This is a genomic window from Hydrogenoanaerobacterium sp. (assembly GCF_032017025.1).
In the GTDB taxonomy this organism is placed as follows: Bacteria; Bacillota; Clostridia; order Oscillospirales; family Ruminococcaceae; genus Hydrogenoanaerobacterium.
The window spans coordinates 30,209-82,576 of the sequence record NZ_DALZQO010000012.1 but is presented as its reverse complement, the minus strand read 5'-3'; the positions used below and the strand labels follow the sequence as shown (position 1 = coordinate 82,576).

The 52,368-nt window shown below is 46.9% G+C and carries 46 protein-coding genes and 2 tRNA genes; 16 read left to right on the top strand and 32 right to left on the bottom strand.

Going from position 1 to position 52,368, the window contains the following annotated elements; translation table 11 throughout:
* The 6 genes from RTV33_RS09070 to RTV33_RS09045 all read right to left on the bottom strand — a co-directional run.
* A partial coding sequence (locus RTV33_RS09070) for an InlB B-repeat-containing protein (protein ID WP_312643600.1) occupies nt 1-2,807 on the bottom strand: 2,807 nt, incomplete at its 3' end.
* Between the two features lie 58 nt (nt 2,808-2,865).
* Nucleotides 2,866-3,819 carry an AAA family ATPase gene (locus RTV33_RS09065; protein WP_312643608.1) on the bottom strand — a complete coding sequence of 318 codons (954 nt, stop codon included), beginning with the start codon at nt 3,817-3,819 and terminating at the stop codon, nt 2,866-2,868.
* Between the two features lie 188 nt (nt 3,820-4,007).
* A complete protein-coding gene (locus RTV33_RS09060) occupies nt 4,008-4,286 on the bottom strand; it encodes a DUF3892 domain-containing protein (protein WP_312643599.1) in 279 nt (92 codons plus the stop codon).
* Between the two features lie 2 nt (nt 4,287-4,288).
* Complete coding sequence (locus RTV33_RS09055; protein ID WP_312643598.1) at nt 4,289-4,462, bottom strand: hypothetical protein; 174 nt, start codon at nt 4,460-4,462, stop codon at nt 4,289-4,291.
* Nucleotides 4,463-4,687: 225 nt separating this feature from the next.
* Entirely contained in the window at nt 4,688-5,065 is a 378-nt protein-coding gene (locus tag RTV33_RS09050; protein WP_312643597.1) for a hypothetical protein, read from the bottom strand.
* 368 nt (nt 5,066-5,433) lie between these two features.
* Nucleotides 5,434-5,736: a DUF6809 family protein gene (locus RTV33_RS09045; RefSeq protein ID WP_312643595.1), complete on the bottom strand. Its 303-nt coding sequence runs from the start codon at nt 5,734-5,736 to the stop codon at nt 5,434-5,436.
* Nucleotides 5,737-5,836: 100 nt separating this feature from the next.
* Here RTV33_RS09045 and RTV33_RS09040 point away from each other — a divergent pair, with 100 nt between their 5' ends.
* Nucleotides 5,837-6,856, top strand: a complete 1,020-nt coding sequence (locus RTV33_RS09040; RefSeq protein ID WP_312643594.1) for a hypothetical protein — start codon at nt 5,837-5,839, stop codon at nt 6,854-6,856.
* On the opposite strand, the gene RTV33_RS09035 is transcribed toward RTV33_RS09040, so the two are convergent.
* The 7 genes from RTV33_RS09035 to RTV33_RS09005 form a co-directional block, all read right to left on the bottom strand.
* The gene (locus RTV33_RS09035; RefSeq protein WP_312643593.1) at nt 6,853-8,511 is read right to left on the bottom strand and encodes an Eco57I restriction-modification methylase domain-containing protein; all 1,659 of its coding nucleotides are present in this window, start codon (nt 8,509-8,511) and stop codon (nt 6,853-6,855) included. The genes RTV33_RS09040 and RTV33_RS09035 overlap by 4 nt on opposite strands.
* 212 nt (nt 8,512-8,723) lie before the next feature.
* The gene (locus tag RTV33_RS09030; RefSeq protein ID WP_312643592.1) at nt 8,724-9,056 is read right to left on the bottom strand and encodes a DUF3852 domain-containing protein; all 333 of its coding nucleotides are present in this window, start codon (nt 9,054-9,056) and stop codon (nt 8,724-8,726) included.
* Nucleotides 9,057-9,074: 18 nt separating this feature from the next.
* A complete protein-coding gene (locus tag RTV33_RS09025; protein ID WP_312643591.1) occupies nt 9,075-10,802 on the bottom strand; it encodes a hypothetical protein in 1,728 nt (575 codons plus the stop codon).
* 71 nt (nt 10,803-10,873) lie between these two features.
* Nucleotides 10,874-11,407 carry a DUF6550 family protein gene (locus tag RTV33_RS09020; protein WP_312643590.1) on the bottom strand — a complete coding sequence of 178 codons (534 nt, stop codon included), beginning with the start codon at nt 11,405-11,407 and terminating at the stop codon, nt 10,874-10,876.
* A gap of 87 nt (nt 11,408-11,494) precedes the next feature.
* Nucleotides 11,495-11,755, bottom strand: coding sequence for a hypothetical protein (locus RTV33_RS09015; RefSeq protein ID WP_312643588.1), 261 nt, complete (start codon nt 11,753-11,755; stop codon nt 11,495-11,497).
* Nucleotides 11,710-12,975 carry an antirestriction protein ArdA gene (locus RTV33_RS09010; protein ID WP_312643587.1) on the bottom strand — a complete coding sequence of 422 codons (1,266 nt, stop codon included), beginning with the start codon at nt 12,973-12,975 and terminating at the stop codon, nt 11,710-11,712. Before RTV33_RS09010 ends, RTV33_RS09015 begins: the two co-directional genes overlap by 46 nt.
* Before the next feature lie 68 nt (nt 12,976-13,043).
* Complete coding sequence (locus RTV33_RS09005) at nt 13,044-13,559, bottom strand: SLOG family protein (protein ID WP_312643585.1); 516 nt, start codon at nt 13,557-13,559, stop codon at nt 13,044-13,046.
* Nucleotides 13,560-13,662: 103 nt separating this feature from the next.
* Between RTV33_RS09005 and RTV33_RS09000 the strand changes: the two genes are divergently transcribed.
* On the top strand, nt 13,663-13,905 hold the full coding sequence (locus RTV33_RS09000; RefSeq protein WP_312643584.1) for a helix-turn-helix transcriptional regulator: 243 nt from the start codon (nt 13,663-13,665) through the stop codon (nt 13,903-13,905).
* Between the two features lie 30 nt (nt 13,906-13,935).
* On the opposite strand, the gene RTV33_RS08995 is transcribed toward RTV33_RS09000, so the two are convergent.
* The 9 genes from RTV33_RS08995 to RTV33_RS08955 all read right to left on the bottom strand — a co-directional run bounded on the left by RTV33_RS08995 (nt 13,936) and on the right by RTV33_RS08955 (nt 22,587).
* On the bottom strand, nt 13,936-14,628 hold the full coding sequence (locus RTV33_RS08995; RefSeq protein WP_312643582.1) for a hypothetical protein: 693 nt from the start codon (nt 14,626-14,628) through the stop codon (nt 13,936-13,938).
* Nucleotides 14,629-15,189: 561 nt separating this feature from the next.
* Nucleotides 15,190-15,275: transfer RNA gene (locus tag RTV33_RS08990), tRNA-Leu, on the bottom strand.
* A 73-nt stretch (nt 15,276-15,348) separates the two neighbouring features.
* Nucleotides 15,349-16,620 (bottom strand): methionine gamma-lyase family protein, encoded by a 1,272-nt coding sequence (locus tag RTV33_RS08985; RefSeq protein ID WP_312643580.1) that lies wholly within the window; start codon nt 16,618-16,620, stop codon nt 15,349-15,351.
* A gap of 17 nt (nt 16,621-16,637) precedes the next feature.
* The gene (locus tag RTV33_RS08980) at nt 16,638-17,402 is read right to left on the bottom strand and encodes a GNAT family N-acetyltransferase (protein ID WP_312643578.1); all 765 of its coding nucleotides are present in this window, start codon (nt 17,400-17,402) and stop codon (nt 16,638-16,640) included.
* On the bottom strand, nt 17,395-18,417 hold the full coding sequence (locus RTV33_RS08975) for a M42 family peptidase (protein WP_312643576.1): 1,023 nt from the start codon (nt 18,415-18,417) through the stop codon (nt 17,395-17,397). The genes RTV33_RS08980 and RTV33_RS08975 overlap by 8 nt, the downstream gene beginning before the upstream one ends.
* Complete coding sequence (locus RTV33_RS08970; RefSeq protein WP_312643575.1) at nt 18,414-19,439, bottom strand: M20/M25/M40 family metallo-hydrolase; 1,026 nt, start codon at nt 19,437-19,439, stop codon at nt 18,414-18,416. Before RTV33_RS08970 ends, RTV33_RS08975 begins: the two co-directional genes overlap by 4 nt.
* 74 nt (nt 19,440-19,513) lie before the next feature.
* Nucleotides 19,514-20,905 carry a UDP-N-acetylmuramoyl-L-alanine--D-glutamate ligase gene (murD, locus tag RTV33_RS08965; RefSeq protein WP_312643573.1) on the bottom strand — a complete coding sequence of 464 codons (1,392 nt, stop codon included), beginning with the start codon at nt 20,903-20,905 and terminating at the stop codon, nt 19,514-19,516.
* 197 nt (nt 20,906-21,102) lie between these two features.
* Complete coding sequence (locus RTV33_RS08960; protein WP_312643571.1) at nt 21,103-21,729, bottom strand: GNAT family N-acetyltransferase; 627 nt, start codon at nt 21,727-21,729, stop codon at nt 21,103-21,105.
* Between the two features lie 312 nt (nt 21,730-22,041).
* Nucleotides 22,042-22,587, bottom strand: a complete 546-nt coding sequence (locus RTV33_RS08955) for a Chromate resistance protein ChrB (RefSeq protein ID WP_312643569.1) — start codon at nt 22,585-22,587, stop codon at nt 22,042-22,044.
* A 472-nt stretch (nt 22,588-23,059) separates the two neighbouring features.
* Between RTV33_RS08955 and asnA the strand changes: the two genes are divergently transcribed.
* The 3 genes from asnA to RTV33_RS08940 all read left to right on the top strand — a co-directional run bounded on the left by asnA (nt 23,060) and on the right by RTV33_RS08940 (nt 27,925).
* Complete coding sequence (gene asnA, locus RTV33_RS08950) at nt 23,060-24,073, top strand: aspartate--ammonia ligase (RefSeq protein WP_396327240.1); 1,014 nt, start codon at nt 23,060-23,062, stop codon at nt 24,071-24,073.
* Nucleotides 24,074-24,145: 72 nt separating this feature from the next.
* A complete protein-coding gene (locus tag RTV33_RS08945) occupies nt 24,146-26,227 on the top strand; it encodes a glutamine synthetase III (protein ID WP_312643568.1) in 2,082 nt (693 codons plus the stop codon).
* Between the two features lie 42 nt (nt 26,228-26,269).
* On the top strand, nt 26,270-27,925 hold the full coding sequence (locus tag RTV33_RS08940; protein ID WP_312643566.1) for a peptide ABC transporter substrate-binding protein: 1,656 nt from the start codon (nt 26,270-26,272) through the stop codon (nt 27,923-27,925).
* A gap of 51 nt (nt 27,926-27,976) precedes the next feature.
* Here the strand turns inward: RTV33_RS08940 and RTV33_RS08935 are convergent, their stop codons facing one another.
* The 9 genes from RTV33_RS08935 to yfbR all read right to left on the bottom strand — a co-directional run bounded on the left by RTV33_RS08935 (nt 27,977) and on the right by yfbR (nt 35,356).
* Nucleotides 27,977-28,408 carry an N-acetyltransferase gene (locus RTV33_RS08935; RefSeq protein WP_312643564.1) on the bottom strand — a complete coding sequence of 144 codons (432 nt, stop codon included), beginning with the start codon at nt 28,406-28,408 and terminating at the stop codon, nt 27,977-27,979.
* A complete protein-coding gene (cysS, locus tag RTV33_RS08930; RefSeq protein WP_312643563.1) occupies nt 28,405-29,802 on the bottom strand; it encodes a cysteine--tRNA ligase in 1,398 nt (465 codons plus the stop codon). The genes RTV33_RS08935 and cysS overlap by 4 nt, the downstream gene beginning before the upstream one ends.
* Before the next feature lie 119 nt (nt 29,803-29,921).
* A complete protein-coding gene (pgsA, locus tag RTV33_RS08925) occupies nt 29,922-30,506 on the bottom strand; it encodes a CDP-diacylglycerol--glycerol-3-phosphate 3-phosphatidyltransferase (protein ID WP_312643561.1) in 585 nt (194 codons plus the stop codon).
* A 1-nt stretch (nt 30,507) separates the two neighbouring features.
* A complete protein-coding gene (gene rimO, locus RTV33_RS08920; RefSeq protein ID WP_312643559.1) occupies nt 30,508-31,842 on the bottom strand; it encodes a 30S ribosomal protein S12 methylthiotransferase RimO in 1,335 nt (444 codons plus the stop codon).
* A 28-nt stretch (nt 31,843-31,870) separates the two neighbouring features.
* Complete coding sequence (locus tag RTV33_RS08915) at nt 31,871-32,503, bottom strand: RecX family transcriptional regulator (protein ID WP_312643557.1); 633 nt, start codon at nt 32,501-32,503, stop codon at nt 31,871-31,873.
* Nucleotides 32,503-33,576 (bottom strand): recombinase RecA, encoded by a 1,074-nt coding sequence (gene recA / locus RTV33_RS08910; RefSeq protein WP_312643555.1) that lies wholly within the window; start codon nt 33,574-33,576, stop codon nt 32,503-32,505. The genes RTV33_RS08915 and recA overlap by 1 nt, the downstream gene beginning before the upstream one ends.
* A gap of 128 nt (nt 33,577-33,704) precedes the next feature.
* Nucleotides 33,705-34,040 carry an AzlD domain-containing protein gene (locus RTV33_RS08905; RefSeq protein ID WP_312643553.1) on the bottom strand — a complete coding sequence of 112 codons (336 nt, stop codon included), beginning with the start codon at nt 34,038-34,040 and terminating at the stop codon, nt 33,705-33,707.
* Nucleotides 34,040-34,735 (bottom strand): AzlC family ABC transporter permease, encoded by a 696-nt coding sequence (locus RTV33_RS08900; protein WP_312643552.1) that lies wholly within the window; start codon nt 34,733-34,735, stop codon nt 34,040-34,042. Before RTV33_RS08900 ends, RTV33_RS08905 begins: the two co-directional genes overlap by 1 nt.
* 42 nt (nt 34,736-34,777) lie before the next feature.
* On the bottom strand, nt 34,778-35,356 hold the full coding sequence (gene yfbR, locus RTV33_RS08895; protein WP_312643550.1) for a 5'-deoxynucleotidase: 579 nt from the start codon (nt 35,354-35,356) through the stop codon (nt 34,778-34,780).
* 228 nt (nt 35,357-35,584) lie between these two features.
* On the opposite strand from yfbR, the gene RTV33_RS08890 reads away from it, so the two are divergent.
* The 11 genes from RTV33_RS08890 to RTV33_RS08840 all read left to right on the top strand — a co-directional run bounded on the left by RTV33_RS08890 (nt 35,585) and on the right by RTV33_RS08840 (nt 49,321).
* The gene (locus RTV33_RS08890) at nt 35,585-38,167 is read left to right on the top strand and encodes a YfhO family protein (protein ID WP_312643549.1); all 2,583 of its coding nucleotides are present in this window, start codon (nt 35,585-35,587) and stop codon (nt 38,165-38,167) included.
* A 15-nt stretch (nt 38,168-38,182) separates the two neighbouring features.
* Complete coding sequence (locus RTV33_RS08885) at nt 38,183-39,127, top strand: glycosyltransferase family 2 protein (RefSeq protein ID WP_312643547.1); 945 nt, start codon at nt 38,183-38,185, stop codon at nt 39,125-39,127.
* 115 nt (nt 39,128-39,242) lie between these two features.
* Nucleotides 39,243-39,318: transfer RNA gene (locus RTV33_RS08880), tRNA-Lys, on the top strand.
* 430 nt (nt 39,319-39,748) lie between these two features.
* Nucleotides 39,749-41,788 carry a helix-turn-helix domain-containing protein gene (locus RTV33_RS08875; protein WP_312643546.1) on the top strand — a complete coding sequence of 680 codons (2,040 nt, stop codon included), beginning with the start codon at nt 39,749-39,751 and terminating at the stop codon, nt 41,786-41,788.
* A gap of 315 nt (nt 41,789-42,103) precedes the next feature.
* Entirely contained in the window at nt 42,104-43,396 is a 1,293-nt protein-coding gene (locus RTV33_RS08870; protein ID WP_312643544.1) for a sugar ABC transporter substrate-binding protein, read from the top strand.
* An 82-nt stretch (nt 43,397-43,478) separates the two neighbouring features.
* Nucleotides 43,479-44,357 (top strand): sugar ABC transporter permease, encoded by an 879-nt coding sequence (locus RTV33_RS08865; protein ID WP_312643542.1) that lies wholly within the window; start codon nt 43,479-43,481, stop codon nt 44,355-44,357.
* 2 nt (nt 44,358-44,359) lie between these two features.
* Nucleotides 44,360-45,181, top strand: coding sequence for a carbohydrate ABC transporter permease (locus RTV33_RS08860; RefSeq protein ID WP_312643541.1), 822 nt, complete (start codon nt 44,360-44,362; stop codon nt 45,179-45,181).
* Nucleotides 45,182-45,219: 38 nt separating this feature from the next.
* Nucleotides 45,220-46,923, top strand: a complete 1,704-nt coding sequence (locus tag RTV33_RS08855) for a DUF4091 domain-containing protein (RefSeq protein WP_312643539.1) — start codon at nt 45,220-45,222, stop codon at nt 46,921-46,923.
* Nucleotides 46,924-46,935: 12 nt separating this feature from the next.
* Nucleotides 46,936-48,171, top strand: coding sequence for an MFS transporter (locus tag RTV33_RS08850; RefSeq protein WP_312643538.1), 1,236 nt, complete (start codon nt 46,936-46,938; stop codon nt 48,169-48,171).
* Between the two features lie 262 nt (nt 48,172-48,433).
* The gene (locus RTV33_RS08845; protein ID WP_312643536.1) at nt 48,434-48,697 is read left to right on the top strand and encodes a hypothetical protein; all 264 of its coding nucleotides are present in this window, start codon (nt 48,434-48,436) and stop codon (nt 48,695-48,697) included.
* 279 nt (nt 48,698-48,976) lie between these two features.
* Entirely contained in the window at nt 48,977-49,321 is a 345-nt protein-coding gene (locus RTV33_RS08840) for a hypothetical protein (protein ID WP_312643534.1), read from the top strand.
* Between the two features lie 52 nt (nt 49,322-49,373).
* Here RTV33_RS08840 and RTV33_RS08835 read toward each other — a convergent pair whose 3' ends face one another.
* Nucleotides 49,374-52,151 (bottom strand): SpoIID/LytB domain-containing protein, encoded by a 2,778-nt coding sequence (locus RTV33_RS08835; protein WP_312643532.1) that lies wholly within the window; start codon nt 52,149-52,151, stop codon nt 49,374-49,376.
* Between the last annotated feature and the right edge of the window lie 217 nt (nt 52,152-52,368).

The window sequence follows — 52,368 nt, the reverse complement described above, 5'->3', positions numbered from 1 at the left end:
AAGTTTTGTACCGTCCTGCCGTTGCCGTAGTTTGCTTTAAGGTCAAACACCGGACGGATGCCGATAGCAGCTCTGGCGTTGCCAGCAAGAGTAGCGTTATTCATGCGGGTGGCAGTTAGATTTATATTGCCTCCCGCCTGACGATTCATTTCCCTTAATGCCGCTAAATCCATGCCAATGGCAATGTCGGAGCCTCCTACCGTGATGGTAAGACCCGATACTCCCTTGGCTATGATGGCATCCTGCACTTCCTTTGGCAGATTGACCGTAAGGTTGTTTATGGGATTGCCGCCTGTGCTAATATTTAGCGTGAGGATAATACCGTTTTGCTCGGTGCTATTTTGCATTGCTAGTGCCAGTGCTCTGTCAATAGCATCGGACACGATTTGGTTTGTAATATTGGCTGTGACATTACCGCTTGCATCCACCGTGCCGGGAATATTCACGCTGCCTTGTGTGGGGGCGTTGGGTGCAGATGGAGCAGGAGGTGTGACAACAACACCCGAGCCGTCATTGCCGTCGGAGGAACCGCCGTTGCTATCATCACCGCCATTACCACCTCCACCACTGTTGTAGCTCCAGTTAGCGGTCACTGTTATGTTCTTCGCGGGCATGGTGAAGCTGGTGGTTTTGTTGCTGGCATTGGTGATTGCCACATCCGAGGAAGTCCAGCCCGTAAAGGTGTAGCTGCTGCGACTTCCGGCATAGATGTTGACGGTCGTGCCTTCAGTATAATTACCCACACCTGTTGCACCCGTGCCACCACCATTTAGAGTGACTGTGTAGGTGGGATCAGGATCAGCCGGCTTATCCTTGTAAGTCGCCGCAATGATAATTGCTTCCGCCGGCATGGTAATGATGATTGGGTTGGCGGTAGCATCAGCCAAATCCAATGCCCCGGAGGTGACGACCCACTTGTCGAACAACTTATCCTCTGCTGGGGTGGCTGCAGTGAGGACAACATTCGCACCCTCGGCATATTCACCGGTGCCGGAGCCGTTATTCACGGTCAGGGCATACTTGATTACAGGTGCATCTGTAACGGTAACGGTGGCGGTATCTTTTTTGCTGTTGTCGCCAGTGGCAGTTGCTATGACTGTCAAGGTTACTGCTGTTTCATCCTCTGCAACGGTGAGCATACCGGAGCTGTTGATAGAGGTACCAGCCACGCCACCTGTTACGCTCCATGCCACGGTATCATCAAAAGCACCTGTGCCGGTGACAGTGGCGGTGAAGCCCTGCGTTGCGCCTTTCTGCACGCTGGTGGAATCAGGGGAGACCGTCACACCGGTGATGCTTACGGGAATATCTTCATAAGCAGCAGTTAATGTTACCGCCTCTGCTGGCATCTTGAACTTTACCGTGGGGGTGGTCTTGCTGCCTTCGGTAAACTCAATCCCATCCGCCCCTGTCCATTCCTTGAAACGCTGACCGTCGGGTACCGCATCCGCGGTAATGTTTACAATGGCACCCTCAACATAGTTACCGCTGCCTGCGCCATTGGTTACAGTCAAAGCATAGGTAGTGGCCTTAACTCGCACGGCACTGTCAGTGTCACTACCACTGTACATTAAGTAGCCCGGCTCAGTATCGGGAACCCCATCCACTTTAGTCTTAGGTATGTCATCAACCATGATATAATTGGGAGCGACAATTTCACCATCAATAGTGATTGTACCATCATTTAATACCTTTGCGCCCAACTGACCTGCTGAAATACTTTTTTCTACATAAATAGTCGCGGCATCAGCCTCAACACCTGTTCCGCTTGCAATCACTTCGCCTTTTATATGAATGTATGCCGTATCATAGGCGATTGCACCATAACCATTTTTTCCAGTATCAATTGAATACACATCTTCCAAAATAGTGATTGAGGCTTTGCCATCTGCAAAAGCTGCATAGCCACCAGCCGCTTTGGCTTCAGCACTTGTAACAGTTACGACGGAAGGGGGTAGGTTTTCAGAGAATGCATATACCCCGCAATTCTTTCCTTTTACATTCAGTTCACCCACACCGGAAAGCACAACACGGCCCCCGTTTATTACTTCCAAGGCGGGATGATCCTCGTCCTCGCTATAGATGTTCAGTATAAAGCCATTTAACTCAAAGGTTATTTTTTGATTGTCCAGGACAATACTTTGGTCATGGTCAATGCTCTTTAATAGGCTAATTATTGTTGGTTCCTCTCCATCTATTGGTACATCAGCAAGAGCATCGCCCAAGGTTGCATATCCCTCCTCGCCGATTGCACAGACTGTATTTTGAACCCACACGATTCCGTCACCGGCATTACCGTATTTCAAATAGCCTGGCTTAGCATCATCATGCGTTCCATCGTTTTTGCCTTTTATGTCATAGCTAATCTTGATATAGGTTTCGGCATGAATCATACCATCAATGGTGATTTGAGAGGAGCTTCCAGTTGCCCAAGCACCTATACCGTCCACATTTAGTGCTCTAACATCGCCCTTAATCGAAACTTCACCGCTGTTTACGGCTTGTGCGCCGACAGTCGTGCCAACAACATATCCGTTTACAGTAATTTTGCCCATGCTGGCATTTACACCGTATTGTGCAGTGCCCATTGCATTGGTAACCGTGACGGCAGAGTTGCTATGATCCACATACACCCCTGTGGTTGCGCCGGTCACGTTGAACTCTCCCTCACCGGTATACTCAACCGTTCCATCCGTCGGGTGCTTGGGTAGGTCGGCTGTGGGTGCTGTTTGGGGCAAATAATCGCTCACAACGGCTTTGTCTGTAGTGGGTGGGGTAGTTACTCCTATTGCCGTTACAATTGGCACACGGGGGCAACGTTTGGGATTAACTTCAGAAAAAGAAGAATGCAACAATGCAAAGTCTTTAAGGACTTACATCCTTGCACTCTTGATTTGGTAACTTCCAAAACCATTTGTCACCAACCTTTTCAGAAAGCACACCAAGATTTCTTTTAGCTGTCATCAGTGTTCTAAGTGATATATCCATGTCACTTGCTCGATTCTTAACTTCTTCTGCCGACACAGGCTCTTGCAAAAGGATTTTCAATTCATCTTCCATAATAGTTGTTTTGCTTTTTACAGTTCCGTTGCCACAGAGCAATTCATCAACTGTGGTTTCGCAATAACCTTTCCAACTGAATCCTGTTTCGGGACTGAGTTCAAAGGCAATCGACTTTCCCTCGGGAGCAAGGTTGCTTTTATCGTGAGCAACTATTCTAAGTGTTGGCTCATCTTTTACTCTGCCAACAACCAAAACACTTCTCACTGCTGCACGAATATCTATTGAGCCTAAACCTCTGTAGGCAGATTTTGCACCACCCATTTTGTTCATGTGACCAACAAGAATAACTGCACAACCTGTGCGTTCTGCGAGGAGAGCAAGTCTTTTCATAATGGGTCTGATTTCATTGGCACGGTGCATATCCACATTTTCTCCAAGGTAGGCTTGGATAGGATCCAGTACAATGACCTTAGCGTTTGTTTGGTTGATTGCCTGTTCCAATCGTTTATCAGATAAAGTTAAACCTATTTCATTTTCATCAATCACCATTACTCTTTCACAGTCAGCACCCACAGATAAAAGGCGAGGCTTGATGGTATCTCCAAGACCGTCCTCAGCTGTTTGGTAGATGACATTGATTGGTTCTGAGCCTTGTTCTTCTTCGGGGAGCGGTTCGCCTTTGGTTAAGAGTGCAACAAGAGCAAGTATGAATGTGGTCTTGCCCTCACCGGGGTCACCTTGCACCACGGTGATTTTGCCATACGGAATGTAAGGATACCAAACCCATTTGATATCTTCTATTTCCACATTGCTCATTTTAATTAGCTTGAGTTGTTCCTTACTCAAATTTTCATCCTCCTTTTTCTCGGCTTTGTAGCCGTTTGTGTGATTTGCTTTGAATAACTCATCGACGGAGATATTCCTGTCGGCTGTATTTGAGTTTATATATGCAAAAAGCACCGACCTATCATTTAGATAAGCCGATGCTTTAAGTAATTAGTTAATTATACTCTTGGAAGTTTCAATAAATTATCGTACTCAGTATCATTTGGTTCTGAGCGTACATACTTTTCATTTCTTGAACTTAATGCAGGTACAAGATATGGTTCTGTTCCTCTTTTAACTTTTATCGAATTCGGATATTTTTTCAAGTGATCATATAAATTAGCTTTCTTATAAAATTGATCTGTATCATTACCTTCTAAATAAATTGTATCAATATCAACACAATTATTCGAGTTTTGATATCCGCTGCTCATGTGAATTTTTGTTGCATACATCATAGTTATTTATCTCCTTTATGTTTTGTTTTGTCAATCAATGTGAAAGAACTTGCGCCATTTATTGTTGGTGGAACTTTGTTACCAGCAACAAACGTTACTTCAGTTTTCAGCCCTTTAGGTTTATACTGACCAGATATTTCTACAGTTTCACCCGTTTTTACTGTTTTCTTTGCCATTTTTTTATTTTCCTTTCGTAATATTTATACTTAAAGGATAAATATAAACAGCCTCTATACTACACCTATTCCTTTCACGATGACAAATTCTTATTGCAAAATAAACACAATTATGATATGCTATTGATGTCTAAACAATAGTAAAATAGTATATGTATTTTGCTTTGTCAAAGAATAGAGGCGATGATAGGTGGTACTATCATCGTTTTTTTATCCTAAATATATTTATTTTTTTAGATGCTCATTGTCTACTATGACAATGAGCATCTTTTGTTCATCATCATAAGAAGCAATAAATTGTTGAGCCTTACTAATAAAATCAATGTTAGAAATTTTAGATAAATGCCTTGAAAAATCCCTACATCCAATTCTCACCCAACCATTTTTTTCTTTTTTTTCAAATTCGTAAGATTTTATTTTTGATTGTGGATTATGTGGTTTAATTCCTATTGTTAGTTTTTCTTCATCAAAGCCAATATTAATTAACTCAGGATATCCCAACAACGAACGAGAAAGCTGATTGAAAGCGATCCCTAAAGCCGATAAAGTAACAATCGGAGCACCTGCATTAACATATTCAAAATTAAAATTGTAGTCACTCATAGCGAACACCTCTATCTATTATTACAACTATATTATATATCCATTTTGTTGCAATGTCAACAATCAAAAACGAATTATTCATAATTTTATATCAAACTATAAATTGTAAAAATAAAATATAAAACGCCAACTGTATAATAACGTACAATAACATATAATAACGTATAAAAGTGTAGAACAACATATGACAATAGAAATGTATATTGGTTTAGAACATATCATAATGGTAGTATTTTAACGCTAATATTGCAATGTTGATGCATAACATAAATTCTAATTTATCGTAATGTTACTAAAATTCATCTGTTAAATTGTTGCAGATTATTTATAAATCTATAATTGCGTTAAGTTAAAAAAATAGCGCACAGCTAACCTATAATCGGTTTAAACTGTTCGCCATCTTTTTCCAATATTTCGAGTATCATTTTCGCTCCCATTCGGAAGCCATCAGTAAAGCGTTCCTCACCACTGATGGTGTTGAGTTTCATCTGCTCAGAAATATATTCTTGCAGTAGCTTACGCTGTTCATCGTTAAGTTGTTCCATTAGCTTTTCTTCAAGGGCACTAATCTTTTGCATTGCTTTTTGATAGTCACTACCTTGGACAACTGATTTTGCAACTGGATTTAGGTTGCCTTGGTACAGTTCGCTTAGTATTTTTTCTTTCTGCATTTTCATCTCCTCCTCAAGCACAACACAATACCACAAGAGGGGATGAATAGCTATACAAAAAGATACTGATGTGATAGAATATTTAAAAAGGAGGTTAATTATGCCAAATTATATTAATAACATACGTAAAAGCGGAATAAGTATTTATGAATTAGTTTCACCAGAAAATAAAGATTTGTTTATCCCTACTATTGAACTTGAAAATATTTTAAACAAAGCTTTGTGTGGTATAAGCTTAAATGGCTTAGCACTACGAACACGTTCAAAAGTAGTGAAATCTTCTATATGTGAGGCTTTAGGATACCCTATTCCAAAATCATTTAAAAAGACACAGCCAAGGTTTCCATCCCAAAATTTTGATGTTTATACCCAAAAGTCCATGAACTTGCAAATTTGGAATGAGGAAATAGATCCTACTCGACGCTATGTAATAATTGAAATTGACAACAATGATGTTATGCGCCGTGTAAGAGTATTGACTGGAGATCAGCTTGCTTTTTTTGACAATACTGGAACTCTTACAACAAAGTTTCAAGCAACAATGCGCAATTTTGGTGAAAGCAGATTATTTTCCAACAGAGACACTCAAAATGTATCTTTATTATGTAATAGCACTGTATCTGAAACAATATTTGATGCACCCAATAGTATGCCAAATAGAAGGTCAATGTTGCCAATTTCGCAAATCTATTGCAGACTGTTACCATTAATAGGCAAACGCATCAATAGAATTGATGCCATACAAGAAAGAAATCGAGGTGCTGAACTTCACCGTTTAATCTGTCAGCATCTCGGTTTTAATCACTATGCAGATGATGGAACATACCCAGACATTTTAAATCAATTAGTTGAAATTAAACTGCAAACCTCTCCAACTATTGATTTAGGGTTACATTCTCCAGAAGAAACGAACCCCATATTACAAATAAATGGGAATTTATTTTATAGTTCTGACATTAGATATGTCATTGTAGATGCGAAAGTTGAGGATAACTTTGTAATCTTAAACCATCTTTATGTTGTAAATGGTGAAGATTTTTGCAAATATTTCCCGATGTTTGGTGGTAATATTCAAAATGCAAAGATACAACTTCCTTTGCCTACTAATTTTTTTGATTAGCTAACTGTAAACATTTTTTTAACCAAATCATCTAAATTTTCTTTTTGTGTTTGATCCATCTTATTATCATTAAGTATTTTTTTCACTATACTTATTGCTCTTTGTGCTTCATCTGTTTTAGGATTTGGAATTGGAAACTGACTAACATATTGCGTCATGTATCTTCTTTTTCCAGAGTATAGTTTATTATTAAATTTTATATCATAGAAATCTTCAATAAACTTACTATTTGCTACTGCTAATGCAAGAGCAACTATATCCATTTCAACACCTTGAAAAATATCAATCCAATAGCAGTCACCATTTACTATAGCACCAGATTGGTCTAACCAAAATGTAGGGTGTGCTGCTATATCCCGAAATACAATTTTCATATCTTGCCATATTTCAGGATTTTGTGGCACCCATATTTCATACCAATTTCTTTTGGCCTCTTGAATGTATTTTCGAGAGGCTAACTGTTTTTTATGCTTTTTAAGGTAATCAAGACTTTTAGGGTAAAGAGTCATGTCATAAGCACATTTTTTACCGTCCACTATTTGGTGAGTATATAGAACTTCCCAATGATCATTATTTGAAGCAATAATTTGTCCCGCATTTCTATGAGTTATAAGTGGATGCAGTAGCTCGGGAACTTGGTTACCTGTTCGTTCGACCCAATCATTCCCTATAAAAACATTATCGGCTGTGGTTTTTATGCCTACTCGAATTTTTCCTATCTCAGAAAATGTCTTCCATGTTTTTTGAGAAACCATTTGCAACCATAGGTCTATATCATCAGTAGCTATTGTCCATATATCTGATGAATTATTTATGTTAGAAAGCCTACCTGTTTTTACTCTATAACAATTACCATTAGGCAACTTATAAACTCCTGCATTATCTGTTACCTTGAAAACATTTTCCGCTTCAATTGCACATGCATCGAAATCACATTCATATATAGCTGTGAAAGTTGGCTCTTGCATTTTAGTAGTTGCTTTTTTAAAAACAATGATGCATGGTAGAACGGCAGCATCAAAAAGATGTGTATCACCAAAATCTACAATTTTTCTCAATGTAGTATTTTCAATTAGATAGCTACGTAATTGTGATCCAGACTTGACTGACATAAATTTGTTTGATGTTATAAATCCCGCTATTCCATTAGATGCTAACATTTTTTCAGCTAACATCATAAAAGCATAGTATATATCAACTCTTCCATTCAATCCTAATTTTGCAGACAGCTCTTGTGCCTTATCAGCTCCCAGTATTTGTGTTCGAATATATGGTGGGTTTGCAATTACATAATTAATATTAGAGCATTCTTGTAATGTAGGATTGTTAATTGTATATTCAATAAAATTTTTGCAATGTATTTGGACATTGACATTCGGATATAACATTGTTAAGTTTTCCCTTGTTTTCAATGCAACATTATTATCTGTTTCAAATCCTATTAGGCTTATCGAACAATCTATTTCTTTTAGACGATCAAGCAATGCTACTGCAAGTACTCCATCTCCTATAGCAGGATCTAAAATTCTTATTGATTTAAGATTTGTTTGGGAATCTGCTAACATCATCTCATCTGCCAGATATTCAGCCATTACTGCTGGGGTATAAACTACACCATTGGCTTTATCATAATTAATTGATTTGTATCGACTCACATATTCACCTCGTTTCCAAGAAATATTATACACTATTTTTGATATGAAAGCTATGAGAAGAACTTAATCTTCTTAAATTAAAAAGAAAAGATGCCTGCTGGCTACATTGTTTTGCAAGCATCTTTTTTGTATGAATCTTACGTAATGTGATATAAGCCCATAAAGACTATTTGTGCTTAAGATTAGTTGTCCTTTTTCTATTTCCACCGTCCTTATGCAAGTATCTGCCAAATATAAGTCGGTGCGGTAATCGTGAAAATTAAACAAGCAAATAGAATTGCTGGGCCAGTCCATTCAAACTGACCACTTTTTCGATAATCAAAGTACGCCATCCCCAATTTGGCAAAGAAAAACACTGCCAATATGAGGTCGATTGCAGGGAATACAACCTTATTTACTACGGTTTTAATCTGCCCTGAAGCATCATTCCAAGTTCCCTCAATGGCTCCGGCAACATCCCCCGCAGCAAAAGCTGTGGTGCTAAAAGCAAGGCACACAATCACTGCAATCACAATGCAGAATACTATTTTTTTGTTTTTTGTCATACATTTATTCCTTTCATTTTAAGGGTTCAGAGGACCGATATGCCAGTCATCCCAAACAGATCCTCTGATGTTTAATGTGTTGGTTAGGTTAGATGAAAGCATACCCACGGGTGTCCAACTATCAATTACCCAAGTGTTCACCTCATAGTTTCCGTTTGGAAACCACACAGGTGTGAAGTGGGTTCTGTTTTTGTAGGTGGAGTAGTTATTTTTCTTAAACTCAAAGCTGCCACCGCTCATTCTTTCAAGCAATCTCCAGTAGGTCTTGTAGCCAAACTCTGGGAAATAGCTGACAGCATTTTGTGGCTTGGAAACTGCTGAGGACTGGTTGGTGCTGACCGATGCCGACACCTTTTGGTTGATACCATATCCACTTTTCATAGTAGAGCCTGTGGCTGTTGGATTTTTGCTGTCACAGGTAATATTCATATTGGCAGAAAAGGAAGCATAGTAGCGGTTCAAATCAAACTCCCACCATCCCTCATCTACCCAGTTTGACACCCAATAACTGCTTGAATGGGAATTGCCCTCACTATCCGTCCAATCATCTGACTCCCAATGACCTCTGTCCACCCAGTACTCTTGCCACCACGGACGCCACACCGACCAATCTGCTCTTTTCTTTTCTGCCCTTGTAGGGACAGATTCTTGGCAGAAGCTATCGTTACGATCATCGGCAACAGGGTTCGGAGGTGGATTCTTATCAAGGTCAACAATCTTGTAGTTGATAGTAGTTTTATCTGTACCACCCGGGCCACGAACAGAAACATTAGTAACCATATCCTGCTCGGTAGCCGGGGTAGTCCATTTTACCCAAGCAAGTTGACTATCGCCATCGGGGTAATAGACATTGCCCACATTATAGGTTCTACCTCCAATACTGAAGCTAACTGTTGTAGGATTATCGGGATCAGACTGCCCACCACTGACAGTTACAGCTGTGATGACCTCGGTGTTTACTCGATATTCATAGTCATAGGAGGACACCACAGGCTTTTCGGGCTGCTCGGTAAATCTGACGATGCCAAGACCGAGAGAGGACTTGATATCTGCATTAGATACAGTTTTAGTGGTACTGCCACTCCATGCAGGATAGCCGAGGTCAGATACTTCGAGAAACATGGCAAGAGGTAGGTTCTTATGAGATAATGATGCCATTCGTCTGCGAAGCAGACCACTGACTTGCTCATCATAGATAGCCGCTTCGGTTGCTGTTGTTAAAACCATAACACCCTCAAACTTATAAAAGGCAAATGGCTCTATCAACAACTTGTATTTACCACTGATGAGCACATCGTAGTTCATCCCTGTCTGATTGGCAATTAATTTAATTGTGTATTCAGAACAAAAATATTTCTTTATAGCATCAATGTTGTTGCTACCATTGGTGCTTATAATTTTTGGCATAGCCTGTACAGGATTAATGCAAGTATATCCACCTTGTTGCGGGGAAAGTGCCTTACCATTGCTGTATTGAATCTTGCTTACTTTACCAAAGTTGTATATTGAGGAGCTTGGTGTGCGGTTACTGATATCTATGGGTGTAGTAACCGCAGTGTGGGTGTCTGATTTTACCACTGTTACTCTTACTCCTTCGTTACCCAGTGACCACACATTGGTGCTTGTGCCGCTTTCCATATCGCCGCCGCCACCGTCAATGTTTCCATCTCCCACAGCAAAAGCAGGGACAGAAAAACTACAAACAATGGCAAGGGTTAGGCAGAGTGCTGTTAGAATTTTTTTCATCTAATCTCCTTTCCACAAAGAAAAATGCACTGCTTGACTGCAGCGCATTTTTCTTAGCTTATTATATATATTCAGTCCATAATGCCGACTTGTTTATTGATATCTCCGTCGCTGTCACCTTTAATGGTTTGGTTATCGCCCATATTAGGCACATTATCGAAGCCCGGCAAGCCACCGGTTGGATTGTTTGGCTTTTCTGCGGGCTTATCCTGTGTCTGCGGAGGAGTGGGGTTTTCCTCAGTAGGTTTATCCACTTTCTCTCTATTCGGTTTCTGCTCTGGGTTAGTAAGTTCTTCCGCGGTATAGGTAGGCTTTTGGGGGATGTCAGATTGAATTGTTTGGTCGGTGCCCTTGTCATTGCCATGTGTATTTTCTGTTTCCTGTGGGATTTCGATGTCGGGGACCACAATTTTATTTTCTTTTTCTGTGGTATCGGGTGTTTCTACCACAATGCTTTGGGGTTCAGTGCTGCTGTCGAGAATATTCACATCGTCAGTGGCAGGAGTTCTAAATGCTCCTGAAATAAGGATTACAAGCACTGCACTGATGGCAAGACCACCTGTTATTACAAGTCTTTTCTTGGTTTTATCTGTTATATTTTTCATAAGGTTTTTCCTCCTGTATTTTTGTTAAGGCAAACACTACCACACAAAGCAAATAATAGCTACTGAAAGATGATAGTTAAGGAAAAGTTAAAATATAGGGGTGTACCCGGCACTGTTTTTCACCTTAATTCTCATAGGTGCCAATAACTTTCCACCAAAGGAAACAGGCACTTCGAGCATGATAGAACTATCTACCTTAAATCTGTTTCCCTCACGATCTGCTGCGGCAAGTGGTGCGTTTTCAATATCTACATTGAGATTCCACACCTTAAATTGCACCTCGGTGGTATCGCTTGCAAATTTCACATGGTAACCATTTTCAATGTAAAGTCCAAGGATTGTATCCATTTTATCATAAATATCGCCATAGTCCAAGGATAGTAGGTGCTGCCTTTGAGTGGCATATACAGCTTGAGAGTTTGTGTTTGTTGTGACGAAATTTCAATACCGATCTCAGAAAGCATTTCAGCGAGATCTTGGTTATAGCCATGATAGACAAGATATCCTGCGCTTGTAAATGCGCCGTTTTCACATTTCAGTCTTTGACTGCCGTACCGTTCAAAGTCGATATATTCCTCTAAGTTATCATCATACTCAAAGTGGCCGCTATCACAGATCATATATCTGCCGTAGTCCTTTGCATTATAAATTCCATCGAACATTTCAAATTCATAGGCACTATCGAAAATTGCATCAAGGTCTTTCATGGTTTGCGGCTGTAAATCACCTGTAAGATTGTTGAAATATGGCATTTCTTTACTACCCATTTCAGCAATTCTCTTGGCAATATGATTGATGCCGTCAAGCTGTTCTTGACTGTTTTTCGGTAAGGCTTTTAGGATATTCTTCATCTCATCATTAAATAGGCTGCTGTCCATTGTGATCTCGCACTCGGAAACATCTCTTGCACCCAATCGTTCCAATGCCTTGGTAAGCTCCGTTTCCGCATAGGGTAGATAGAGGTATTCCGCAAAGCCATCCTTGCTCAGCGTGAGGGTTCCCATATTTTCTTCCCAGTAATATTCGGGGAAATGGGTGCCGTCATAGGCCTGTTCAAACTCATTTTTGTTTTTGTAAATAATGCCGTATGGGATTACCAACGGATTAGGGTTATCGGCAAGCACCTTTTTGAAATATTCCTCGCCATTCAGTCGGTTTAATTCCTCCATAGTCACGCCGCCACGCTCTACGAGGTACATACTCTTGCCTATGGCGTCAAGGTCGCTGAAATCGCTCACAACTCTGGCACAGTGGGTGTTAAAGGTGAGATTGATGAGGCTGTCAATATCTTCAATCTGTTCGCCGTAAGCTACTGCATAGAATGTGGTCATTTCCTTTCCGTCAAAGCTGTCCAGTCTTTTGGCAAGGTAATTGAGTTTGTCCAGATTAAAAGTCTTGTTCTGGAGTAGAGCATTGGCTCTGTCATCCATATACACACTATCGACTGTTATCTCAGCTTGACTGTTATTGGAGATACCGAGAACCTCACAAAGCTTGTCGATTTGTTCTTCACTGCAAGGTATTGTAAAACCTGTGGTGCTGTCTTTTGTTTTAATTCTAATATTCAATTTTTGTTCCTCCATTTCTGATTTAGGCTATAAAAAAGAGCCACTTCAAATTGAAGTGACTCTAAGCGTTAGCTTTCATATAGATTTGTGATTTCCAAACCATTTGTTTTTGCATAGTTTACTGTGTACGCTGTTCCGCCTGATCCACCGTCATAATAGGCAATCATCTTGCTACATCGGTCTACCATATATCGGTTGCGTTCATGGTAACAGCCTTGCTTGTAGTGCGTATTTAGTGTAACGACCTCATCACAGTAGGGCAGAGTATAGTCAAAGTAAAGTTCTCTGTCTTTCTCGCTCCATCGAGAAGCTTGCTCCCCAAATGGAATCACTGCTACAAGTTTGAGTGGCTTTTGTCTTGGCTCATTCAGTGAAATGACCTTTTTCCTTCGTAGCACCATTTGGGCAGCAAGTAAATCAAATCCATAGCAGGCTCCCATATAGAAGGTATCAATGCCGTTTTCGATTGCATTGTCAATTTCAGCTAAAAGCTTTCGTTTCAGATGCTCCATTTCTTGCTCTGTCTTAGGTAGCTTTTCACTGCGATGACCGGTGAAACAGAGTGAATGTTCTTTTGTTTGCATATTATCTTTCCTTTCAAATAATACTATATACATAGTATCTATATATGTGTAAATAGTCAAGCGTAACAAATTCAGATAGACTATTTATAGAGAGGTGAGAAATATGAGTAACGCAAATTCTATTTTTGAGATAAAAGACTATGGCAAAATATCCTTTCATATTAAGGAAATCATGGATAAGAAGAGCTTAACACGCAGTGCTTTAGCTCGTCTTGCTGATGTTCGTTTTGAGGTCGCTGACAAATGGTACAACGGAAACATAGAGCGTATGGATGTTGATGTGCTGACTCGTATCTGTTTTGTTTTAGACTGCGACATCAGTGATTTAATGACCTATTCAAAGTAACGATAAGAGTCTCTTTCGACAGGCTCTTTTTTACTGATTCACAGTCATAATCTCATCGCCATATCTCTCAATTAAGAAAGCCTGTATAATGGTTTTAAAGGCAACCTCACCAATCAGAGTTTTATCGGCAAGCTCATTTTCCTTGATGTGGAGCTTACCGCTTGCAATGGTTTTGGCTGCTTGAAATAACGCATAACAGGTTGTGTTAATGCCGGTGAGAGTGATTTCCGATAGTGCAATTTTGTTTGGATAGATGTGATCTTTTGCTCTATCCCAAAGCTGTTCATTGGCTGTCAGTAAATACAGCAGTGCAAGGTTTTGTTTCTTTGTGCTTTGCAAAAGGGCGCTACCTTGTGCAAGACATAAATATCTATCCTTGTGATAGGAGGACATGAACCATTCGCCGGTGAAGCTGCGGAACAAACCTCGGAGTCGTTTCTTGAAAAAGAAGTCATCTGAGTCCCAAAAGCTATCCTTGATAAAATCAGCATATCCGATTTGACCAAAATCTGCTCTCTCCAAAAGATATGGGCACTGTAACCTTCGGCAGCCGCCCTTGCTGTATTCACTGCAATAGATACACCTCTTGAATTCTTCCTTTTCGTCAATTGTTTTCTGTCCTATGATAAACATTCCTTTCGTTCTCGGTAAAAAATTAGGAACAGACATCATCATCTGTTCCATTTCTTGTAATCTCGTGCCGTACATAAAGCTACGTGACATTGTTCTCATTCCTTTCGATTTAATTTGGGGTGGAAATAAACAAAGACCAAGTCTTTGGATTTCTCCATAGACTTGGCCTTAATTTGAAGTAGCGCCTTTTTGAAACCCTCGTTAAATCTTTTGGTTAAAAAGGGCGCTACCCATATATGTGAGGGGTAACAGCTGTATTTCAGGTTATATTCATTGATTTTAGTTCCTTTCTTCTAAAACGCAAAAAAGGCCCTGATTTCTTATTATTGAAATCAGGGCCTTACTTATATTTTATTCGATTGTTATGAGTGGCGCCCTTTTACACAGGGTGCAACAAAGTGGCTTAAACACTGGGTTTTTCAGCACTCTCAAAAAAGGGCGTTACTTTTTATTTTGCCACTATGTACTGTGCTTTTGGAGCTTATTATGTGCAAAATCGTGATAGTTCAAATACACTGACAGCCGAAAATCGAAGTTTTCACATCCACGAAAATGACTTGCAAAAAAACGCTTATTTTTTGAGAAAAAATGCTTGTAAATAGCGATGTCATCGGCATTTCTGCCGATGACATCTTTTACTACCATTTCTTATGGTGCGGATGAAGTGACTTGAACACTCACGGGGGTAATCCACTAGAGCCTAAATCTAGCGCGTCTGCCAATTCCGCCACATCCGCAATTGCAAGAGTTATTCTATCATAGAACACCATGTTTCGTCAAGTGCAATTGCGAGAATTCCTGTAGATTGTACTATTTTGTATGGATAACACCGCAATCCAGCATCGATTGCGCTGCAAGTAAAATACCCATCTTACCGCTGTGGTAGGTGAGCCCGCCCTGTAGCCACACCGCATAAGGCTCGCGAATTGGGCCATCGGCAGAAAGCTCGATAGACGCCCCCATCGTAAATGCGCCTGCCGCCATAATGACAGGGCTTTCGTAGCCCGGCATTTCCCACGGTTCAGGCTGTACAAACGCATCTACCGGCGAACCTTTTTGTACGCCCTGGCAAAATGCTACCAAACCGGTATCGCTGCCCAGCGTCACCGCCTGAATAATATCGGTACGCGGTTCATCGTACTTCGGGTACACCTCGTACCCGAGCAGGTCAAAATATGCCGACGCAAACACCGCGGTTTTGAGCGCGCTTGCCACTACATCGGGTGCAAAGAACAGCCCCATAAACATATTGCGCGTCTGCCCCAGCGTACAGCCAACCTCCTTGCCCATACCCGGCGAGGTAAGCCGATAGGCGCAAAGCTCCACCAGGTCTTTTCTACCCGCTATGTACCCGCCGGTCTGCGCAATGCCGCCGCCCGCATTTTTAATCAGCGAACCGATGATAAGATCTGCACCCGCCTGTGTGGGTTCCCTCTCCTCAGCAAACTCACCGTAGCAATTATCCACCATAATGATTGCATCGGGGTTGCCCATACGTACCGTTTTACACAGCTTTTCAATTTCGGAGATGCGCAGCGAGGGGCGCAATGCATACCCGCGTGAGCGCTGGATGTACGCAACCTTTACGCCTTTTACCGCCTCTGCCATCTTCTCGTAGTCGGGCGTACCGTCGGGTAATGGGTCGAGCTGGCGGTACTGCACACCAAAATCTTTGAGTGAGCCTGTGTTTTCGCCGCGGATGCCGATGACCTCTTCCATGGTATCATACGGCGCACCGGTGATGGAAAGCAACACGTCGCCGGGGCGAAGAACACCAAACAACGCAGTGGTGAGTGCATGCGTGCCCGACACAAAATTGTGCCGTACCAATGCGTCTTCGCACCCTGTTATCTCAGCAAATACGGCATCAAGCACCTCACGGCCGCGGTCACCGTAGCCATAGCCGGTGCTGCCTGCAAAATGGGTTTCACTCACTCCCTGACGATTGAATGCCGACAACACCTTAAGCTGATTGTATTCGGCAATCTCATCTATCTCTGCAAAGCGAGCCGCACATTTTGTCTCCGCCTGTTTCGCTGTTTCCTTTAAATACGAATCAATTTGAAAAAAGTTTTGTTCCATGTTTCTATCCTTATTTTTTAATATTCTTGATGCAGCTTTATTTCAATGAATTTTTCGGTTTCCTCAAAGCCCAGCCTGCGGTAGAGCCGGCCGGCACTCTCGTTAAGCGCCACAATTTGCGGTAAACGCCCGTCACTTTGAATGCGTGCAATCAGCGTTTTTAAAATTTCGGTTGCAAGCCCTCTTCCCCGCTGCTCGGGTATTGTCGCAACCGAACCGATCACCGCAGTTTGCGGGTTCTGGTAGTATACGCCCGCCGTAGCCGCCAATGTAGGTACCTCCCGCCCGTTTTGGGCACAATTACCGTCATTGTAGATGCCATAGACATAGGCAAGCTCACGGCGTATTTTCAATGATATATCGCAATACCAAAGTTCAAATACCGCGTTTTGCATGTTTTCAAATGTGGCTTGCAGCAGTGGGAAAACGTGGTCCAGCTTTGGAGCAGTTTCTACCTGTCTGGTGGGCTGCACCTGCGTGCCACTGTAGCACATTACCGTCGCGGCGGTATAATCGCCCCGAAGCCCCAGCCGCTGTGCTGCCGGCTCTGCACACACCACTGTATGGCAGCCGCACATACGAATAAACTGGCGCAGCTCGGCGGGGTCAAACTGCTTGTCATCTATGGTGAGCACACCGTCACAGTTTGAAAGCAAGGTGCCTTCCTCGGTGCGGTAGAAGTAGGGCGGGTTGGGCAAGTCTTTATACGCAATCCATTGTGTATAAATCCTGGCATTGTATACCGATTGTGTGCATATCACCTCATCTGCAAGCCTAATCAAGGGCAGACATCTCCCTGCTCAGCCTTGCCACCAAAGCTCTTGTGTGCTCTATATCTGTTATTTTCAACACACAGGAGGGTGAATGCAGGTAACGGCAGGGCATCGATACCGCAATACACCGCACACCGCCGCGCGAGCACTGAATGGAGCGTGAATCGTTGCCGCCATACACGCCCTCTTTGGTTTGCACCGGAATATTCTCTTTGCTGCCTATTTCCATCGCCAATTGATACAACCCGCTATCGTAGATGGTACCGCGGTCCATAAAACCTACAACAGGCCCCTTGCCAACCGAGCACACCTTTTTTGCGTCGGGTACGCCGCCCACGTCACCCGCTGTGGTGGTTTCCACCACAATTGCACAGTCAGGGTCGGCTGCAAATGCTGCTGTCTTTGCCCCAACCGTGCCGATTTCCTCCTGTACTGTAAAGGCAAACCATGTATCATATTCCAGCTCACCTTTAATCATGTCAATCAAAATCGCACAGCCCGCTCTGTCATCCAGCGCACGCGCCTTAATCATTCCGTCACCGAAGTGGACAAAGTCGCTGTCATACACCGCACGGTCGCCCATGCGTACATATTGCTCTGCCTCAGCCTTATCTTTTGCACCGATATCGATATACAGGGCATCGGTCTCAATCACCTTGTCTTTTTCGGCAGCCTCCAGCAAATGCACCGGGCGCGCACCGATTACGCCGTACACACCGTTGTCACCCACCAGCACCGATTTACCGATAATGACGCGCGAATCAATGCCACCCACGGTTGAGAACTTAAGCAGCCCGCTATCGTCAATGTAGGTGATAATAAACCCCACTTCATCCATATGTGCAGCGAGCAGCACCTTTTTCTTGGGGCGCTTTGCACCCTTTTTCAACACGAGCAGGTTGCCCACATTGTCGATGTGGTACTCACAGTGCCCGTCAATTTCTTTCATAATAAACTCCGCCACAGCGGCTTCATCGCCCGAAACACCTTTTAACAGGCTCAGGCGCTCGATTAAATCAATCATTTGTGCGCCTCCTCCGTTTTGATAAATTCTACAATGAGTTTCGCGGTGTTCTCGATATCGCCTACGCTCACTTTTTCAACAGGCGTATGCATGTAATGTTGAGGAATGGAGAGCAAACTTGTAGCAACACCCGCGCCGCTGGGCACAATTCCGTCGGCGTTGGTGCCGGTGGTGCCGCCCATCACCTCAAGCTGATAGGGAATGCCGCATTCTTTCGCAATTTCAATCATACGGTCGCTCATATGCTTGCTGAGGATCGGTGCAATCCCAATCATTGGGCCCTTGCAGAGGTCACCGCATTTGTGGCGGGGCGCGTCCGGGGTGTAGCCAAAGCTGACATCCACCGTGATGCAATGGGTGGGTGCGACAGAAAACGCTGCTGTTTTAGCGCCGGCCGCGCCAGTTTCCTCCTGCGTGGTGAGGGTGAGTGTAATACCGCAGTCAAGGTCGGTATCCGCCAGAAGCTGCACGGCACGAATTACCGCGGCACAGCCCGCTCTGTCATCCAACGCTTTGCTCGTGATGAGGTCGCCAAGCATCTCACGGCTGCGCGCTTTGATGGTGACACGGTCGCCAAGGCATACCGCCGCCTGCGCCTGCTCGCGGTTCATACCAATGTCGATGTACAAATCATCTATTTTCGGGTTCTTTTTTTCGCCGTCCCCCTGCAGGTGCGGCGGGGTAGAGCAGATAATACCGGTGAGCGGCTGTTTGCCGTGTACCACCACTTCAGAGGCGAGCAGCAGCCGGCGGTCAATTCCGCCGACAATGCTCACCTTGAGAAAGCCATCCGAATCGATGTAGGTGACAATCATACCGATCTCATCAATATGCGCATCGAGCATATAGTGGCGCGCACCCTGCTTTGCCTCACGCACACTGCAAATGAGGTTGCCAAGGTTGTCGATCCGTACGGCTCCGTACGGGGCAAGAATGTCAGCCGCCAATGAAGTGACGTTGTTCTCTGCACCCGAAACACCTACAGCGGCCGCCAGCTGTAGGGTAAGTTCTTTTATATCCATTGCGTTTATCCCCCTCATGGTGCTATTTTACATCAGTTGCCAATGCTTGCTTTTCTGGTTTGTTGCGAGAAACGCTATAAAGCGTTAACAATGCTTTTAAAGTGCCTGCCCCTAAGCTCAAAGTTCGCATATTGATCAAAGCTGGCACAGGCGGGCGAAAGCGTTACAATATCGCCTTGTACTGCAAGCTCGTTTGCTTTCGCAACAGCTTGCTCCATTGAGTCCACATGGTAGATCGAAAGTGCTTCGGGGTTGTAGCCCTCACATGCCAGTACTACACTTTGTATTTTATCTGCGGTATCGCCCATTAAAATCAGGTGCTTTACCTTTTCAACAATTTTAGGTGCAAGGGGCTCGAACGGAATCTTTTTATCGTAACCGCCCGCAATCAGAATCACCTTATGCGAAAACGAGTTTAGCCCCGCAATGGCTCTGGTAGGGCTGCTTGCAATTGAGTCGTTGTACCATTTTACGCCATCCAACTCACGCACCAGCTCAATACGGTGCTCCACGCCACCAAACACCCGCGCCACCAGCGCAATGTTTTCGGGCGAAACCTCTCCCCACACAGCGGCAATCGCGGTAAGGTAATTTTCAATATTGTGCACGCCGGGTATGCGAATTTCATCGCGGTGCACCACACGGGTAACACCGTTTTCCCCCGCCGCGCAAAGGTAACCCTCGCTATCGAGGAAAGCCCCTCTTTCCACTGCGCCCTGCCGCGAAAACCAGCGCAGGTCGCCGCGCACAAGCTCGGCAAAGCTGCGGGTGATTTCGTTATCTGCACCCAGCACCGTGCGGGAAAACGCATTTTGATGTACCACAAGGTGCTTTTTCGCGCCAATGTATTCCTCCATGGTGCCATGCACATCCAGGTGGTTGGGGGCAACGTTGGTGACCACCGCCACGTCCACCGCCTGACGCATAGAGAGCAACTGAAAGCTCGAAAGCTCTACCACCGCGCAATCGTCGGGTGCAATCTCTTCTATATAACACAGCAGCGGCTTGCCGATGTTGCCGCCGATGTGCACGGTTTTGCCCTGTGCGCTGAGCATTTCACCTATAAGCGTGGTGGTGGTGGTTTTGCCGTCCGACCCGGTTACCGCATATTTTTTGCAGGGGCACAGGTCAAGGAACACCTCCATTTCAGAAGTGACCACCCTGCCCGCTTCGCGCGCCGCGGTAAGCTTTTCGTTGTTGTAGTACATGCCGGGGGTGCGAAAAATAACGTCATATGCCATTAGGCCGTCAAGGTAGCGTTCGCCAAGGTCAAACTTTACCCCGCAGGCCTTCAGCTCGTCCGCCACATCACCAAGCTGCTCTGCTGTTCGTTTGTCGCACAGCGTGCAGTCAATACCCTTGCCCGCCATCATTTGAATCAATCTGGTGTGGGTTACACCCACACCAATAAACGCTACCTTTTTGTTTTGCAGCGTGTCAAAAAAACGTTTCACTTTACTGTCCATTTTGTAAACCACCTCTGCGGCAGGGTGCGCCGCCTTAAATTAATCTTGCACATTCCTATATTATACTTTTGTAATGGCGAAATATCAATAAAACCGCATAAAAAAGCCCTATTTCCCTCCAAGTAATGAAACTGCCCTGTTTTACCGCCGCATTGCGACAAAAAAACTGCTGCCTTTTGGGCAGCAGTTTCTCAGTTTCATCTTACCATACAGAACTGCTTGAGTTTAAAGTTTTTTTGCACCGTTTCAAACAGCTTAAAGCCATAATGCTCATACATATGCACATTTTCTACATTATGTGTCTCAAGCGACGTAGTCATGTTGTTTTTATCGGCGTATTCCAGCACAGAGCTCATCATTCTGCTTGCAATGCCTTTGCCGCGCATGGACGGCCGCACCGCAAAATAAATGATATGCAGACGATTTTCCTGCTTGATTCCCTCTGTCCATTCCGAATTGAGGTAGCTCTTGCCCTTCATAAAGTTGATGAACGTTTGCATGCTCGGGTCATCTTTAATGAGGTATGCTGCTGTTTTCAGTGCATAAAAAACCTCGGTGGCGTAGTATTTGATCGGGTTGTACGGCTCGCTTTCGTCCGATACAACAATAATACCGTTCACATCCTTGCTGTCTGCATAAATCTCACAGTTTTCAAACATCTCATCCAAATCACAACTAAAAATATCCGGCAGAATTTTGTTTCTTATTTCTTGTTTCGGTATCAATTGACAGTAGAGCGGGTCTTCACGAAAGCACTCAGTCAACAACTGTTTCAGCTTCTCTTCGTCTTTTCTGTCTACCCGGTATAAACTTTCGGTTTTCACGATTTCACTCACCTTTATCATCATTAAAAAATGTGTTTGCCTGTTGTATGATTAGGTAAGTATGGCTATGGCATAAATTCCACCCCTAATTGTGTTTTTGCCGGAGTGGTTGTTCTTTGGATAATTTTATTATACTCCCGCGTACATGCCATCTGCAAACTGCTGAAATGTAGCAAAGACTGTGATAAGCGAATGCTTATCACAGTCTTTTTAAGATTGCAGGCAGAAAACCATTGTTTTCCTCTTTATTTCACGTTCTTGCTCTGCCTTTTGGCGTTTGTTCATATTCATATTAAAATTATACAAGATTTGTTAAAATTTAGCCTTATCAATCAGCTTTTTGAGCTGCCCGGTAAAATCCGACGCATCCGCTACACAGCGGTCGAAAATGCGGTCGATGCGCTTTTCCATCTCGGTTTCGGCAGATGCGCCGAAGTGATTGCGGCTTTTGGCTCTGCCGTACTGCCTGACAAGGCGTTTGATCTCACCGGAGGTCGCTTCATCCAATTTGGATGACCTCGCCTTAATCTTGAGCAGCAGATTGTCACAATTTGCAATCAGGTCATTGTACTCCTGCTCGCTCTGCTGTTCAAACCGCGCAATCATCGCCTGCTCATCCTTTTGGTTGACAAAGTTCATTTCAATAATAGCAGCTTCGCCGCCCAAGCTTTTTATTTTTTCACAGAGCAATACCAGCTCGCTCACCTTTTTACTGCCCTTGGGTAGCAGTGAAATGCCTTGATTCACCGCTACAGCGCCAACATCCTTCAGCTTGCGCCATACATATACTCTATTTTTTGAGGGATTGATGGGCAGATTATAATTGAGTGCAATCCAGCGTATTCTTGCTGTTGCCATAGCAATTCCCCCTTTCGATTTTAGACCCGGTTTGCCTATGAGCAATTGCTCGCAGTACCCAAATTTCTTTTCTTTCATTGTAACAGGTGATACAAAAAAGTCAATCTATAGTTTTGTGCCACAGCACGAAAAAACAGGAATCGGCTTTGTGGCCGGGAGCAGGTTTTCAGCCATACAGCTACCTCCTTAAACACTGCGATTAAGCGGGCTTTTGCCAAAGCTTGAAATGTTAATTTATCTAAATAAAGTGCAGCACGTTCTTGCTTTGTGGTATACTGCTACAAACATTATACAACGCTTTTTGCGAACATTGCAATTAAGTGCCAAAAATGATATTATTAAGGATGCGAAGCGGTAGGTCTTTACTTGATTTTTAGCGCTTATTTTGCCATAAGCACACGATCTGCCGCAAATAGAATTGTAAAATAAACTTTATTTTATATTGCAAAGAATCGAAACGGAGGAATCAACCGTGTCAATTGAAAACCTTATGATCCCGCAGGTATATCCTGCCAAGCTTGATATTATGGATACTGAAAAAGCGATTAAGCTGGTGAAGGATACCTTTGAAACCGAGCTCGCCGCTGTGCTAGAGCTCACCCGTGTTTCCGCGCCGCTGTATGTGCGCCCAGAAACCGGACTAAATGACGACCTTAACGGCGTGGAGCGCCCCGTACAGTTTGACATCAAGGATATCGGTGCAGATGTGGCTATTGTACACAGCCTTGCCAAATGGAAGCGCATGGCACTCAAACGTTACGGTTTCAAGCCTGAAACCGGCCTGTATACCGATATGAACGCGATTCGCCGTGACGAAGAGCTCGACAACCTGCACTCGGTGTACGTTGACCAGTGGGATTGGGAAAAGGTGATTCTGGATGAGGACAGAACCATGCATTTTCTCAAGCATACCGTCCGTGATATTCTCTCGGCAATTGTTGCCACACAGAAAAAACTGTGCGCACGTTTTGAGCAGCTCGACTGTTTTATCACACAGGATGTGCACTTTGTCTCTTCACAGGAGCTGGAGGATATGTACCCCGAGCTCACCCCGAAAGAGCGCGAAAACGAAATATGCAAGCGTTACGGTGTGGTGTTCATTACCCAAATTGGCGGCAAGCTGCGCAGCGGCAAGCCGCACGACGGCAGAGCACCCGACTACGACGATTGGGATCTCAACGGCGATTTGCTTATCTGGTACCCTGTGCTAGACCGTGCAATCGAGCTTTCTTCCATGGGTATTCGCGTGGATGCGGCGGCGCTTAGCCGTCAGCTTACCCTTGCGGGCTGTGAAGAACGCCGCGAAATGCCGTTTCACAAAATGCTGCTCGGCGGCGAGCTGCCCCTCACCATGGGCGGCGGTATTGGTCAGTCACGCCTTTGCATGCTGCTGCTGCAAAAGGCACATATCGGCGAGGTTCAGGCTTCTGTCTGGCCCGATGATATGGCGAGCGCGTGTGAAGCAAACGGCATCCATCTGCTGTAGGCGGTGCAAGCGGCTGACCGGCACTGACCAAGATACCCATTTGACAGAAATCTTACTAATTGGGGGCATATTATGGATATGATTGCGAATTTCGGCAGCAAGGTGTTTGATGACAAGGTGATGCGCCAGCGATTGCCCAAACGTGTTTACGACAGCCTAAAGCACACCAACCGCGAAGGCACGCCGCTCGACCCTGCTATTGCAGAAGTGGTTGCGGGCTCGATGAAGGACTGGGCGGTTGAAAATGGGGCAACCCACTACACCCACTGGTTTCAGCCCATGACCAACATTACCGCAGGCAAGCACGACAGCTTTCTCACACCGGCCGGTGATGGCTCGGTGATTCTTGAGTTTTCGGGCAAAAGCCTTGTTGTGGGCGAGCCGGATGCATCCAGCTTCCCAAACGGTGGGCTGCGCAACACCTTTGAAGCACGCGGCTATACCGCGTGGGACCCCACCTCGCCTGCCTTTATCCGCGACCATACCCTGTATATTCCCACCGCTTTTTGCGCCTACACCGGCGAGGCGCTTGATATGAAAACACCCCTGCTGCGCTCAATGCAGGCACTTTCCACCGAAGCTTTGCGCGTACTGCGCCTGTTTGGCAACAACACCTCGCACCGTGTTATTCCCACAGTGGGCGCGGAACAGGAGTATTTTCTGGTTGACCGCAAGCTGTATGAACAGCGACTGGACCTTAAAATTTGCGGCAGAACGCTGTTCGGCGCAAAGCCCCCCAAAGGGCAGGAGCTGGATGACCACTACTGCGGCAGAATTCGCCTGCGTGTGGCGGAGTTTATGGAGACCCTCGACCAAGAGCTGTGGAGCCTTGGCGTAACCGCCAAAACCAAACACAACGAGGCTGCGCCCGCGCAGCATGAGCTTGCACCTGTGTTTGAAAGCGCGAACATTGCGTGTGACCACAACCACCTCACCATGGAGATGATGCGGCTCACCGCAAAAAAACTGGGACTAGCCTGCCTGCTACATGAAAAGCCATTTGCAGGGGTAAACGGCAGCGGCAAGCACAACAACTGGTCACTTTCCACCGATGACGGGCTTAACCTGCTCGATCCGGGCAAAACCCCGTGGGAGAATGTGCAGTTCCTCACCTTTTTGTGCGCCGTGATTACCGCAGTGCACGATTACAGCGATTTGCTGCGCCTTTCTGCCACCAGTGCGGGCAACGACCGCCGTTTAGGCGGCTATGAAGCGCCCCCTGCAATTATCTCTGTTTTTCTGGGGGAACAGCTCACACACACTCTAACCGACATTGCCTGCGGCAAACATGTCGACGTACCCGCTACGGTTTCACTGCAAATGGGAGTAGAGACCCTGCCCAACCTCAAACGGGATGACAGCGACCGCAACCGTACCTCGCCGTTTGCATTTACAGGCAACAAGTTTGAGTTTCGTATGGTGGGCTCGTCGCAGTCGATTGCACTTGCCAATGTGATGCTCAACACCGCGGTTGCCGATGTACTGCACGATTACGCTGATCGCCTCGCCCAGTCTGATGATTTTGACACCGAGCTGAAGGCGATTATTTCAGAAACAGTGCGCGATCACAGCGCTGTCATCTTCAACGGCAACAACTACACCGCCGAATGGGTGGAAGAAGCGAAACGCCGTGGCCTGCCCAACCTCGCCAACACTGTGGATGCCATTGAGGCGATGATCGACTGCAAAAACATCAACTTGTTTGAGCGCACCGGTGTCTTCTCCGAACTGGAGTGCCGCAGCCGTTACGACATCATGCTCGAAAACTATTGCAAGGTGGTCTGTATCGAAGCATCTACGATGCTGGAAATGGCCAAGCGCCAGATTTTCCCCGCCTGCATCAAATACACGGGTGACACCGCCGCCTCTTACAATGCCATGACCGCTGCCGGGCTCAGTGCAGCCGCGGTGCAAAATTACCTCGCAGAGCTTAATGAGCTGCTTGCTCAAATACAGGCAAACATCATCGCGCTGGAACAAGCCTACAGCACCGCACAGGGCATTACCGCTCACAAACCGCATGCAGCCGCAATGCGAGACCATGTGCTGCCCGCTATGGATGCACTGCGTACAAGCTGCGACAAAATGGAAACGATTATGGGCTGCCAGTACTGGCCAATGCCCACTTATACCGATTTGCTTCATCGCGTTTAATTTTCGGCTTTATCCAACTTTCGGAAAGGGGGTACATAGAGCGTGAAAAAACTAATCTCTGCCTTGCTTGCAGCAGTTTTACTGCTGACGGGCTTTACTGCTTGTGGCAAAAAAGATAAAACAGGTTACATTGTAAAGTACGATTTGACCAGTGTGCCGCGCTCGCTCGACCCCCAGCTTGCCGCCTCCAGCGAATCGCTGATGGTTGTGGAAAACACCTTTGAAGGACTGCTGCGACAGGGCGAAAACGGCGAACTGGTGCCCGGCGTCGCCACCGACTATAAAGTTTCGGAAGACGGCCTCACCTATACCTTTCAGCTGCGCACCGACGCTATGTGGAGTGACGGTAAAACACCCGTTACCGCGCATGATTTTGTCTTTGCGTTTCGGCGTGTTGTCGACCCTGTTACAGGCGGGGCAAGTGCTTCCAGCCTGCTGTGCGTGCGAAACGCCCCACAAATTTTGCGGGGTGAGCTTGACGCTTCGGCACTGGGGGTTGCTGCCAAGGATGACTACACCTTTGTCGTCACTCTGGAAACACCCAACCCATTTTTTGCTGAGATCGTCACCTCAGCCGCAGCAATGCCTTGCAACGAAGAGTTTTTTCGTTCCACCAAGGGACGTTACGGCTTAGAGCCAAAATATTTGATGTTTAACGGCCCGTTTATCATCAAAAGCTTTGACGAGCAGCGCCGGATGAGCCTGCGGGTAAACGATGATTACCGTTCCGGCACACCGGTTACTGCCGGCGGGGTAGACCTTTACTTCCAATTTGATGATAAACCGGATCCGGATGATCCGGGTGCCGTGCTCCAAACCGGCACACAAAAGCTGCTGGAACGCTTTTATACCGGTAAAACTGATGCAGCGCCTATTACTTACAGTGATGTGGAACTGCTGAAAACCGAAAACAGCGATTCCATCTACAGTTTTGAAAACACCGTGTGGGGGCTGGCATTCAACTGTAACACCAACACCTACGGCAACCAGAAAATACGCCGTGCACTGATGCTTTCGATGGATACAGATGAGCTCGCGCCTTTTATTACCGGAAACCTTGCCCCTGCTCATGCAATTGTTCCGTCTGCGGTAACCATGCTGGACAAGCCCTACCGCGAAATTGCGGGGGACAACCTGCGCACCGAGCGAGACCCTGCGCTTGCCAAGACACTGCTGCAAGAGGGGCTTTCTGAACTGGAAGTAAGCAAGCTTTCAAAAACCACCATCATCTGCCCCGATACCGGGGGGTTCGCCGCCATGCTGAGTGTTTTGCAGCGTCAACTGCAGGAGGCACTGGGCATTTTCATCAATCTGGAGCCGATGCCTATGGATTCGCTTAACGCCAAGGTACGCAGCGGCGATTATATGCTTGCGTTGGTGCCGCTTACCGCAGGGCGAAACAATCCCGATGCTGTGCTGAACACTTTTTCGGGTTATTCCAACCTGAATATCACCGGATATTCGGATGTGCTGTTTGATAAGACCCTCACCGACGCCATGGTTGCCGAGGACATTGCAGAAGCCGCAATGCTTTACAAGCAGGCAGAGCGCATGCTGATGGACAACGCAGTATATTTACCCCTCGCCTTTGAAACCTCGTATTATGCCGCTTCGCCTAATGTAGAGCAGTTGCAGTTTTCACCGTTTTCGTACAAGGTGTTTTTCAAGCATGCCCGTGCTTCCGAAGCACGAAGGTAAAAAGAGAAGCCCTCTCCATCTGGAGAGGGCTTTGTTGCGTCTATTTCTGGTCTATTTCTGTTTCCAGGCCATTACATACAGCATATGGTCGTTGTCCTCCGCCTTTTTTTCGTCGGTAACAGTGAACCCGCAGGAGCGGTAAAACCGCACTGCACTACGGTTCTCCTTGTACACCTCGAGCGTAAGAGCGCTGTACAGAGCTTTCGCGTAATTAATAAGTGCGGTGCCTATGCCGATGCCCTGCTGCTCATATTCCACAAACAGTGCACCGATCAACGTATTGTCAATCACGCTGATGAAGCCGAGCACCCTGCCATCCCGCTCATCCACATAGGTGTCGGACGAGGGAAGCCAGGCATTTTTGACGGTATCGTAGTTGCCGTACCAGTAATCTTCAGAGATAAACGGGTGCCCCTGTATCGTGGCATTCAGCCAGATCTCCATGACACGCGGAACATCCAGCATGCTGATTCTCCGAATCATTTAGCGAGGCTCCATTTTACGCCCTGCGGTGTATCCTCCAGCACCACGCCCATATCTTTCAGCTTATCGCGGATTTCGTCGGCAGTTTTAAAATCTTTGCTCTTTCTCGCAGCCTGTCGCTGCTCAATCAGCGCTTCCACCTCAGCGTCAATGCTGGCGGTTTTGCGGTTGTAGAGCAAACCGAGAACATCGGTCAACTCATCAAAGATATTTGCAGCAAAGGTTACATAATCTTTGCTGCGCGGCTCGGCAATGGCCGTGTTGATGTCGCGCGCCATATCAAACAGTGCAGCAATGCCGTCTGCGGTGTTCAGGTCATCGTCCATCGCGGTAATGAACTGCTCGCGGCGGGCTTCCAGCTGCTTTTTCATCTCTGCTTCACCCGCACCAATCTCATCCACTGCATTTTTCAGTGCAAAATCGAGGTTGTCGCGGCAGGTATGCAGGCGTGCAAGTGCCGCCTGGCACTGCTCTATCACCTCAAGGCTGTAGTTGATGGGGCTGCGGTAGTGCGCCTGCAGCATCATAAACTTGATTGGCTCGTAGCCAAACTGGTTTGCCACGTCACGGGTGGTGAAGAAGTTGTTCAGCGATTTGCTCATCTTGCGGTTATCCACATTGATGTAGCCGTTGTGCATCCAGTAGCGGACGTAATCCTTGCCGGAGCAGCACTCTGCCTGCGCAATCTCGTTCTCATGATGTGGGAAAATCAAATCCTGCCCGCCGCAGTGAATGTCGATGGTTTCACCAAGGTATTTGCGAATCATTGCGGTGCACTCAATGTGCCAGCCGGGGCGGCCCTTGCCCCACGGCGATTCCCACGCGGGCTCACCGGGTTTTGCCGCTTTCCACAGCACAAAGTCCATGGCGTCCTCTTTTTGATCGCTTATATCAATGCGGTTGCCCGAATCCAGCTCTTCGAGCGGCATATGCGAAAGCTTGCCGTAGCCGGGGTCCTTTTTGGTGCGGAAGTACACATCGCCGCCACTCGCGTAGGCAAAGCCCTTATTCACCAGCTCTTGCACAATGCTGATGATTTCATCAACATTTTCGGTCGCCTTGGGGTGGTGGGTAGCCTCGCGCACGCCCAAACCCTCTGCATCAATTTTATACTCTTCAATGTAACGGGCAGCAACCTCTGCTACAGTAATGCCCTCTTCATTTGCTTTTTTAATCAGCTTATCGTCAATATCGGTAAAGTTCTGCACAAAGGTAACCTGGTTGCCGCGGTATTCCAAATAACGGCGCAACACGTCAAATACACAGATAGGGCGTGCATTGCCAATGTGGATAAAGTTGTAAACGGTAGGCCCACAGGCGTACATTTTAATTTCGCCCGGGGTAATGGGGATGAGCTCTTCTTTTTGTCTTGTCAGCGTATTGTATACTTTCATTTATGTTCCTCCGAAGATTGAATTAGAATGAGTGCCCTGCCACGGGCCGGCATTCTGCCTTAAGCGCTATCAAAAGGGGGGCGGACCCCGCAGAACCACAAAATAACTACCTCAGCCGGTTACTGCATGGTGTTGATACAGCCGCGGTTTTTCCAAACGTAGTTGACACCTGAAATGACGGTGAGAGCTACCGACAGCCACATCAGTACATCGGCGGGCAGTCGCAGAGTCACCCACATTCCCTGATCGCTCGGGCTTACAAGGCCTGAATTCATCAACAGCCACATTACAAGAATGGTGTAAATGATCCATATCATTTGGCACACGGTTTTGTATTTGCCCCATTTGTCGGCAGCAATAACAATACCGCTGCCCGCCGCAACCAGACGCAGCGAGGTAACCAAAAATTCGCGTGCCAAAATAATAACAATTACAAACGCAGGTGCATAGCCCAGCTCCACAAAACAGATCATGCCCGCCATGACAAGGATCTTATCCGCGAGCGGATCCATAAACTTGCCGAAATCGGTGACAAGCCCCCGCTTACGGGCAATTTGGCCGTCGAGCAAATCGGTAAGGGACGCAATTACAAAGATAATAAGCGCCCACAGATAGTTCTGCGGAATTCCGTTACTCAGCATGAACACCAAAAACACCGGAACAAGCGCCATACGCAGCACCGTAAGTTTGTTTGGCAGATTCAATTCAATTCGCCTCCTGTGTGTGACCAACAAGGTCATATTCTATGACATCTTCTATGGTAACCATCACAAAGTCGCCCGCTTGCAGCGCTGTCTCACTGGTGAAATATACCTTGCCGTCAATATCGGGGGCATCGGCGGCGGTTCTGCCGTAGTACAGCTTGTTCTTTTTATCAAAGCCTTCCACCAGCGCTTCCAGTGTTTTACCAATTTTCTCACGGTTGCGGGCTTCCATAATGCCCATCTGTTCTTCCATAATAATATCGGCGCGGCGGCGTTTCACCTCGTCATCAACTTGCTCACCAAACTCCGCAGCAGGGGTTCCATCCTCCGCCGAGTAGGGGAAGCAGCCGAGACGGTCAAACTGCACCTCTTTGATAAACACGCAAAGATCTTCAAAATCCTGCTCGGTCTCACCGGGGAAGCCTGTGATAAACGTGGTACGCAGCGTTACGCCGTCTATCTTTTCGCGCACACGGTTCATCAGTGCGGTGAGCGATTCGCGGTCAAACCGACGGTTCATCCGCTTTAAGATGTTGCCGCTCGCATGCTGCAGCGGAATATCAATGTATTTGCAAATTTGGGGCTGGCGCGCCATGGTATCCAGCAGCTCATCGGTAATGGTATCGGGGTAGCCGTAAAGAATACGAATCCAGTGCAGCCCCTCAATCTCGCAAAGCTTGTCAAGCAGCTCGGGCAGCATCAGCTTGCCGTAAATATCCTTGCCGTAACGGGTGGTGTCCTGTGCAATAACGTTGAGTTCCTTCACGCCGTTTTTAGCAAGTGTTTTTGCCTCTGCAAGCACATCCTCCATCGGCCTGCTGCGAAAGCCGCCGCGGATGATGGGAATGGCGCAATAGGTACAGCGGTTGTCGCAGCCCTCGGCAACCTTGAGGTATGCGGTGTAGGGTGCGGTGGTCATAACACGCTCGCCGCTGAGTATCACCTTATTTTTGTCGGCAAACTCATACACCTTCTGCCCCTGCATGGCTTTTTCAATCGCCTGGGCAATCTGGCTGTTCGAGCCGATGCCGAGCACCACGTCCGCCTCGGGTATCTCTTTCGCAACCTCCATCTGGTAGCGTTCGGCGAGGCAGCCCGTCACCACTACAACCTTCACCCTGCCCTGCTCCTTGAGCCCCACGAATTCGAGGATGTTCTCAATCGATTCGCGCTTTGCGTCCTCAATAAACCCACAGGTGTTGATGATGACCACGTCGCATTTTTTTGCATCGCCGCACAGCTCGTAACCCTGCTTTGTGATGAGCGACAGCATAATCTCCGCGTCAACCTGATTTTTGGTGCAGCCCAACGACACCATTCCTACTTTAATCGGCATTCCATTATCTCCATTATCTTTTACAATTTTATTCGTCGTAGTCATCCGCCTGCGGTATCTCAAATGTATTCAGCACACGGCGAATATCGTCGTAGCGGTAGCCAAGGCGGATAAGCGCATTGATTGTTTTGTCAACGCCCTTTTTATCGCCCAAATACCGCGCATATTTCCGCTCAATAATCGCAGTGATTTTCTCGTCTACATCCACCGTTTGCGCAAGCTGTTCCAGGGTATCTTCAATCAGCTCTTTGTCGACACCCTTTTTGTAAAGCTCCTGCCGAATGCGCGACATGCCATACCCTTTGCTGTTTGCCAGCTGCCTGGCGTAGCGCTCGGCGTAATCCTCGTCATTCACCAGCCCAAGCTCCTCCATACGCCCTGTAACCTCAGCGGCAGTGTCCGCATCGGAGGTTTTGGTAAGCTTATCGGTCAGCTCTTTTTTGGTGTGGCTTTTGTAGCCCAGCAGGTACAGCGCGCGCTCGCGGGTACGGCGCAGGTCTGACTGCTTTTGCAGCTCGAGTAATGCGTTTCGGTCAATTGCTTTGCCTGCCTTGAGCCCCACATTAAAAATAATCTCGGCATCCAGCATCATTGCATATTCCCCGTCTACATAAACAGCGCAGCGTGTTCCCTTTCGCTTTTCAATCGCGGTAATCAGCATTATTCTTCAACTTCCACATCAAGGTCGACCTGCTTTGCCGCAGCACCTTTTTTGCCGGTAGTTTTTCCGCCGCCGCGCACCATCACAAGCTCATCCGCCCTTGCGCGAATCTGCTTGTCGATATCGGCTGTAAATTCGGGGTTGGCCTTCATGTATTCCTTGACATTATCGCGGCCCTGCCCCAGCCTGGTTTCACCGTAGCTAAACCATGCACCACTCTTGTTGATAATTTCAAGCTTTACGGCAAGGTCGAGAACCTCGCCTTCTTTTGAAATACCGGTGCCATACATAATATCAAATTCCGCCTCGCGGAACGGAGGTGCTACCTTGTTTTTCACAACCTTGACGCGGGTGCGGTTGCCAATACCCTCTGTACCGTTTTTCAACTGCTCAATTCTTCGAATATCCATGCGAACCGAGGAGTAGAATTTCAGTGCCCGCCCGCCGGGAGTTACCTCGGGGTTGCCATAGGCAATGCCCACTTTTTCACGCAGCTGGTTAATGAACAGTGCAACGCAGTTGGATTTGGAAATGACACCGGTGAGCTTACGCAGTGCCTGCGACATCAGGCGCGCCTGTAAGCCCACATGGGCATCGCCCATTTCACCCTCAATCTCAGCGCGCGGTACCATTGCCGCAACCGAGTCAATTACAATTGCGTCAATCGCACCCGAGCGCACCAGCGCCTCGGTAATCTCCAGCGCCTGCTCGCCTGTATCGGGCTGCGAAACCAGCAGTGCGTCAATATCAACGCCCAGTGCCTTTGCATAAACGGGGTCGAGTGCATGCTCTACGTCTATAAACGCAACCTCGCCGCCGTTTTTCTGTGCCTCTGCAATGATGTGCAGTGCAACGGTGGTTTTACCTGAACTCTCCGGCCCGTAAATCTCTACGATTCTGCCACGTGGAACACCGCCGATGCCAAGTGCAAGATCAAGTGAGATGGAGCCGGTGGAGATTGCCTCGACGTTCAGCGTTGAGTTCTGCCCCAGCTTCATCACCGCGCCCTTACCAAATTGTTTTTCTATCTGACTGAGCGCCGTTTCCAGTGCTTTTTGTTTATCTACTGCCATTTGTTTCCGTCCCTTCCGACAAACATCCCTATAAAAGAACAAATGTTTATCTCGTCATTACAACTAGATTAATTATATATGAAACGGTTTGCAATTGCAAGGAAACGCCGTTGTTTTACGCCTGCTTTTTATACAAATACAAGCTGCACCAACAGCATATAAACCAACGTGCCCGCACCAATGCTGAGCAGGGTGTTGCCCTTCCAAATATGCAGCAGCACAATACAGGCAATTGCAATAGCCTCAGGGATGGAAAAGGGGGCTGTGGTAAACGACACCCCTTTGAGGCAGTACACCACCAATAGGCCGATTACCGCATAGGGCAGCACCTTACCGAGATACGTAATGTAGGGCGATGTTTTTTTACTGTCGGGGAAGATGAAAAAGGGTAAAAACCTCGTAACCATCGTGCCAAGGGTAACCGCACCGACAATGCCAAGCGTTTGCATAAAGGTAAGCGTCATCACACCGCCTCCTGTTCAATTTTTTTTCGAAACAGAGTTAAAACCGCAAGAATCGACAGCATTGCGGGAATCATAAAGTGGCTTTGCCCAAACAAAACCAGGCATATTGCCGAGCACACCACACCAATTACGGCGGGTGTATGCTTTTTACTGCTTTTCCATTGGTTGATAAAGATTACCACGAACAGCGCCGTCAAAACAAAATCGAGCCCTTTGGTGTCAAAGCTTATCATTGGCCCTAAGGCGCCGCCCAGTGCGGAGCCCAGCACCCAATACCCGTGATCCAGCAAGGTAACAAAAAACATAAACCAATTGCGGTCTACCCCCTGCGGTGGCTCGGCTGAACACAGAATAGAAAAGGTTTCGTCGCACAAACCAAAGATAAGATAAGGCTTAAAGCGCCCCGTCCCCTGGAACTTTTCGAGCATAGAAATACCGTAAAACAAGTGGCGCGCATTCACCATTAAGGTAATGAGCAGTGCATATATCGGGTCAAAAACTGTGGTAAGCAGCGTAATTGCCACATATTGCATGCTGCCCGCAAACGCCACGGCACTCATCAGCACCGTCCAGCCCACACCGTAACCTTTTGTATTCATTAAAATTCCGTAGGCAATGCCCAAAAACAAAAAACCCGTCAGCACCGGAATGGTATGCGGAAACGCAGCTTTGAGCGCCTTTCTTTTTTCGTTCATTGTAAATTCTCCTGTTACATCTTCCGCTGTCAAAGCCGTTTTCTACAGCTCGTCCAGCGTTAAGTCGTATGAATGCAAAAACTCGTGTAAAAAAACATCTGCCTCGGGCAGATGCATTTCGCGAATCGCCTGTTCGGTTGCCTGCCGCGCCTTGCGAAACTCGCGGTTGCCGGCGTTTTCTTCCTCCATACACTTCAGCAAGGCCGAAATTTTATCCGCAGCCTTTACCAGTTTTGCAGCATCGTCCTCGGGCTCCACCGCAAAAAAGCCCTCGTAATCGGGGCGCAGGTCATTGGGCAGCATCGAGAGCAGCCTTTGGTTGGCAGTGTATTCAATTGCCTTGTAGCTATCACGAATCTGCGGGTTTTGATATTTGATAGGCGTAGGCAGGTCGCCCGTTATAATTTCAGAGCAGTCGTGGTAAAGGGCATACAGCACCAGCTTGCCTGCATCGTAGTTTCTTCCCAGCCTCCGGTTGCCGATTACCGCAAGTGCATGGGCGAGAATCGCTACCTCCAAGCTGTGTTCCGCGAGGTTTTCTTCTCGGGTGCTGCGCATCAGCCCCCAGCGATTGATGTATTTCATGCGCGAAAGCATTGCATAAAAGCTGCTGTTGTCCATCAAACGTCCTCCAAAAACACATCTTTTTTTTCTTATCTGCAAAAAACGAGCGCAGAAGAGCCACTATTTGGGTAGCACAGCATATTCCGCGCTTCTTGTGTAAAACTTAACAATAGTATCTACTCTATTATAGCAACTTTGCAGTTTCAATTCTATATTTGTAATTGTAAAACTTCCACAATATGATATAATTTATGTTGTACTAATTTCCATATGGGGTGAAAAGATTTGAACAGCTTAACATACAAAACTCAAAAAAGCAAACACTGGCTGGCGTTTTTTGTGGCGCTCGGCACCGCCGCCGTTATTTTTCTGCCATTTGTGATCTATAACCGCGGGTTTTTTATCTACATTGGCGACTTTAATGTGCAGCAGATTCCGTTTTACAAGCTCGCACATGAAGCTGTGCGCAGCGGAGATATCTTTTGGAACTGGTACACCGACCTTGGCGCTAACTTTATAGGGTCGTACAGCTTTTATCTTACCTTCAGCCCGTTTTTTTGGCTGACACTGCCGTTTCCCACCGAGGCACTGCCTTATTTGATGGCACCCCTGCTGGTGCTGAAAACCGCCTGCGCAGCGCTGACTTCCTATTTTTATTTGCAGCGCTTTGTTCGGGATAAGAACTACGCGGTGATTGGCTCGCTGTTGTATGCATTTTCGGGCTTCACGGCCTATAACATCTTTTTCAACCACTTCCACGAAGTAATTGTGTTTTTCCCCCTTATGCTCATCGGGCTGGAGGAACTGCTGGTAAACAACCGCCGCGGCGTGTTTGCCATTACCGTCGCCATTAACGCCATTGTAAACTACTGGTTTTTTGTCGGCGAGGTCGTGTTTGTCATCCTCTACTACTTTATTCGCTGCACAGGGCTCAAAGGCGGCATTAAAAAGTTCTTCTGGGTGGCGTTTGAGGCGGTACTTGGTGTACTGTGCTCGATGTTTGCTTTGCTGCCCAGTGTGCTTGCGGTAATGGGCAACCCACGCACTGCTCTGCCCGAAAACATGCTGGGGGGCTGGCAGTTCTGGCTGTACACCCACGAGCAGCGCCAGCCGGGTATTCTTGCAAGTTTTTTCTTCCCGCCCGAAACACCCTCGCGCCCAAACATGTTCCCCGACCATGGTGCAAAATGGGCCTCGCTTTCGGCGTGGCTGCCCTTGTTCTCAATGTCTGGTGTGCTCGCATTTCTCATCAGTGCACGCAAAAACTGGCTGCGTAAAATGATAATTGCCTGCTTTGTTATCGCCATGGTGCCCGGGCTTAACAGCCTGTTTGTGGGCTTTAACCACTCGTATTACACCCGCTGGTTCTATATGTTGGTGCTGCTGCTTTGTGCAGCTACCGTGGTGGCACTTGAAAACGCAAAAATTGATATCATGCGCGGATACCGCTGGACAGCTGTGGTCACCGGGGTGATCCTTTTGGCGGTTGGCTTTACGCCGGTATTCAAAGACGGCGCGGTGGAAAAAATCGGGCTTGCCAATGACATGCAGCTCTTTTGGGTTTACGCCGCTATATCGGTACTTGCCCTGCTGCTTTGCTACCTGCTTATTGCGCATGCCCGCCAAAATAAGAACTTTACCCGCACGGTCATCGTTGTGCTTGCACTGTTCAGCGTTAGTTATACGGCGTTGTATCTGGGTATTTCCAAGCAGGATATGGCGGGGGACAACTATATTATTGATAACGGCATAATGGGGCGTCGCAACCTGAAAATGCCCGATTTGGACGAACAATTTTATCGTATGGATATTTATGACAGCGGCGACAACTTCGGCATGTATTGGCACATTCCTAACATTCAGGCATTTCATTCGGTAGTACCCACCTCGATTATGAAGTTTTACCCCGAGGTAGGCGTAAAGCGCGATGTTTCCTCCCGCCCGCAGCCGGAGTATTATGCGCTGCGCAGCCTGTTCTCGGTGAAGTACCTGTTCATCGGCACCGACAAAGAGGATCAGGAACCGATGCCCGGCTACCACCTTACCTCCAAACAGCTTGGCTTTAACATTTATGAGAACGAAAATTACCTGCCGATGGGCTTTGCCTTCGACGGCTTTATCACGGAGGACGAGTTTAAGGAAGTGCCCGAAGCAGACCGACACAAAATTTTGATGCGTGCCCTGGTGCTCAACGATGAGCAGGCAGCACGTTATGGCACAATGCTCGACCATGTTGTGGTCAGCAACGATATGCCCGTTGACTATACCGATTTTCTTGATGATGTCGCCGCACGCCGTGAGGGCTCGTGCTATTTCTTCCAAAAGGATAACCGCGGCTTTACCGCGCGCAGCAACCTGGATAAACCGGGATTGATGTTTTTCAGTGTACCATCCGACAAGGGCTGGTCTGCTACCGTAAACGGCGAGCCTGCCCAGATTGAAACGGTGGACATTGGTTTTATGGCGGTACGTGTTCCTGCAGGCGAATGTGAAATACGCTTTGATTATATGACGCCCGGCCTGCTGTTTGGGTTGGCTGTAACCGGCGGCGCGGTAATTGTTTTGCTGGCTTACTGGCTGGTTGCGCGTCGCGTGTATCCCAGCAGGAAACGCGTTCAAAAATATGAGCTGTTTGAACCGGATTTTATTTTGGACGAGCAGCTGGAAGATCAGCTTTCGCTGGATGACTGCCTTGACGCACCCGAAGCCCACACCGAACCCGCCGAACCGCAAGCATCCGACGAAGTGATTGCTGCAGAAGATGTCAACTGGAGCGAGGAAGACTTTATTGGTGAGAGGGAGCAGGCTGCGCCACAGCAAGTATCAAAACCCAAGCAAAACAATAAGAAAAAGAAACACAAAAAATAATGGGAGGCATAATAGATGGCTGACACCTTGTATTTGGTGATCCCTTGTTATAATGAGGAACAGGTTTTGCCCGAAACTTCAAAACGGCTGACCAAGAAACTGCAAGGAATGATAGACGGCGGCACGGTAAGCGCACAAAGCCGAATTTTGCTGGTAAACGACGGCAGCCGCGACCGCACCTGGGAGATGATTTGTGAGCTGCATACAAAGAACCCCCTATTTTCGGGGCTGAAGCTCTCGCGCAACAAGGGGCACCAAAACGCTCTGCTGGCAGGGCTGATGACCGCAATGCCGCTGTGCGATATGGCAATCTCACTGGATGCAGATTTGCAGGATGACGTGGATGTAATCGATGGCTTTGTGGCAGAATATTACAAAGGCAACGACGTTGTGTACGGTGTGCGCAATAAGCGCGACACCGATACGGTATTCAAACGCACCACCGCTGTGGGCTTTTACAAGTTTATGAAGGCACTGGGTGTGGACATTGTAGAAAACCACGCCGATTACCGCCTGATGAGCAAGCGTGCACTGCAGGGCTTAGCGGAGTTTACCGAGGTAAACCTGTTTTTACGTGGCATTGTACCGCTGATCGGGTACAAGAGCTCGGTGGTAAAGTACGACCGCCACGAGCGTTTTGCGGGCGAAAGCAAATACCCGCTGAAAAAGATGCTTGCATTCGCATTTGACGGTATCACCTCGTTCTCGGTGAAACCCATACGGCTGATTACCGCACTCGGCTTCGTTATTTTTGCCATTAGCATGCTGGTGCTATTGTACGCTTTGGTTGTGTGGCTGATGGGTAAAACCGTAGCAGGCTGGACGACCCTAGTCGGCTCCATTTGGATGATTGGCGGAATTCAGTTGCTGTGTCTTGGCGTAATCGGTGAGTACATCGGTAAAATTTACGGTGAAGTAAAACGCCGCCCGCGTTATATTATCGAGGATTTTCTGCAATAAACATTCTCGTCAGATGTTTTTATAAAAATGGTAACTTTTTTCGCGAAAACTATTGACAAATCTCTCGTATTTTTGGTATACTAATTAGGCACTCGAAAAAACGCGAGTGCACTATGAGCCACTAGCTCAGTTGGCAGAGCATTTGACTTTTAATCAAAGGGTCCGGAGTTCGAATCTCCGGTGGCTCACCATTTTGCAATTGTTATAACACAAAAAAGTCTATGGGTGCATAGGCTTTTTTGCGTTATACGGCTTTATTAGCAAGGCACTCGTTATAAACAAGGAACAACACCCTCATTTGTTAGACAGTATGATATACTGAAAACAATGGGGGTGTTGTTTTATGCCAAAAGAATGCCGAACCAGTGATTACAGGGGAATACATGAACAGCTGTACTCCCTTTCAAGCTACACTTTATCGGAGTAGGCTTGGCCGAATCTGATCTGATTGTTGCATTTTATGCTTGTTGCTAGTATAATTTCATCATTGGAGGTGAGGGTTTGTTTTGCATTGGGAAAACACGTCTGCGTTGGGCTCGACCAATCCTTGTAACCATTGCGGCTATCCTGCTGTTATGCTCATTTTTGTTGGGCTACATGCTTAATATTTTGAGGCAGAATATGCTGGAAACAAGCAGCGACCTCACACAATATCTGCAACAAAACACCGATGCAAGGCTACAAGAGGTACAGAAGTATTCTGCCACACTTGAACTCAACCAAATAAACTCACACCTCAAAAGGATTAACGCTCCCGTGTCCAATATTACACAGGACATGTATCGATTTAGTGATCAGATGAACAGTTACAAAATTGCCAATAAGATTGTTAGCGGGGTATTTATTTATTATCCTGATTTGCAGTTAATTGTGGGTGATTTGGGCTGCTACTACGCCAATTCTTACTATGCCCTGCACAATCAGCTTGCTACCGATGGGTTGGATAAATGGCTCTCCGCCATACAGCAAACCGCCAATGGTTTTGCACTATTGCCAGAGTTTGACGGGCAGAGCTTTAGCTATATTCGGCAGATGATATGCGACGGACGGGTGGCAGGCTATATTATATTCCAATTTGACACTGTCGAGCTGCTTAAGGCTATTGAGCCACTTCTTGCCGATAGCTCGACGCAGGTGGCATTTGGTATATCATTAGATGACCAGATTTTTGCACAGATAGGCGATGGAGATCTGCTTTCCCGGCTGCTTTTGAAACAGGAAAGCAACGATGCCATACTGTATCAACGTTCCTCGGAGCTCCCCTCAATACAGTATGTAAACGTGTATATGCAACGCGAGTTGCTGAGACCATTTTCTATTGCGCTGTACCTATGTGTGTTTGGTGTGGTGTTTTGTGCCCTCTTTGGGGTACTGGCATCTGTTTATATCGGGCGCAGGCACACGGTACCCCTGCACAGCCTAATGACCAAGCTGGGGGCCGAGGTAAGCGAAGCCCAGGACGAGTACCAGGCTATTGGGCAGCAGATAGACCGCATGCTGCAAGAGCGCAATCTCTCGGTTGAGAAGCTGCAAGCACAGCAAAACATGATAGGTGGCCTGTTCCTAAACACCGTGCTTGCGGGTAGTATGCACAACGAGTATGCCATCTTTAATGCTGCCAAGCGGTATGATGTTATGTTTGAGCAGCCTTACTATTTGGTAGCGGTTGTGCACCTTAGCCCCGCGATACCCGAACAGCTTGGCGGCCAGCTGCTGGATTGGTTCAGTCAGCTTGGGTACGATGTAATTGTCAGCTACTTTCAGGATAACTATGTACTGCTGCTCAATCTTGCCGAGGAAGTGTATCAGCATAGTATGGTCCCTGTATTTAAGCAACTGCTGCAACAGGTGTTCCCCGATGGCGGTGCTACTGCTGCATTGGGCATGCGTTACGACAGCCTTGTTCACATCCCGGCCAGCTACAGTCAAGCATTATCTGCGCTGGGTGAAGATGCCGATGATACCGTTGGTAACGTAATATGTTACAGCAATCGACTGGAGACAAGTGCCGAAAAGGATATGATGAACATATCTTCATCGGAAGCGTTTGCAACCGACTTGCAACAAGGCCGCTACACTCTGGCAATGCAATCGCTGGAGCTGCTGCTCAGCCAGCATACCGATAGCGAAATGTCGGCCGAGCTTCGGAATATTCAGTTTGCAGCCATACAGAACCTCTTGCTCACAGCCTTGCGCAAGGCCCGGTTGGCTGGCGATATCTCCCCTGAGGCTTACCGCACACGGGAAATAGTGGGGTGCCAAACGCCGGTACAGTTGCGGGCAGCCGCACACAGCTTGATGAATAAGCTGTGTGGAGATACCACCGATGACTGTCAGGAGGGGGGCTCTATTGCCGAGCGTGCCAAGACAATCATTAACCGTGACTTTACCGATCCTATGCTGGGGCTGTATCTTGTTTCGGATGAGCTCAAGGTAAGCAACTCTTACCTCTCCACTACATTTAAGAGCAAGTATGGCATTGGTCTGGTGCAGTATATTAACCAACTGCGCATCAACCAAGCCAAGTTGCTGATTCAAAGCACAAGTATGAGTATTAAGGAAATAGCACTGATGGTTGGATTCTCAAGTGACATTTCATTTATTCGAGTCTTTAAAAAATACGAAAGCCGAACTCCAAGTTCCCTGCGTAAGCACGGCTAGTCTATCTTTATATCCCGGTTGTGGCAGCTGCTGCACCGGGATTTTTCATTTTTGCCTACTAACTAATTTTGTGCTGCCTATCAATTAGAAGTGCTCTGGCTACTCATTTCACCTAAAAAACGGTTAACAGGTAGCTAAAAAAAGGTTAGTAATTGTGGATTGTATCCAGTTATCTGCCTGATAATACGACGAATTCATAAATTAATACATAAAAACAGTTGGTATACAGTTAACTTATATTTTTGTATGATAATAGTACTTAAAAGAGGATGGTTGCCTCTATATAAACCCACATAACAAAAGGAGTTTGAGCTTATGAAAAGAGTACTTCGTATTATTACTGCATTTGCACTCTGTCTGACCATGCTGGCAGGCTGCGGCACGCCCCCCGCCCCCAGTGGTGACGGCAGCTCTTCTACTGCCTCGAGCTTACCTGCTTCCACCCAAAAAACCGACCTATTGCTATGGATGCCTCCCTTTGGCACAGGCGACTCACTTGACATGGAATTTTGGACCAAGGCTCTGGAGCCATGGGCAACCGAAAACAATGTTAACCTTTCCATCGAGATTACCCCTTGGGGTGGGTACGAGGAGAAGTACCTCACAGGATTCTCTTCCGGGGAGGGGCCCGATGTAGGTTACATGTATCTTGAGATGTTTAATGACTTTATCGAGATGGGGGCACTGGCTGACATCAGCGGGCAGTTCACTCCGGAAGAAAAAGACAACTACATTTATTGGGAAAAGGGCAACATGAAGGGCGGACAGTATGCTCTGCCTTTCGTTGTAGGAAATGCCCGTATCCCCTACTTCAACATGGATATTCTCAACAAAGTAGGGGTTACCGAGCCTCCCAAGACATGGGCTGAGCTCGTTGACGTCACCCTTAAGATTAAGCAGCAGCTGCCCGACGTCATCCCCTTTGCACAGGAGTGGGCTGACCCCGCCATTGGTGCACTCAACAACGTCTACTACCCGTACCTTTGGCAAGCAGGCGGAGATATCTACAGTGCTGATGGAAGTTCCGTTGCTCTGATGAACAACACCGCGGCTGTTGAGGCAGCTCAGTTCCTGTATGACCTCAAGTTTAAGCACGGTGTTCTTACCGATGAGAGCCTTGCACTTTCAGGCGACGCTGTTCGCGAGCAGTTCTGCGCAGGCCGTGTTGCAATCGCTTCTATGGATGCCAAGTCCAGCACCCAACTTGACAAGGCTGGCATCAACTGGGACTTCCTCAACAGCTTCGAAGGTAAAACAAAGGCAACATGGGTTGCTTCTGATTCTCTTATCATGAACAATGCAAGCAAGAACAAAGAGCTCGCAGCCAGCCTGATGAAGTATATAACCAGTGCACCTGTTATGACTGCTTTCCATAAGGAAATTGCATCGTTCCCCCCTATCACCAAAGACGAGGAGTACAACGATAACCCCAAATTCAAGGATATGTACGAGAACCAGAGTGAGTTTTTCCATACACTTCCGGTTGCTAACGGAGCCTTTAAGGTAATGGATACACTTTACAAGAATCTTCAGCTGATGATGCTGGGCGACCTTACCCCGGAGCAGGCAATTCAAAAGACTGTAGACTATTCCAAAAGCATTGGATAATACTGTTACCACACAATAATCGCCTGACGCAGGCAGATGGCCAGTCTATCTGCCTGCGTTTTGAACAAATGGGGGAGACTTTATGAGTAAGAAAACCCGTGAGGTACTACAGGGCATTCTCTATGTGTTACCCAGTACTATCCTCATTATGATATTTTCGATAATACCTATCTTCATGAACCTTGGGCTTAGTTTTACCAAGTATAACATCATGCAGCCCGCACAGTGGGTAGGCCTTGCCAATTACGAGAGAATGCTCTCAGATCCTTACATATGGGCATCACTCAAAAACACGGCACTGTTCACGCTGATAACGGTACCTATACAGACAATTCTTGCACTGTTGCTGGCGGCTGTTATTGCGGAGCTGTTCCACAATCGCTTTGGTAATTTTATTAAGAGCGCACTATTTGTACCGGTTATTGCTTCATCTGTACTGGTAGGTACACTATGGTCCATCATTCTTTCGCCTACCGGTGTAGCAAATGATCTAATCAAAACATTGGGGGCCAACCCTGTAAACTGGCTTGGCGGCAAGAGCACAGCTCTGATAAGTATTTGCATGGCAACTATTTGGAAGAATGTAGGCTACTTCCTTGTTATATACTTTGCAGGAATTATGGATATTCCACGCAGCCTTTACGAGGCTGCTCAGGTGGATGGAGCAACACCCATTCAGCGGTTTTTCCGCATAACCATGCCCAGTTTGGCACCTGTCACTTTCCTTGTAGTAACGCTGGGCACTATCTGGTCCTTCCAGGTTTTTGATATGGTGCATACCATGACAGGCGGCGGCCCGGGGCTTAGTACCGTTACCCTTGTGCTCACCATCTACAACACTGCGTTCAAGGAGTATAACATGGGCTACGCCAGTGCGATTGCTCTGCTTATGTTTTTATTTGTCATGCTTATATCGGGTGCACAAAAACTAATTCTGCGTGGTGGAAGGGAGCGTGACTAACTGTGAGTCCAAAGGCAAAGAAATTACTTATCAAAATTGTAATGGGAGCTGTTCTTCTCTGCTTTGCAGTATTTGCATTTAGCCCGTTTGTGTATATGGGGCTCATCTCATTTACACAAAAAACCGTTCTCAACCTTGATTTCTCGGGTACCGACTTCAGCCTTATCAACTATGGTCGTGTTTTCAAAAATTTTAATCTGCTTTCTAACTTTAAGAACAGTGTTATCGTTACTACGTGCGCCTGCGTATTTAACTGTCTCTTTAGCTCAATGGCCGCTTATGCCTTTGCTAAAAAGAAGTTTCCCGGACGTGATCTGCTGTTTTCTATTTTTTTAGCTACACTGATGATTCCCGGGCAGGTTACCCTAATACCTGTATTCACAATGATGAAAAATGCAGGTATGCTTAATACCTATGCTGCGCTTTTTTTACCCATCATCAATGCATTTGGCATCTTCCTTATTCGTCAGTTCATGGTCAACGTTCCAGACGAGCTGCTGGAGGCTGCACGCATTGATGGCTGCGGAGAAAACCGCATATTTGTTACAATTGTTATTCCACTTATTAAGCCGGTACTCATCTCTCTTACCATCTTTACCTTTATCAGTACATGGAACGATTTTCTGTGGCCTCTGGTTATCTCTACCAAGCCGCATATGCAAACGCTTACCCTTGCTATATCTGCACTCAAGGGCAGCTATGCAACTAATTATGGTCTGGTTATGGCGGGCTCTACCTTGGCATTCCTGCCGCCGTTTATTTTGTACATCTGCCTGCAAAAGCAATTTGTAGAGGGCATTGCGCTAAGCGGTATCAAGGGCTAGGGATATAGCCTATAAAAAAATAAGAGGAGACAAACGGTATGCCACAGTATGAGTTTTTTATTACCCACTCATTGGAAAAGGTCTTTGCTCACAAACGTCCTGCTGCTGTTTCTCATGATTTCAAGCTGTCAGCGCTACTTGGTGATCGCGTATCCTTCCAGATTGTATACACATGCACCGACGGGCACAACGGTGCCGCATGGCAGCCATTTACTCTCTCGGTAGAGGGCTCACCGGCACCCGTACAGCTGCGTAATGTCGAGCTGATTCCGGGGCAGTACCCCTGCTGGGCAGGGCGCGACAAGAACTACCTAACCACACAGCCCGGCTTGTTCCCCGACCTGCTAACCCCCAGTACCGGTCGGGTTGCCCCAATTGACAGCCAGTACCGCAGCTTATGGGTAGACATACCGCTGGATAAGGTGAAGGCGGGCAGTTATACCCTTACTGTAAAATCGGTTGCCGACACCACCTATCTTATGAGCAACGGTGTGACAATTGATTGCAGCGCTGCCTCGGCATGGAACTGGCAGCAAGACATTACACTCGAGATCATCAACAAACAGCTTCCGCCGCAGACGCTGCTGCACACCGAATGGTTTCATGCAGACTGCCTTGCTAACTATTACCATGTTGCTGCACTGGGAGACGAGCATTGGCGCATCATGGAGAACTTTATTCGATTTGCAGGGCAGCAGGCAGGTGTCAATATGTTGCTTACCCCAATATTTACTCCCCCGCTTGATACACAGGTGGGCGGCGAGCGCACCACAGTGCAGCTTGTGAACATTGAGAAAAATGGCAGCCGTTACAGCTTTGACTTTGCACAGCTTGGCCGCTGGTGTGACCTGTGCCGCAAATACAAAATTTCTCATCTCGAGCTTGCGCACTTCTTCACGCAGTGGGGAGCCTATGCCACACCCAAAATTATTGCAACTGTTGACGGCTGCGAGAAACGCATTTTTGGCTGGGACGTCCCTGCCACCTCACTCGAGTATCGTGCGTTCCTCGAGGCATTTGTCCCGCAGCTGATAGAATACCTGCATGGCAAGGGATATACCCGTGAACAGCTGCGTTTTCATATCTCGGATGAGCCCAATGAGGAGCATATGGACAGCTACCTTGCGGCCAAGAAGCAGATAGAAGACCTGTTGGACGGATATATTGTTATGGATGCATTGAGCAGTTATGAGTTTTACAAGAGAGAACTGGTGTCTCATCCAATACCTGCCAACGACCATATTCAGCCATTTATCGATAACGGAGTGCCCGACCTGTGGGTATACTACTGCTGTGCCCAGAGCGACCATGTACCCAACCGTTTCTTTGCAATGCCCAGTGCGCGCAATCGTATCATGGGTGTGCTGATGTACCTCTACGATATTAAGGGCTTCTTGCATTGGGGCTACAACTTCTACAATTCCCAGTTCTCACGACGGGCTATCGACCCGTATAGAGTGTCTGATTGTGAATTTGCATTTCCCTCGGGTGACCCATATCTGGTATACCCTGCCCCTGGCGGTGATGTTTATAGCTCAATACGCAATGAGGTGCAAATGGAGGGTTATGCCGATATGCGTGCACTTGCCCTGCTCCAAAGCCTGACTGACCGCAATTTTGTAGAGAATCTGATTCACCATGATCTTGACTACAAGCTAACCTTTAAGCAATACCCCGAGGGTGCCGACTATCTGCTGCACCTGCGCCGTAGAGTGAATGAAGAAATAGCAAAGAGAGTTTAGAGGGCCGTGCCCATGAAAAGCAAGCTGCAATATAGGCACACGGTGTTTGCCTGCTGCCTCGCTAACTTTCTCCAAGCAATTAGTAGCGTTTTTCCTATACTGCTTATACCGCTCAAGAACACCTGTGGACTAAGCTATACCCAGTTTGGCATTTTGGTTACGCTCAACTTCTGCACACAGGTTGCCTCCGATATTATCTTTAGCAAGCCTGTTGATTGCTATGGCTTTCGTAGATTTGCTGTGGCAGCGCCATTGGTTAGCAGCTTGGGCTTGGTGCTGTTTGCACTCAGCCCACAGCTGTTTGGCGATAATGTGTTTATGGGATTTTGTATTAGCATCATGGTATTTGCCGCAGGCGGCGGCTTGCAGGAGCTGTTGCTAAGCCCAATACTCGATGCTTTGCCGACCGATGACGACAAGCGCAGCCAGCAGATGAGCCTTATGCATTCCTTTTTTGCATGGGGACAGATTCTGTTCATTCCGGCAACCACTTTGTTGCTGTGGCTGTGGGGAGAGCATTGTTGGCAGGCAATTATCCTCATGTGGGCGGCTGCCCCTGTTATCAGTTCCGTTCTCTTTACCGCTGTGCCTCTGGTACAGCGTGTAAGCCACCATGAGGCTATGCCTATTTCGCAGCTGGTGCGTCAACCTGTGTTTTTACTGGCTGTAGTAGCAATTATTTTCGGGGGAGCAACCGAGGTTACCATGGCACAGTGGGCATCCGCATTTATTGAGCGCGGTTTGCTTATCCCAAAGTCTATGGGTGACATACTGGGGGCTTGCGGTTTTGCACTCATGTTGGCAGTTGGCCGTACCTTGTATGCAATTGCAGGCAGTAAGGCAGATTTGCATAAGCTAATGCTCTGGGGGTCGCTGATGTCTGCCTCTCTTTATCTCATTGCAGCATTATCCGCATCTCCTGCTGTCGGGCTGATTGCCTGTGCATTGACGGGCTTTAGTGCCAGCTTGCTGTGGCCGGGTAGTGTTTCGATTGTTGGCCGCAATTTGCCCACGGCAGGAGCCAGCCTGTTTGCCTTGATGAGTGCTTCGGGTGATGTAGGAGCATCGAGCGGTGCTTTTATTGTTGGGCTGGTAGCCGATAGCATTGCCGCCACCAGTACAGGCGGCGAGCAGGTGGGTTTGCGTGTTGGCATGGCATTCGCAGCCATCTTCCCTATTATCTGTTTCGTTGCAAACCTTGCTTTGCAAAAGGTTGTAAGCAAGAGCGGTGTCAAAACAAAGTGCTGATAATATTTTGATGCTTTACTCAAAACCAGACTATGCGTAGACCTGCTCCTAACTACTTTGGTGATTTGTGTTGAGTTTACCTAGCAAGCGCATACGGTTTCATCCATAAGGTTGGGAGTTCGAATTTCCGGTGGATTACCATAAAAAGTCATGCATGAGTGTTTGAACCCATGCATGACTTTTTATTTTAGCTATGATAAAATCAAGAGAAAATTACTTATATTTTATTAGGAGGTATTTAACAATTAAGAAGTTAAGAATAGTGTCATTAGGTATTTTAGCGGTCGCATTGTTTATTAGCGTTGATTTAGGAATAAACTATTTAAACTCTACTTTTATCGATGTGAACGATGGTATAGTATGTATTAGTTTTTTTAAGCCATTCCTTGGAGATGATAGTTGGTCTGTTTATCGGTTTTTTAAGGCTTTCTCTAATTCTTTATGGATTACTTTTGCTGTAGCTTTGGAGAATATTGTTCTTGGCTGTGTTTCTGTTACAAGAAAAACTAATTTTAATTGTACATAAGATTATGAGCATAATCTTTGTGATGACAGTTCAAATTCCAACTTAAAATCATATGATATCTAAAACTGATATTACGCGCAAAGCAGGTAGTGTGCACAGAATACTGCCTGCTTTTTTATTCTCTTATATTATATCTTCGCTCTATATTTAGAGTTTTACTGCTATATGAATCGCCAAATTTTTTTGTATTTTTTATGCTAATTTTCACAACATCTCATTGCGCTAAAGTGTAAAATATGGTATTATATAGGCGATAAATTTATAATGGAGGGTTTTAAAATGAATACTATCGAAATTGACAAGCAAGAGGCAGAGCAGGGCAAGGTTCTTTCTATCTTTGCATACATCAGTCTTTTATTTTTAATTCCGTTGCTGGCCGGAAAAGAAAATAAATTTGCACAGTACCATGCAAATCAGGGGCTTGTTTTGTTCCTTACCGCTGTTGCACTGGGTATTGTAACAAATGCCGTTGCCTTTATTCTCCCCTTTTTGAGCGTTACCATCAGCGGCGTTGGCAGCCTTGCAATTTTCATTCTTGCAATTCTTGGTATTGTAAACGTCTGCAAGCTTGAGGCCAAGCCACTTCCTTTCATCGGCAACATTACCTTGATCAAATCTTACTAAACTAAAAATACATAAATAAAAAGCACCGCTTCACACATTGAAGTGGTGCTTTTTATTGCCCTACACTGCATCCCGGGTAGTAGTGTTCTAAAATTTCGGTGTAGCTGTAGCCTTCCTTCGCCATCTCGTTTGCGCCGTTTTGGCTCATACCACAGCCGTGACCGTAGCCATATGTAGTAAAGATTACTTTGTCGCCTGAAAAATGCCAATCAAATGCGGCCGATTTCAGCCCCAGTACATTTTCACGTATCACGCGACCGGTCGTTTTTTTGGTGCCTCCTACAGTCATTTTGTCGTTGTAGCCGCCTCCGGTTTTGCTGTCCACACGAAACCATTCGTCCTCTGGCACACCTTCGAGGTCAACATTCAGTTTGCCGTAAACCTTGTCAATCACGGTATCCTTTGAGAATGCGGTTTCCATTCCGTAGTAACGCGAGCTTTCATCCCAGTGGCTGTCTATATTTTGGTTGTGCCCGTTGAGCGCGCCTCCCCATACCTCTTTTGAGGTGTTGGTCATGCCCGCTGAGGTGGAATAGAAGTATACATCGATGGGCTTGCTGCCATATAGCACCATATCGCCCCATACTGCTTTCACCGCTTTTTGCACAGTACTGTTGGGGGTTCGCATTGGCATTCCGGTAACTGTACCGCCGCGTGCCACCAGCCTGCTGTATATCGCAACCGCCTGCGCCTTGAGCGCCTCGGTTTTATACGTGCCGCCTGTTTCATTTTGCACCATACCGCATACTGCGTCAAACGCCTCAAGCTCTTCGCCATCCACCGTCACCAAATCGGTTCGGGCAATGCGCGCACCGCCCGAATCATCGGGTTCATCGGAGGAATCCTTGCTGGATTCCTCCGATGAGCTCGATTTTGGCGGTTCAGAACTGGACGTACTTTCCTCACTGCTTGAGGCGGAGGAACTGGACGAGCTTGAACTGTTGGAGCTTGAAGAACTGCTGCTCGAACTGGAGGAGCTGCTGGTTTCGCTGCTCACCTCGTCACTTGTTGTCTCGCTGCTGGAACTGGAAGAACTGCTCGATGAACTGCTGGAGCTTGACGAGCTGCTGCTCGAAACAGAGGAACTGCTGCTCGGCTGGCTGGACGAATTGTAATAAGCGTCCGGCATCAAGGGGTTGGGGTTCATCTTTGCATTTGCAGTATCAACCTCGGCACTTTCGCCGGGTCGCACCTTGCGCCCAATCACGACAAAGCGTGCGATACGCTCATTGGTAGTAGGGTCGCGGAACGAGTAATCGCAGGTGGAAAGTGTAATCAGCTTATCGCCGGGCTTTACATCCACCGTGGTGTTGATAAGCGAGCGCTGCTGCATCTTTTTGATGAACTCGTTCATTTCTTTGTCGTTTTTCGGTTCGATAAAATCGTGGTACATAAACTGCGGGTCGTTTGCCTTTGTAACAATCACCGCAGCAATTTTATACTTGCCCTCACGGTAGACGCTATCAAACTTAATCACCGGGTTCTTCTTGTAATACTCCAGGTTTTTATAGTTGATCAGCTCACCGAAGATCTGCCCGTCTGTCATGTTGTGCCCGTAAATAACGGTGTTGGTGCTTTCCTTTTTCAGGTTTACACGGAAATCAACAAACGGCACACCATGCTTATCATCTTTTTTATAGAAGGTACGGCGCAAGTAAAAATCGTTGTCATCCGCTTGCACAATCGCATATTTCAGCGGAGTACCTTCAATTTCGATTCTGCCGGCAACGTCGCGGTTAATCTCCCACCAAGGAATAAACTTTTTCAGGTAATCCTTGGGGTAGCCCTCCGGCACCTCGTAGTTTTCGCCCTCAGAGAACATGCTTTCCATGCCTTCTACCAACTGGCGGTTGGCGTTTGCAGCGTAGTAATAATGAACAATGTAGCCCAGTGAGCCAAGCAGCACCACAACTGCCACAATCAGCACCAGTTTAAGGATAATTTCCTTACCGTCATCGCCCTTTTGCGGGAAAATATTTTGGTACCAGCGGCGTTTTTGCGGCGGCTTGCTGCCCCCGTCGCTTGCAGCCGCTTTCACCATTTCTGTGTCGTTTTGCGGGCGCGGCGCTGCACCTTTACTAATTACATAGCGCCCCATCCGCTTCATAATGCTTTCCACCACGGGTGTACACAGGCTTTCTGCCTGCTCTTTGGTTTTTGCCCTGCCTGTCACACGCAGCATTACCTTGTCGCTGCCCATTGGGTAAAGCGCTAAAACCGGGTTGCCGCCGCGGGTAAGGTCGTCAAGCTGCTGTGCAACCGTAAGCGGTGCCAGCCCTGCAACACGCAGCGTACGGCAGGCAATTTCGTCTTTGGCAAAATCAGCAAGATAGCCGTAAACATGTTCCAGAAACATTGGCCCCAACTCACGCGGGTTTTCGGGTAAAATCAGCATACACTGTGCGCCCGCCGAAATGGCACAACCCGGCGAGGTGCCCCGTTTGTTGGGGAATACCGTTGCGCCCTTGGGCAGCATTGCCTGCTTCATACACTCGGGCGGCATGGTCTTGCCGTTTTTTTGGTATACCTGTTTGATGTGCTCAAGGCTTGCCTCGTGTAGCTCTAGCGAGCTGCCAATGCCTTCTACTATGGTTTGTTTGGTTATGTCGTCCGCTGTGGGGCCAATGCCCCCCATGAGGATTACAAGATCGCTGCGCTCGAGTGCGTGCGCGAGGCACTTCTGCAAACGCAGCTTGTTGTCGCCAACAGTGGATTGAAACTGCAGGTCGATTCCGAAAGCCGCAAGCTCACCGGAAAGAAACTCTACATTTTGATTGATGATGTCGCCCGACAAAAGCCCGGCTCCCACCCCAATGATTTCTGCAACCACTCTGGCACCCCCTTCTGCGGCAAATTGCCGCTGCTAATCCGACATGGCCTTACCGATTATAATTTGCTCGGTGGCCGCTCGGTTCATTTTTCTGTCGAGCCCACTCCAAGCTGTCTGCGGCAAATTGCCGCTGCTAATCCGATATGTCCTTACCGATCACATTTTGCTCGGTGGCCGCTCGGTTCATTTTTCTGTCGAGCCCACTCCAAGCTGTCTG

Bases quoted from the DNA above. Each gene is read 5' to 3' on its own strand.
- RTV33_RS08840 (WP_312643534.1), top strand. From the start codon at position 48,977: ATGAATACTATCGAAATTGACAAGCAAGAGGCAGAGCAGGGCAAGGTT.
- yfbR (WP_312643550.1), bottom strand. From the start codon at position 35,356: ATGGACAACAGCAGCTTTTATGCAATGCTTTCGCGCATGAAATACATC.
- RTV33_RS08855 (WP_312643539.1), top strand. From the start codon at position 45,220: ATGCCACAGTATGAGTTTTTTATTACCCACTCATTGGAAAAGGTCTTT.
- RTV33_RS08885 (WP_312643547.1), top strand. From the start codon at position 38,183: ATGGCTGACACCTTGTATTTGGTGATCCCTTGTTATAATGAGGAACAG.
- RTV33_RS09020 (WP_312643590.1), bottom strand. From the start codon at position 11,407: ATGAAAAATATAACAGATAAAACCAAGAAAAGACTTGTAATAACAGGT.
- RTV33_RS09055 (WP_312643598.1), bottom strand. From the start codon at position 4,462: ATGGCAAAGAAAACAGTAAAAACGGGTGAAACTGTAGAAATATCTGGT.
- RTV33_RS09015 (WP_312643588.1), bottom strand. From the start codon at position 11,755: ATGGATACAATCCTTGGACTTTACATTGAAAATGGTTACCATGTGAAA.
- RTV33_RS08985 (WP_312643580.1), bottom strand. From the start codon at position 16,620: ATGGAACAAAACTTTTTTCAAATTGATTCGTATTTAAAGGAAACAGCG.
- RTV33_RS08970 (WP_312643575.1), bottom strand. From the start codon at position 19,439: ATGGATATAAAAGAACTTACCCTACAGCTGGCGGCCGCTGTAGGTGTT.
- RTV33_RS09030 (WP_312643592.1), bottom strand. From the start codon at position 9,056: ATGACAAAAAACAAAAAAATAGTATTCTGCATTGTGATTGCAGTGATT.
- RTV33_RS09045 (WP_312643595.1), bottom strand. From the start codon at position 5,736: ATGCAGAAAGAAAAAATACTAAGCGAACTGTACCAAGGCAACCTAAAT.
- RTV33_RS09005 (WP_312643585.1), bottom strand. From the start codon at position 13,559: ATGCAAACAAAAGAACATTCACTCTGTTTCACCGGTCATCGCAGTGAA.
- RTV33_RS09060 (WP_312643599.1), bottom strand. From the start codon at position 4,286: ATGATGTATGCAACAAAAATTCACATGAGCAGCGGATATCAAAACTCG.
- RTV33_RS08875 (WP_312643546.1), top strand. From the start codon at position 39,749: ATGCTGGAAACAAGCAGCGACCTCACACAATATCTGCAACAAAACACC.
- RTV33_RS08955 (WP_312643569.1), bottom strand. From the start codon at position 22,587: ATGGCAACAGCAAGAATACGCTGGATTGCACTCAATTATAATCTGCCC.
- RTV33_RS09040 (WP_312643594.1), top strand. From the start codon at position 5,837: ATGCCAAATTATATTAATAACATACGTAAAAGCGGAATAAGTATTTAT.
- RTV33_RS09065 (WP_312643608.1), bottom strand. From the start codon at position 3,819: ATGAGCAATGTGGAAATAGAAGATATCAAATGGGTTTGGTATCCTTAC.
- RTV33_RS08915 (WP_312643557.1), bottom strand. From the start codon at position 32,503: ATGCTGATTACCGCGATTGAAAAGCGAAAGGGAACACGCTGCGCTGTT.
- RTV33_RS08870 (WP_312643544.1), top strand. From the start codon at position 42,104: ATGAAAAGAGTACTTCGTATTATTACTGCATTTGCACTCTGTCTGACC.
- RTV33_RS08865 (WP_312643542.1), top strand. From the start codon at position 43,479: ATGAGTAAGAAAACCCGTGAGGTACTACAGGGCATTCTCTATGTGTTA.
- murD (WP_312643573.1), bottom strand. From the start codon at position 20,905: ATGGACAGTAAAGTGAAACGTTTTTTTGACACGCTGCAAAACAAAAAG.
- cysS (WP_312643563.1), bottom strand. From the start codon at position 29,802: ATGAAAGTATACAATACGCTGACAAGACAAAAAGAAGAGCTCATCCCC.
- rimO (WP_312643559.1), bottom strand. From the start codon at position 31,842: ATGCCGATTAAAGTAGGAATGGTGTCGTTGGGCTGCACCAAAAATCAG.
- RTV33_RS08945 (WP_312643568.1), top strand. From the start codon at position 24,146: ATGGATATGATTGCGAATTTCGGCAGCAAGGTGTTTGATGACAAGGTG.
- RTV33_RS09000 (WP_312643584.1), top strand. From the start codon at position 13,663: ATGAGTAACGCAAATTCTATTTTTGAGATAAAAGACTATGGCAAAATA.
- RTV33_RS08995 (WP_312643582.1), bottom strand. From the start codon at position 14,628: ATGTCACGTAGCTTTATGTACGGCACGAGATTACAAGAAATGGAACAG.
- RTV33_RS08975 (WP_312643576.1), bottom strand. From the start codon at position 18,417: ATGATTGATTTAATCGAGCGCCTGAGCCTGTTAAAAGGTGTTTCGGGC.
- RTV33_RS09025 (WP_312643591.1), bottom strand. From the start codon at position 10,802: ATGAAAAAAATTCTAACAGCACTCTGCCTAACCCTTGCCATTGTTTGT.
- recA (WP_312643555.1), bottom strand. From the start codon at position 33,576: ATGGCAGTAGATAAACAAAAAGCACTGGAAACGGCGCTCAGTCAGATA.
- RTV33_RS08935 (WP_312643564.1), bottom strand. From the start codon at position 28,408: ATGATTCGGAGAATCAGCATGCTGGATGTTCCGCGTGTCATGGAGATC.
- RTV33_RS08850 (WP_312643538.1), top strand. From the start codon at position 46,936: ATGAAAAGCAAGCTGCAATATAGGCACACGGTGTTTGCCTGCTGCCTC.
- RTV33_RS09050 (WP_312643597.1), bottom strand. From the start codon at position 5,065: ATGAGTGACTACAATTTTAATTTTGAATATGTTAATGCAGGTGCTCCG.
- RTV33_RS08900 (WP_312643552.1), bottom strand. From the start codon at position 34,735: ATGAACGAAAAAAGAAAGGCGCTCAAAGCTGCGTTTCCGCATACCATT.
- RTV33_RS08905 (WP_312643553.1), bottom strand. From the start codon at position 34,040: ATGACGCTTACCTTTATGCAAACGCTTGGCATTGTCGGTGCGGTTACC.